This window comes from Pseudomonas baetica, from assembly GCF_002813455.1.
Lineage (GTDB): Bacteria > Pseudomonadota > Gammaproteobacteria > Pseudomonadales > Pseudomonadaceae > Aquipseudomonas > Aquipseudomonas baetica.
Genome location: NZ_PHHE01000001.1, coordinates 4,150,001 through 4,205,503 on the forward strand (window position 1 = coordinate 4,150,001; position 55,503 = coordinate 4,205,503).

General features: G+C 55.9%; 61 protein-coding genes, 5 tRNA genes and 2 rRNA genes (1 of these 68 running past the window's edge). 58 read left to right on the forward strand and 10 right to left on the reverse strand.

Going from position 1 to position 55,503, the window contains the following annotated elements:
• Positions 1-14: 14 nt before the first annotated feature.
• The 53 genes from ATI02_RS19060 (at position 15) to bfr (ending at position 40,206) form a co-directional block, all read left to right on the forward strand.
• Positions 15-90, forward strand: a tRNA-Ala gene (locus ATI02_RS19060).
• Between the two features lie 246 nt (positions 91-336).
• Positions 337-3,230, forward strand: a 23S ribosomal RNA gene (locus tag ATI02_RS19065).
• Between the two features lie 157 nt (positions 3,231-3,387).
• Positions 3,388-3,503 (forward strand): 5S ribosomal RNA (gene rrf / locus ATI02_RS19070).
• A 132-nt stretch (positions 3,504-3,635) separates the two neighbouring features.
• A complete protein-coding gene (birA, locus tag ATI02_RS19075) occupies positions 3,636-4,589 on the forward strand; it encodes a bifunctional biotin--[acetyl-CoA-carboxylase] ligase/biotin operon repressor BirA (protein WP_095188541.1) in 954 nt (317 codons plus the stop codon).
• Positions 4,579-5,328 (forward strand): pantothenate kinase, encoded by a 750-nt coding sequence (locus ATI02_RS19080; protein WP_095188540.1) that lies wholly within the window; start codon positions 4,579-4,581, stop codon positions 5,326-5,328. The genes birA and ATI02_RS19080 overlap by 11 nt, the downstream gene beginning before the upstream one ends.
• Positions 5,329-5,335: 7 nt before the next feature.
• Entirely contained in the window at positions 5,336-5,773 is a 438-nt protein-coding gene (locus ATI02_RS19085; RefSeq protein WP_100847068.1) for a hypothetical protein, read from the forward strand.
• 143 nt (positions 5,774-5,916) lie between these two features.
• Positions 5,917-6,001, forward strand: a tRNA-Tyr gene (locus tag ATI02_RS19090).
• Between the two features lie 25 nt (positions 6,002-6,026).
• A tRNA-Gly gene (locus ATI02_RS19095) sits at positions 6,027-6,100 on the forward strand.
• Between the two features lie 26 nt (positions 6,101-6,126).
• Positions 6,127-6,202, forward strand: a tRNA-Thr gene (locus ATI02_RS19100).
• Positions 6,203-6,287: 85 nt separating this feature from the next.
• A complete protein-coding gene (tuf, locus tag ATI02_RS19105) occupies positions 6,288-7,481 on the forward strand; it encodes an elongation factor Tu (RefSeq protein WP_100847069.1) in 1,194 nt (397 codons plus the stop codon).
• A gap of 53 nt (positions 7,482-7,534) precedes the next feature.
• A tRNA-Trp gene (locus ATI02_RS19110) sits at positions 7,535-7,610 on the forward strand.
• A gap of 45 nt (positions 7,611-7,655) precedes the next feature.
• Positions 7,656-8,024 (forward strand): preprotein translocase subunit SecE, encoded by a 369-nt coding sequence (gene secE / locus ATI02_RS19115; protein ID WP_007916493.1) that lies wholly within the window; start codon positions 7,656-7,658, stop codon positions 8,022-8,024.
• A gap of 9 nt (positions 8,025-8,033) precedes the next feature.
• Complete coding sequence (gene nusG / locus ATI02_RS19120) at positions 8,034-8,567, forward strand: transcription termination/antitermination protein NusG (RefSeq protein WP_007916492.1); 534 nt, start codon at positions 8,034-8,036, stop codon at positions 8,565-8,567.
• A gap of 117 nt (positions 8,568-8,684) precedes the next feature.
• On the forward strand, positions 8,685-9,116 hold the full coding sequence (gene rplK / locus ATI02_RS19125; RefSeq protein ID WP_003228756.1) for a 50S ribosomal protein L11: 432 nt from the start codon (positions 8,685-8,687) through the stop codon (positions 9,114-9,116).
• On the forward strand, positions 9,116-9,811 hold the full coding sequence (gene rplA, locus ATI02_RS19130) for a 50S ribosomal protein L1 (protein WP_003228754.1): 696 nt from the start codon (positions 9,116-9,118) through the stop codon (positions 9,809-9,811). Before rplK ends, rplA begins: the two co-directional genes overlap by 1 nt.
• Before the next feature lie 197 nt (positions 9,812-10,008).
• Complete coding sequence (gene rplJ, locus ATI02_RS19135) at positions 10,009-10,509, forward strand: 50S ribosomal protein L10 (RefSeq protein WP_008081912.1); 501 nt, start codon at positions 10,009-10,011, stop codon at positions 10,507-10,509.
• 74 nt (positions 10,510-10,583) lie between these two features.
• On the forward strand, positions 10,584-10,949 hold the full coding sequence (rplL, locus tag ATI02_RS19140; protein ID WP_095188536.1) for a 50S ribosomal protein L7/L12: 366 nt from the start codon (positions 10,584-10,586) through the stop codon (positions 10,947-10,949).
• 221 nt (positions 10,950-11,170) lie between these two features.
• A complete protein-coding gene (gene rpoB / locus ATI02_RS19145) occupies positions 11,171-15,244 on the forward strand; it encodes a DNA-directed RNA polymerase subunit beta (RefSeq protein WP_077574738.1) in 4,074 nt (1,357 codons plus the stop codon).
• A gap of 64 nt (positions 15,245-15,308) precedes the next feature.
• Positions 15,309-19,508 (forward strand): DNA-directed RNA polymerase subunit beta', encoded by a 4,200-nt coding sequence (gene rpoC / locus ATI02_RS19150; RefSeq protein ID WP_034156498.1) that lies wholly within the window; start codon positions 15,309-15,311, stop codon positions 19,506-19,508.
• Between the two features lie 216 nt (positions 19,509-19,724).
• The gene (gene rpsL, locus ATI02_RS19155) at positions 19,725-20,096 is read left to right on the forward strand and encodes a 30S ribosomal protein S12 (protein WP_003186084.1); all 372 of its coding nucleotides are present in this window, start codon (positions 19,725-19,727) and stop codon (positions 20,094-20,096) included.
• Positions 20,097-20,203: 107 nt separating this feature from the next.
• A complete protein-coding gene (gene rpsG, locus ATI02_RS19160; RefSeq protein WP_007916467.1) occupies positions 20,204-20,677 on the forward strand; it encodes a 30S ribosomal protein S7 in 474 nt (157 codons plus the stop codon).
• A 30-nt stretch (positions 20,678-20,707) separates the two neighbouring features.
• Entirely contained in the window at positions 20,708-22,813 is a 2,106-nt protein-coding gene (gene fusA / locus ATI02_RS19165) for an elongation factor G (protein WP_095188535.1), read from the forward strand.
• Positions 22,814-22,844: 31 nt separating this feature from the next.
• Positions 22,845-24,038 (forward strand): elongation factor Tu, encoded by a 1,194-nt coding sequence (gene tuf, locus ATI02_RS19170; RefSeq protein WP_100847070.1) that lies wholly within the window; start codon positions 22,845-22,847, stop codon positions 24,036-24,038.
• Positions 24,039-24,195: 157 nt separating this feature from the next.
• A complete protein-coding gene (gene rpsJ, locus ATI02_RS19175; RefSeq protein ID WP_003186070.1) occupies positions 24,196-24,507 on the forward strand; it encodes a 30S ribosomal protein S10 in 312 nt (103 codons plus the stop codon).
• Positions 24,508-24,587: 80 nt separating this feature from the next.
• Positions 24,588-25,223 carry a 50S ribosomal protein L3 gene (gene rplC / locus ATI02_RS19180; RefSeq protein ID WP_003228738.1) on the forward strand — a complete coding sequence of 212 codons (636 nt, stop codon included), beginning with the start codon at positions 24,588-24,590 and terminating at the stop codon, positions 25,221-25,223.
• A gap of 12 nt (positions 25,224-25,235) precedes the next feature.
• A complete protein-coding gene (gene rplD / locus ATI02_RS19185) occupies positions 25,236-25,838 on the forward strand; it encodes a 50S ribosomal protein L4 (protein ID WP_100847071.1) in 603 nt (200 codons plus the stop codon).
• Complete coding sequence (gene rplW, locus ATI02_RS19190) at positions 25,835-26,134, forward strand: 50S ribosomal protein L23 (RefSeq protein WP_002555488.1); 300 nt, start codon at positions 25,835-25,837, stop codon at positions 26,132-26,134. Before rplD ends, rplW begins: the two co-directional genes overlap by 4 nt.
• A 14-nt stretch (positions 26,135-26,148) precedes the next feature.
• On the forward strand, positions 26,149-26,973 hold the full coding sequence (gene rplB, locus ATI02_RS19195; RefSeq protein WP_003228734.1) for a 50S ribosomal protein L2: 825 nt from the start codon (positions 26,149-26,151) through the stop codon (positions 26,971-26,973).
• Between the two features lie 16 nt (positions 26,974-26,989).
• Positions 26,990-27,265, forward strand: a complete 276-nt coding sequence (gene rpsS / locus ATI02_RS19200) for a 30S ribosomal protein S19 (protein WP_011336172.1) — start codon at positions 26,990-26,992, stop codon at positions 27,263-27,265.
• Between the two features lie 11 nt (positions 27,266-27,276).
• Complete coding sequence (gene rplV / locus ATI02_RS19205; protein ID WP_003103908.1) at positions 27,277-27,609, forward strand: 50S ribosomal protein L22; 333 nt, start codon at positions 27,277-27,279, stop codon at positions 27,607-27,609.
• A gap of 13 nt (positions 27,610-27,622) precedes the next feature.
• A complete protein-coding gene (gene rpsC, locus ATI02_RS19210; protein WP_003176422.1) occupies positions 27,623-28,309 on the forward strand; it encodes a 30S ribosomal protein S3 in 687 nt (228 codons plus the stop codon).
• A 12-nt stretch (positions 28,310-28,321) separates the two neighbouring features.
• Positions 28,322-28,735, forward strand: coding sequence for a 50S ribosomal protein L16 (gene rplP, locus ATI02_RS19215; RefSeq protein ID WP_003228729.1), 414 nt, complete (start codon positions 28,322-28,324; stop codon positions 28,733-28,735).
• Entirely contained in the window at positions 28,735-28,926 is a 192-nt protein-coding gene (rpmC, locus tag ATI02_RS19220) for a 50S ribosomal protein L29 (protein ID WP_002555481.1), read from the forward strand. The genes rplP and rpmC overlap by 1 nt, the downstream gene beginning before the upstream one ends.
• Before the next feature lie 2 nt (positions 28,927-28,928).
• Positions 28,929-29,195, forward strand: coding sequence for a 30S ribosomal protein S17 (gene rpsQ / locus ATI02_RS19225; RefSeq protein WP_003194644.1), 267 nt, complete (start codon positions 28,929-28,931; stop codon positions 29,193-29,195).
• A gap of 23 nt (positions 29,196-29,218) precedes the next feature.
• A complete protein-coding gene (rplN, locus tag ATI02_RS19230; protein ID WP_002555479.1) occupies positions 29,219-29,587 on the forward strand; it encodes a 50S ribosomal protein L14 in 369 nt (122 codons plus the stop codon).
• A gap of 11 nt (positions 29,588-29,598) precedes the next feature.
• On the forward strand, positions 29,599-29,913 hold the full coding sequence (rplX, locus tag ATI02_RS19235) for a 50S ribosomal protein L24 (RefSeq protein WP_095188534.1): 315 nt from the start codon (positions 29,599-29,601) through the stop codon (positions 29,911-29,913).
• A gap of 20 nt (positions 29,914-29,933) precedes the next feature.
• Positions 29,934-30,473, forward strand: a complete 540-nt coding sequence (gene rplE / locus ATI02_RS19240) for a 50S ribosomal protein L5 (RefSeq protein ID WP_003210069.1) — start codon at positions 29,934-29,936, stop codon at positions 30,471-30,473.
• A 13-nt stretch (positions 30,474-30,486) separates the two neighbouring features.
• Positions 30,487-30,792, forward strand: coding sequence for a 30S ribosomal protein S14 (gene rpsN / locus ATI02_RS19245; protein WP_022641375.1), 306 nt, complete (start codon positions 30,487-30,489; stop codon positions 30,790-30,792).
• Between the two features lie 209 nt (positions 30,793-31,001).
• A complete protein-coding gene (gene rpsH, locus ATI02_RS19250; RefSeq protein ID WP_007966178.1) occupies positions 31,002-31,394 on the forward strand; it encodes a 30S ribosomal protein S8 in 393 nt (130 codons plus the stop codon).
• 12 nt (positions 31,395-31,406) lie between these two features.
• Positions 31,407-31,940 carry a 50S ribosomal protein L6 gene (gene rplF / locus ATI02_RS19255; protein WP_003176412.1) on the forward strand — a complete coding sequence of 178 codons (534 nt, stop codon included), beginning with the start codon at positions 31,407-31,409 and terminating at the stop codon, positions 31,938-31,940.
• Between the two features lie 10 nt (positions 31,941-31,950).
• A complete protein-coding gene (rplR, locus tag ATI02_RS19260) occupies positions 31,951-32,301 on the forward strand; it encodes a 50S ribosomal protein L18 (protein WP_003186037.1) in 351 nt (116 codons plus the stop codon).
• A 3-nt stretch (positions 32,302-32,304) separates the two neighbouring features.
• Positions 32,305-32,805, forward strand: coding sequence for a 30S ribosomal protein S5 (gene rpsE / locus ATI02_RS19265; protein WP_003176409.1), 501 nt, complete (start codon positions 32,305-32,307; stop codon positions 32,803-32,805).
• A 2-nt stretch (positions 32,806-32,807) separates the two neighbouring features.
• Positions 32,808-32,984 carry a 50S ribosomal protein L30 gene (gene rpmD, locus ATI02_RS19270; protein ID WP_003176408.1) on the forward strand — a complete coding sequence of 59 codons (177 nt, stop codon included), beginning with the start codon at positions 32,808-32,810 and terminating at the stop codon, positions 32,982-32,984.
• A 3-nt stretch (positions 32,985-32,987) separates the two neighbouring features.
• Entirely contained in the window at positions 32,988-33,425 is a 438-nt protein-coding gene (gene rplO / locus ATI02_RS19275; protein WP_003228720.1) for a 50S ribosomal protein L15, read from the forward strand.
• The gene (gene secY / locus ATI02_RS19280) at positions 33,426-34,754 is read left to right on the forward strand and encodes a preprotein translocase subunit SecY (RefSeq protein ID WP_003228718.1); all 1,329 of its coding nucleotides are present in this window, start codon (positions 33,426-33,428) and stop codon (positions 34,752-34,754) included.
• A 27-nt stretch (positions 34,755-34,781) separates the two neighbouring features.
• Complete coding sequence (rpmJ, locus tag ATI02_RS19285; RefSeq protein ID WP_002555468.1) at positions 34,782-34,898, forward strand: 50S ribosomal protein L36; 117 nt, start codon at positions 34,782-34,784, stop codon at positions 34,896-34,898.
• Between the two features lie 130 nt (positions 34,899-35,028).
• The gene (rpsM, locus tag ATI02_RS19290; RefSeq protein ID WP_003186020.1) at positions 35,029-35,385 is read left to right on the forward strand and encodes a 30S ribosomal protein S13; all 357 of its coding nucleotides are present in this window, start codon (positions 35,029-35,031) and stop codon (positions 35,383-35,385) included.
• A 30-nt stretch (positions 35,386-35,415) separates the two neighbouring features.
• Positions 35,416-35,805 (forward strand): 30S ribosomal protein S11, encoded by a 390-nt coding sequence (gene rpsK, locus ATI02_RS19295; RefSeq protein ID WP_002555466.1) that lies wholly within the window; start codon positions 35,416-35,418, stop codon positions 35,803-35,805.
• Between the two features lie 18 nt (positions 35,806-35,823).
• Positions 35,824-36,444 carry a 30S ribosomal protein S4 gene (gene rpsD / locus ATI02_RS19300; RefSeq protein WP_003176404.1) on the forward strand — a complete coding sequence of 207 codons (621 nt, stop codon included), beginning with the start codon at positions 35,824-35,826 and terminating at the stop codon, positions 36,442-36,444.
• Positions 36,445-36,466: 22 nt separating this feature from the next.
• Positions 36,467-37,468: a DNA-directed RNA polymerase subunit alpha gene (locus ATI02_RS19305; RefSeq protein ID WP_003186012.1), complete on the forward strand. Its 1,002-nt coding sequence runs from the start codon at positions 36,467-36,469 to the stop codon at positions 37,466-37,468.
• A 42-nt stretch (positions 37,469-37,510) separates the two neighbouring features.
• Complete coding sequence (rplQ, locus tag ATI02_RS19310) at positions 37,511-37,897, forward strand: 50S ribosomal protein L17 (protein WP_003176402.1); 387 nt, start codon at positions 37,511-37,513, stop codon at positions 37,895-37,897.
• 239 nt (positions 37,898-38,136) lie between these two features.
• The gene (locus ATI02_RS19315; protein WP_100847072.1) at positions 38,137-39,591 is read left to right on the forward strand and encodes a catalase; all 1,455 of its coding nucleotides are present in this window, start codon (positions 38,137-38,139) and stop codon (positions 39,589-39,591) included.
• 150 nt (positions 39,592-39,741) lie between these two features.
• On the forward strand, positions 39,742-40,206 hold the full coding sequence (gene bfr, locus ATI02_RS19320) for a bacterioferritin (protein WP_100847073.1): 465 nt from the start codon (positions 39,742-39,744) through the stop codon (positions 40,204-40,206).
• Positions 40,207-40,271: 65 nt separating this feature from the next.
• Here bfr and uvrA read toward each other — a convergent pair whose 3' ends face one another.
• Positions 40,272-43,106, reverse strand: a complete 2,835-nt coding sequence (uvrA, locus tag ATI02_RS19325; RefSeq protein ID WP_095188531.1) for an excinuclease ABC subunit UvrA — start codon at positions 43,104-43,106, stop codon at positions 40,272-40,274.
• A 191-nt stretch (positions 43,107-43,297) separates the two neighbouring features.
• Between uvrA and ATI02_RS19330 the strand changes: the two genes are divergently transcribed.
• The gene (locus tag ATI02_RS19330; RefSeq protein ID WP_095188530.1) at positions 43,298-44,695 is read left to right on the forward strand and encodes an MFS transporter; all 1,398 of its coding nucleotides are present in this window, start codon (positions 43,298-43,300) and stop codon (positions 44,693-44,695) included.
• Positions 44,696-44,704: 9 nt separating this feature from the next.
• Positions 44,705-45,229, forward strand: coding sequence for a single-stranded DNA-binding protein (locus tag ATI02_RS19335; protein WP_008081898.1), 525 nt, complete (start codon positions 44,705-44,707; stop codon positions 45,227-45,229).
• A gap of 184 nt (positions 45,230-45,413) precedes the next feature.
• Here ATI02_RS19335 and ATI02_RS19340 read toward each other — a convergent pair whose 3' ends face one another.
• The 7 genes from ATI02_RS19340 to ATI02_RS19370 form a co-directional block, all read right to left on the reverse strand.
• On the reverse strand, positions 45,414-46,571 hold the full coding sequence (locus tag ATI02_RS19340; RefSeq protein WP_100847074.1) for a glutathionylspermidine synthase family protein: 1,158 nt from the start codon (positions 46,569-46,571) through the stop codon (positions 45,414-45,416).
• A 2-nt stretch (positions 46,572-46,573) separates the two neighbouring features.
• Positions 46,574-47,263 carry a DUF1190 domain-containing protein gene (locus tag ATI02_RS19345; protein ID WP_100847075.1) on the reverse strand — a complete coding sequence of 230 codons (690 nt, stop codon included), beginning with the start codon at positions 47,261-47,263 and terminating at the stop codon, positions 46,574-46,576.
• A gap of 17 nt (positions 47,264-47,280) precedes the next feature.
• Entirely contained in the window at positions 47,281-47,706 is a 426-nt protein-coding gene (locus ATI02_RS19350; RefSeq protein WP_095188527.1) for a DUF350 domain-containing protein, read from the reverse strand.
• 15 nt (positions 47,707-47,721) lie between these two features.
• Entirely contained in the window at positions 47,722-48,372 is a 651-nt protein-coding gene (locus tag ATI02_RS19355; RefSeq protein WP_095188526.1) for a DUF2491 family protein, read from the reverse strand.
• Positions 48,373-48,582: 210 nt separating this feature from the next.
• Positions 48,583-49,281, reverse strand: a complete 699-nt coding sequence (locus ATI02_RS19360) for a PspA/IM30 family protein (protein ID WP_095188525.1) — start codon at positions 49,279-49,281, stop codon at positions 48,583-48,585.
• Between the two features lie 17 nt (positions 49,282-49,298).
• A complete protein-coding gene (locus tag ATI02_RS19365; protein ID WP_238156308.1) occupies positions 49,299-49,880 on the reverse strand; it encodes a YjfI family protein in 582 nt (193 codons plus the stop codon).
• A gap of 238 nt (positions 49,881-50,118) precedes the next feature.
• Positions 50,119-50,667 (reverse strand): cysteine hydrolase family protein, encoded by a 549-nt coding sequence (locus tag ATI02_RS19370; protein ID WP_100847077.1) that lies wholly within the window; start codon positions 50,665-50,667, stop codon positions 50,119-50,121.
• Between the two features lie 101 nt (positions 50,668-50,768).
• Between ATI02_RS19370 and ATI02_RS19375 the strand changes: the two genes are divergently transcribed.
• The 3 genes from ATI02_RS19375 (at position 50,769) to ATI02_RS19385 (ending at position 53,911) form a co-directional block, all read left to right on the forward strand.
• Positions 50,769-51,770, forward strand: coding sequence for a GlxA family transcriptional regulator (locus ATI02_RS19375; protein ID WP_095188522.1), 1,002 nt, complete (start codon positions 50,769-50,771; stop codon positions 51,768-51,770).
• 283 nt (positions 51,771-52,053) lie between these two features.
• On the forward strand, positions 52,054-53,163 hold the full coding sequence (locus tag ATI02_RS19380; RefSeq protein WP_100847078.1) for a DUF3182 family protein: 1,110 nt from the start codon (positions 52,054-52,056) through the stop codon (positions 53,161-53,163).
• Complete coding sequence (locus tag ATI02_RS19385; protein ID WP_095188520.1) at positions 53,153-53,911, forward strand: alpha/beta hydrolase family protein; 759 nt, start codon at positions 53,153-53,155, stop codon at positions 53,909-53,911. The genes ATI02_RS19380 and ATI02_RS19385 overlap by 11 nt, the downstream gene beginning before the upstream one ends.
• Positions 53,912-54,022: 111 nt before the next feature.
• On the opposite strand, the gene ATI02_RS19390 is transcribed toward ATI02_RS19385, so the two are convergent.
• Positions 54,023-55,009: a lysylphosphatidylglycerol synthase domain-containing protein gene (locus ATI02_RS19390; protein WP_095188519.1), complete on the reverse strand. Its 987-nt coding sequence runs from the start codon at positions 55,007-55,009 to the stop codon at positions 54,023-54,025.
• On the reverse strand, positions 55,006-55,503 hold the 3' end of the coding sequence (gene clsB / locus ATI02_RS19395; protein ID WP_100847079.1) for a cardiolipin synthase ClsB. The gene runs 777 nt beyond the window's last position; only the last 498 of its 1,275 coding nucleotides appear in the window; its start codon lies off the right edge, out of view; its stop codon occupies positions 55,006-55,008. The genes ATI02_RS19390 and clsB overlap by 4 nt, the downstream gene beginning before the upstream one ends.

Here is a 55,503-nt window from a genome sequence, read left to right on the forward strand (position 1 = left end):
GCCTGTAGAAATACGGGGCCATAGCTCAGCTGGGAGAGCGCCTGCCTTGCACGCAGGAGGTCAGCGGTTCGATCCCGCTTGGCTCCACCACTACTGCTTCTGAAGTATAAAGCTTAGAAATGAGCATTCCATCGATTCGATGGTGAATGTTGATTTCTAGTCTTTGACTAGTTCGTTCTTTAAAAATTTGGGTATGTGATAGAAAGATAGACTGAACGTTACTTTCACTGGTAACGGATCAGGCTAAGGTAAAATTTGTGAGTTCTCTTAATTGAGAAATTCGAATTTTCGGCGAATGTCGTCTTCACAGTATAACCAGATTGCTTGGGGTTATATGGTCAAGTGAAGAAGCGCATACGGTGGATGCCTTGGCAGTCAGAGGCGATGAAAGACGTGGTAGCCTGCGAAAAGCTTCGGGGAGTCGGCAAACAGACTTTGATCCGGAGATGTCTGAATGGGGGAACCCAGCCATCATAAGATGGTTATCTTGTACTGAATACATAGGTGCAAGAGGCGAACCAGGGGAACTGAAACATCTAAGTACCCTGAGGAAAAGAAATCAACCGAGATTCCCTTAGTAGTGGCGAGCGAACGGGGACTAGCCCTTAAGTGGCTTTGAGATTAGCGGAACGCTCTGGAAAGTGCGGCCATAGTGGGTGATAGCCCTGTACGCGAAAATCTCTTAGTCATGAAATCGAGTAGGACGGAGCACGAGAAACTTTGTCTGAATATGGGGGGACCATCCTCCAAGGCTAAATACTACTGACTGACCGATAGTGAACTAGTACCGTGAGGGAAAGGCGAAAAGAACCCCGGAGAGGGGAGTGAAATAGATCCTGAAACCGTATGCGTACAAGCAGTGGGAGCCCACTTTGTTGGGTGACTGCGTACCTTTTGTATAATGGGTCAGCGACTTATTTTCAGTGGCGAGCTTAACCGAATAGGGGAGGCGTAGCGAAAGCGAGTCTTAATAGGGCGTCTAGTCGCTGGGAATAGACCCGAAACCGGGCGATCTATCCATGGGCAGGTTGAAGGTTGGGTAACACTAACTGGAGGACCGAACCGACTACCGTTGAAAAGTTAGCGGATGACCTGTGGATCGGAGTGAAAGGCTAATCAAGCTCGGAGATAGCTGGTTCTCCTCGAAAGCTATTTAGGTAGCGCCTCATGTATCACTGTAGGGGGTAGAGCACTGTTTCGGCTAGGGGGTCATCCCGACTTACCAAACCGATGCAAACTCCGAATACCTACAAGTGCCGAGCATGGGAGACACACGGCGGGTGCTAACGTCCGTCGTGAAAAGGGAAACAACCCAGACCGTCAGCTAAGGTCCCAAAGTTATGGTTAAGTGGGAAACGATGTGGGAAGGCTTAGACAGCTAGGAGGTTGGCTTAGAAGCAGCCACCCTTTAAAGAAAGCGTAATAGCTCACTAGTCGAGTCGGCCTGCGCGGAAGATGTAACGGGGCTCAAACCATACACCGAAGCTACGGGTATCATCTTCGGATGATGCGGTAGAGGAGCGTTCTGTAAGCCTGTGAAGGTGAGTTGAGAAGCTTGCTGGAGGTATCAGAAGTGCGAATGCTGACATGAGTAACGACAATGGGTGTGAAAAACACCCACGCCGAAAGACCAAGGTTTCCTGCGCAACGTTAATCGACGCAGGGTTAGTCGGTCCCTAAGGCGAGGCTGAAAAGCGTAGTCGATGGAAAACAGGTTAATATTCCTGTACTTCTGGTTATTGCGATGGAGGGACGGAGAAGGCTAGGCCAGCTTGGCGTTGGTTGTCCAAGTTTAAGGTGGTAGGCTGAGATCTTAGGTAAATCCGGGATCTTAAGGCCGAGAGCTGATGACGAGTGTTCTTTTAGAACACGAAGTGGTTGATGCCATGCTTCCAAGAAAAGCTTCTAAGCTTCAGGTAACCAGGAACCGTACCCCAAACCGACACAGGTGGTTGGGTAGAGAATACCAAGGCGCTTGAGAGAACTCGGGTGAAGGAACTAGGCAAAATGGCACCGTAACTTCGGGAGAAGGTGCGCCGGTGAGGGTGAAGGACTTGCTCCGTAAGCTCATGCCGGTCGAAGATACCAGGCCGCTGCGACTGTTTATTAAAAACACAGCACTCTGCAAACACGAAAGTGGACGTATAGGGTGTGACGCCTGCCCGGTGCCGGAAGGTTAATTGATGGGGTTAGCTAACGCGAAGCTCTTGATCGAAGCCCCGGTAAACGGCGGCCGTAACTATAACGGTCCTAAGGTAGCGAAATTCCTTGTCGGGTAAGTTCCGACCTGCACGAATGGCGTAACGATGGCGGCGCTGTCTCCACCCGAGACTCAGTGAAATTGAAATCGCTGTGAAGATGCAGTGTATCCGCGGCTAGACGGAAAGACCCCGTGAACCTTTACTATAGCTTTGCACTGGACTTTGAATTTGCTTGTGTAGGATAGGTGGGAGGCTTTGAAGCGTGGACGCCAGTTCGCGTGGAGCCATCCTTGAAATACCACCCTGGCAACTTTGAGGTTCTAACTCAGGTCCGTTATCCGGATCGAGGACAGTGTATGGTGGGTAGTTTGACTGGGGCGGTCTCCTCCTAAAGAGTAACGGAGGAGTACGAAGGTGCGCTCAGACCGGTCGGAAATCGGTCGTAGAGTATAAAGGCAAAAGCGCGCTTGACTGCGAGACAGACACGTCGAGCAGGTACGAAAGTAGGTCTTAGTGATCCGGTGGTTCTGTATGGAAGGGCCATCGCTCAACGGATAAAAGGTACTCCGGGGATAACAGGCTGATACCGCCCAAGAGTTCATATCGACGGCGGTGTTTGGCACCTCGATGTCGGCTCATCACATCCTGGGGCTGAAGCCGGTCCCAAGGGTATGGCTGTTCGCCATTTAAAGTGGTACGCGAGCTGGGTTTAGAACGTCGTGAGACAGTTCGGTCCCTATCTGCCGTGGACGTTTGAGATTTGAGAGGGGCTGCTCCTAGTACGAGAGGACCGGAGTGGACGAACCTCTGGTGTTCCGGTTGTCACGCCAGTGGCATTGCCGGGTAGCTATGTTCGGGAAAGATAACCGCTGAAAGCATCTAAGCGGGAAACTTGCCTCAAGATGAGATCTCACTGGAACCTTGAGTTCCCTGAAGGGCCGTCGAAGACTACGACGTTGATAGGTTGGGTGTGTAAGCGCTGTGAGGCGTTGAGCTAACCAATACTAATTGCCCGTGAGGCTTGACCATATAACACCCAAGCAATTTGACTACTCGAGAGAGCATCAGATTGCGGTGTGTGAAGACGAAACGAACCGAAAGTTCGATGTTCACAAAACACCGACAGCTGTCACATACCCAATTTGCTGAAGCGAGGCCATCAGGTCGCGACTCAGTACCCGAATTTCTTGACGACCATAGAGCGTTGGAACCACCTGATCCCATCCCGAACTCAGCAGTGAAACGATGCATCGCCGATGGTAGTGTGGGGTTTCCCCATGTGAGAGTAGGTCATCGTCAAGATTAAATTCCGAAACCCCAATTGCGAAAGCAATTGGGGTTTTGTTTTGCCCGCAGGAAATGTATCTGCTTGATTTCTATGCAACAGCCCGGGGCATGGCTATTATTCGGGCCACATTGTGAGGCGAGACATGCATGCTGACGTTGTTGAATCTTCTGAAGGATGGGCGATTCCATTCTGGCCAGGACCTGGGCGCGGCCTTGGGAGTTAGTCGCAGTGCGGTGTGGAAGCAGCTGCAGAATCTCGAGGCTGAGCTTGGGTTGTCCATCCACAAAGTCCGCGGGCGAGGTTATCAATTGGCTGCGCCGTTAATGTTGCTTGATCCTCACAAGATAGGGGGAGGAAGAGCGGATTGGCCAGTCACGGTATTTGATTCAATCGACTCCACTAACGCTGAGGCATTGCGCGCCATCGGCCAAGGGCAATCAGCACCGTTTTTAGTCCTCGCCGAGCGCCAGATCTCTGGGCGGGGGCGTAGAGGGCGCAAGTGGGTGAGCCCATTTGCCGAAAATCTTTACTACAGTCTTGTCCTTCGTATTGATGGTGGAATGCGCCAGCTTGAAGGCTTGAGCCTTGTCGTTGGGCTGGCCGTCATGAAAACCCTGCGAAGCTTGGGGGTGCTCGGGGCGGGTTTGAAGTGGCCCAACGATGTTCTGGTTGGCAATAGGAAAATTGCCGGCATTCTGTTGGAGTTGGTTGGAGACCCTGCTGATGTGTGTCACGTGGTGCTGGGGATCGGTATTAACGTGAATATGCAGATTGCAGAGGAGGTCGACCAGCAATGGACGTCCATAAGGCTTGAGTCAGGCAGAAGTTGTGATCGTAATGATCTCGCAGCTCAGTTGAGCGAGCAGTTGCACGCGTATATACAGCGTCACCAATCTGGTGGTTTTTCAGATCTCCAGGTGGAGTGGGAGGGAAATCATTTGTGGCAGGGGCGATCAGTATCCTTGATTGCTGGAGTCAATCAAATAGATGGCGTGGTGCTCGGAATTGATAATCAGGGTGCGCTGCGATTAAAGGTGAATGGCGTGGAAAAGGTCTTTAGTGGTGGCGAGCTCAGCTTGAGGTTGCGTGATGATTCTTGAGCTGGACTGCGGCAATAGCTTTATAAAATGGCGCGTGCTGAATGCTGAGGCCTTGATCTTGGTTGCAGAGGGAGTAGTCGACTCGGATCAGGCCCTGTGCGATAGGCTGCGATTGTTGAGTGGGGTGTCGTTAAGTCGATGTCGCCTGGTAAGCGTCCGCACTGCTGAGGAAACGGACGCATTGACGGAGATGCTTGAACAAGAGTTCGGTGTTTCAGTGATGTGTGCGACGCCTGCCCGTGAACTATCAGGTGTTAGAAACGGTTACGAAGATTATGAGCGCCTGGGGCTCGATCGCTGGCTGGCGATGCTTGGTGGTTTTCACTTGTCTAAGGGGTCGTGTCTCGTGCTCGATTTTGGTACGGCAGTGACGGCGGACTTCATTGCGATGGATGGCGAGCATCTTGGCGGCTTTATTTGTCCTGGTATGCCGTTGATGCGCAATCAGTTGCGTACCCATACTCGTAAGATTCGCTATGACGATGTGGCTGCCGAGCGGGCGTTGACGAGTCAGGCTCCGGGGCGAAGTACTGTTGAGGCGGTAGAGCGCGGATGCTCGCTGATGCTGAAAGGATTCGTGCTCACCCAGTTGGAAATAGCGCGGTCCTACTGGGGGGAAGATTTTACTGTCTTTATCACGGGTGGTGATGCCGAGCTGGTTGCGGATGTCGCGCCCGGAGCCAGGTTTGTTCCTGATCTGGTGTTCGTAGGTTTGGCTGTTGCGTGTCCTTTGTCTTGAGGTATGTATGCGTTGGTTGTTCCTGCTGCTTCTTGTTCTCAATGTTTTCTATTACGTCTGGCATCAGCAGGAAGCGCCGTTGCGCGCAAAGGACGTAACGCCCCTTAGTCTGTACAAAGGATCGCAGCAAGATATTCGTTTGCTAAGTGAGGGAGAAGGCGTGACCAAGGAAAGGCTTGGCTCGCAACGTACTGAGAGTCAGTGTCTTTACTTGGGTGGGTTTGCCCGTCAGGAAATGGCGATAGCGCTGAATCAGCGTTTGACTGAAATGGACGTCAAAGCTCGGTCATCGCCTAATGACGTTCCCTTGCCGGGTTTCTGGTTGCGTATTGCGCCTGAAAGCCAGCATTTGTTGAGTGATCTGCAGTTGCAAAACCTTTCCAACGAATTCAATGAGTTAAAACATAAAATAATGCAGTGCGAAGGGGTTGCGCCTGTTCAATAGTTTGAATAGAATGGCGCCCGCTCCGCAGTGAAGACCTTTCAAAGTTGAATCGGCGGGGTGGTGTCAAAGCAGCTAACCTCAGGTTTTTAAATGAGAAAATGCTTGACAGAGGTTTGGCATGGTATAGAATGCCGGCCTGATTAGGAGGGGTTCCCGAGCGGCCAAAGGGATCAGACTGTAAATCTGACGTCTACGACTTCGAAGGTTCGAATCCTTCTCCCTCCACCAGATTTAAGCGTGAGCTGCAGGCGCAGCGGGTATAGTTTAGTGGTAGAACCTCAGCCTTCCAAGCTGATGATGCGGGTTCGATTCCCGCTACCCGCTCCAGGTTTGCAGGTTGTGCAAAGTGTTTCGCTCTTGTAGCTCAGTTGGTAGAGCGCACCCTTGGTAAGGGTGAGGTCAGCGGTTCAAATCCGCTCAAGAGCTCCATATAACAAGGCAGATATGAAAATATCTGCCTTTGTTTTAATGGTAGATATTGTTTGTCTAATTCTTCTGTTTGAGGGTGTTATCGATGGCTAAGGAAAAATTTGATCGTTCCCTGCCCCACGTCAACGTGGGGACCATTGGTCACGTTGATCACGGTAAAACCACTCTGACTGCTGCTCTGGCTCGCGTTTGCTCCGAAGTTTTCGGTTCGGCAATCGTTGACTTCGACAAGATCGACAGCGCGCCAGAAGAAAAAGCTCGCGGTATCACCATCAACACCGCTCACGTTGAGTACAACTCGACTATTCGTCACTACGCTCACGTTGACTGCCCAGGTCACGCTGACTACGTGAAGAATATGATCACCGGTGCTGCCCAGATGGACGGCGCGATCCTGGTTTGCTCGGCCGCTGATGGTCCGATGCCACAAACCCGTGAGCACATCCTGCTGTCCCGTCAGGTAGGCGTTCCGTACATCGTGGTTTTCCTGAACAAGGCTGACCTGGTAGACGACGCTGAGCTGCTGGAACTGGTTGAGATGGAAGTTCGCGACCTGCTGTCCACCTATGACTTCCCAGGCGACGACACTCCGATCATCATCGGTTCGGCTCGTATGGCTCTGGAAGGCAAAGACGACAACGAAATGGGCACCACTGCCGTTCGTAAGCTGGTTGAAACTCTGGATATCTACATTCCAGAGCCAGTTCGTATGATCGACAAGCCATTCCTGATGCCAATCGAAGACGTATTCTCGATCTCTGGTCGCGGTACTGTTGTGACTGGTCGTATCGAGCGCGGTATCGTTCGCGTTCAGGATCCGCTGGAAATCGTTGGTCTGCGTGACACTACTGTCACCACCTGCACCGGTGTTGAAATGTTCCGCAAGCTGCTCGACGAAGGCCGTGCTGGCGAAAACTGCGGCGTTCTGCTGCGTGGTACCAAGCGTGACGACGTTGAGCGTGGTCAGGTTCTGGTTAAGCCGGGTTCGGTTAAACCTCACACCAAGTTCACTGCAGAAGTTTACGTTCTGAGCAAGGAAGAAGGCGGTCGTCACACTCCGTTCTTCAAAGGCTACCGTCCACAGTTCTACTTCCGTACTACTGACGTGACTGGTAACTGCGAGCTGCCAGAAGGCGTTGAAATGGTAATGCCAGGTGATAGCATTCAGATGACTGTTACCCTGATCAAAACTATCGCGATGGAAGATGGTCTGCGTTTCGCTATCCGTGAAGGTGGTCGTACAGTCGGCGCTGGCGTCGTAGCTAAAATCATCGAATAAGCGGTTGTAATGTATTTTTCGGGCCGGCATAATGGTCGGCCTGATTTTGTTTTAGGTCAGTAGCTCAATTGGCAGAGCGACGGTCTCCAAAACCGTAGGTTGGGGGTTCGATTCCCTCCTGACCTGCCAGATTCACTCGGTGTGTCTGGCTTTCTTTTCACAGGATCTTCATAGATGACTCCTAAAGCTGAAGCACAAGGCTCTCGCTTCGATCTGCTCAAGTGGCTTGTAGTAGTTGCTTTGGTGGTCGTTGGCGTTGTTGGCAATCAGTATTACTCTGCTTCGCCGATCCTGTACCGTGTACTTGCTTTGCTTGTTATTGCTGCTGTAGCTGCCTTTGTAGGCCTGCAGACCGCGAAGGGCAAGTCTTTCTTTGTACTGGTTAAGGAAGCTCGTACCGAGATTCGTAAAGTCGTGTGGCCAACTCGCCAAGAAACCACGCAGACCACACTGATTGTTGTGGCTGTTGTTCTGGTTATGGCGTTGCTGTTGTGGGGGCTTGATTCCCTGCTCGGTTGGCTTGTTTCCTTGATTGTCGGCTAAGGGTGTCCCGTGGCTAAGCGTTGGTACGTTGTGCATGCTTACTCGGGTTACGAGAAGCATGTAATGCGCTCGCTTGTTGAGCGAGTAAAGCTGGCTGGCATGGAAGATGGCTTCGGCGAAATTCTGGTTCCCACTGAAGAAGTGGTTGAAATGCGTAATGGCCAGAAGCGCAAAAGCGAACGCAAGTTCTTTCCAGGCTACGTGCTGGTGCAGATGGATATGAACGAGGGTACTTGGCACTTGGTCAAGGATACTCCTCGGGTGATGGGTTTTATTGGCGGTACCGCTGATAAGCCTGCGCCGATCACAGATAAAGAAGCGGAAGCAATTCTGCGTCGTGTTGCTGATGGTAGTGACAAGCCTAAGCCGAAGACTCTCTTCGAGCCAGGTGAAACAGTTCGAGTCAATGACGGTCCATTTGCTGATTTCAATGGCGTTGTTGAAGAAGTTAACTACGAAAAGAGCCGGATCCAGGTGGCAGTGCTCATTTTCGGTCGCTCTACCCCGGTAGAGTTGGAGTTCAGTCAGGTCGAGAAGGTCTAGCTGGACAAGCATCCCAACCCCGCAGCCATAGGCTGTGGGGTTTTGTCGTCACTGGGATAAACGCGCAAGTAACCGGGGAGCCTTTCGAGGCGTTCGAACCCGTAATTGGAGTGCCTCATGGCCAAGAAGATTACCGCTTACATCAAGCTGCAAGTGAAGGCCGCTCAGGCTAACCCAAGTCCACCTGTTGGTCCTGCTCTGGGTCAGCACGGCGTGAACATCATGGAATTCTGCAAGGCTTTCAACGCCCGTACTCAGGGTCTTGAAGCAGGTCTGCCGACTCCAGTGATCATCACTGTCTACAGCGACCGTAGCTTCACTTTCGAAACCAAATCCACCCCTGCTTCGGTTCTGCTGAAGAAGGCGGCCGGTCTGACCAGCGGTTCCGCTCGTCCGAACACCGTTAAGGTTGGCACTGTTACCCGTGCTCAGCTGGAAGAAATCGCGAAAACCAAAAACGCGGATCTGACTGCAGCTGATATGGATGCGGCCGTGCGTACTATCGCCGGTTCTGCTCGTAGCATGGGCCTTAACGTGGAGGGTGTGTAATGGCTAAGCTGACCAAGCGTCAAAAGGCTATCGCCGGCAAAATCGAAGCAGGCAAGGCCTACAACATTGTAGACGCCGCCGCTCTGCTGGCTGAGCTGTCGACTGTCAAGTTCAGCGAGTCGTTCGACGTTGCTGTAAACCTGGGTGTAGACCCGCGTAAATCCGACCAGGTTGTTCGTAGCGCTACTGTGCTGCCACACGGCACTGGCAAGACTGTTCGCGTTGCTGTGTTCACCCAGGGTCCAGCTGCTGAGGCCGCTCTGGCTGCTGGCGCTGACCGTGTAGGTATGGACGACCTGGCTGCCGAAATGAAAGGCGGCGACCTGAACTATGACGTAGTGATCGCATCCCCGGATGCCATGCGCGTTGTAGGTCAACTCGGCCAGATCCTTGGCCCACGTGGTCTGATGCCTAACCCGAAAGTCGGCACCGTAACTCCAGACGTAGCCACCGCGGTTAAAAACGCCAAGGCTGGTCAGGTTCGTTATCGCACCGACAAAAACGGCATTATTCACACCTCCGTTGGCAAGATCGGCTTCGATGCCGTCAAGCTGAAGGAAAACGTTGAAGCCCTGATCGCTGATCTGAAGCGTATCAAGCCAGCTTCCTCGAAAGGTATTTACGTCAAGCGCGTTACCCTGAGCACCACTATGGGCCCAGGTCTGGTTATCGACCAGAGCTCGCTGGACGCGTAAGACAAAGGTTGGCGTGATGATCGCGCCAATTGAAAGATTGGGGTCCCTGCCTGGCGGGGGCTATCCAAGACCGTAGGCGGCGCAAGCCTTAAACCAAAAGCCTACGCAGATGGTGCTCCCGGTTCCTTACCGAATCAGACACCAAAACGACATTCGGTTCCGATCGGATGAAACGGTAACAAGCAGGAGTTAAACCCGTGGCAATTAATCTCGAAGACAAGAAGGCCATCGTCGCTGAAGTCAACGAGGCTGCCAAAGTCGCTCTGTCCGCTGTCGTGGTTGATGCACGTGGCGTAACAGTAGGCGCAATGACCGGACTCCGTAAAGAGGCTCGTGAAGCTGGCGTTTACGTACGTGTTGTACGTAACACCCTGCTCAAGCGCGCTGTTGCTGACACTCAATACAGTGTCCTCAACGACGTGTTCACCGGCCCGACCCTGATTGCATTCTCGAACGAACATCCGGGCGCTGCTGCCCGTATCTTCAAAGAGTTTGCCAAGGGTCAGGACAAGTTCGAGATCAAGGCAGCTGCGTTCGAGGGCAAGTTCCTCGCAGCTAATCAGATCGACGTACTGGCAACTCTGCCGACCCGTGACGAAGCAATTTCTCAGCTGATGAGCGTGATTCAAGGCGCTACCAGCAAATTGGCTCGTACTCTGGCGGCAATTCGCGACCAGAAAGAAGCTGCTGCAGCCTAAGGCTCGTCAACTTCTCGCGTTTTTTGTTTATTTCGATGGTCGCGTAGGCCGTCCCCCAATTCAGGAATTGAGTCATGTCTCTGACTAACGAACAAATCATCGAAGCAATCGGCCAGAAATCCGTAGTGGAAATCGTTGAGCTGATCAAAGCGATGGAAGAAACCTTCGGTGTTACCGCTGCTGCTGCTTCGGCTGGTCCAGCTGCTGCTGCCGCTGTTGTTGAAGAGCAAACCGAGTTCAACGTTGTTCTGCTGGAAGCTGGCGAGAAGAAGGTTAACGTGATCAAGGCAGTTCGCGAACTGACTGGTCTGGGCCTGAAAGAAGCCAAAGAGAAAGTAGACACCGCTCCTCAGGTTGTAGCTGAAGGCGTTTCGAAAGAAGCGGCTGAAGACGCCAAGAAGAAGCTGGAAGAAGCAGGCGCTAAAGTCGAGCTGAAGTAAGCATCGACTTTGCTCCTCCAGCCCGAGCGTCAAGCGACAGGCTGATGGCTGGTGGCTCTTGCCACCGGCCTTTTTCCGTTATTGGCAGCCGACTGGGTCGGTGCTGATAAAGGCGCTGTAACCACCCGATGCGGTGGAGCAAACCATGGGGTTTGCACGATTTTCTGGCTGCTCCCGTCGGGAGGGGCCAAACAAGCAGGTGACCAAGCTGGGGAACGCTGATGGCTTACTCATATACTGAGAAAAAACGTATCCGCAAGGACTTTAGCAAGTTGCCGGACGTCATGGATGTGCCGTACCTCCTGGCCATCCAGCTGGATTCGTATCGTGAATTCTTGCAAGCGGGAGCGACCAAAGATCAGTTCCGCGACGTGGGCCTGCATGCGGCCTTCAAATCCGTTTTCCCGATCATCAGCTACTCCGGCAATGCTGCGCTGGAGTACGTCGGTTATCGCCTGGGCGAACCGGCATTTGATGTCAAAGAATGCGTATTGCGCGGTGTAACTTTCGCCGTACCTTTGCGGGTAAAAGTGCGCCTGATCATTTTCGACAAAGAATCGTCGAACAAAGCGATCAAGGACATCAAAGAGCAAGAAGTCTACATGGGTGAAATCCCCCTGATGACTGAGAACGGTACCTTCGTAATCAACGGTACCGAGCGTGTAATCGTTTCCCAGCTGCACCGTTCCCCGGGCGTGTTCTTTGATCACGACCGCGGCAAGACGCATAGCTCCGGCAAACTGCTGTACTCCGCGCGCATCATTCCTTACCGCGGTTCGTGGTTGGACTTCGAGTTCGACCCGAAAGACTGCGTGTTCGTGCGTATCGACCGTCGTCGCAAGCTGCCGGCATCGGTACTGCTGCGCGCGCTTGGCTATACCACTGAAGAAGTGCTCGACGCTTTCTACACCACCAACGTTTTCCACCTGAGCGGCGAAACCCTCAGCCTGGAACTGATTGCTTCGCGTCTGCGTGGTGAAATTGCGGTTCTGGATATTCAGGACGAGAAGGGCAAGGTTATTGTTGAAGCGGGCCGCCGTATTACTGCGCGCCACATCAACCAGATCGAAAAAGCCGGCATCAAGACCCTGGAAGTGCCTCTGGACTACGTCCTCGGTCGCACTACCGCCAAGGTTATCGTGCACCCGGCCACTGGCGAAATCCTGGCAGAGTGCAACACCGAGTTGAACACCGAAGTCCTGGCCAAGATTGCCAAGTCCGGCGTTGTTCGCATTGAAACTCTGTACACCAACGACATCGACTGCGGTCCGTTCGTTTCCGACACGCTGAAGATCGACTCCACCAGCAACCAATTGGAAGCGCTGGTTGAGATTTATCGCATGATGCGTCCAGGCGAGCCGCCGACCAAAGACGCTGCCGAAACCCTGTTCAACAACCTGTTCTTCAGCCCTGAGCGCTATGACCTTTCTGCAGTCGGCCGGATGAAGTTCAACCGTCGTATCGGTCGTACCGAGATCGAAGGTTCGGGTGTGCTGTGCAAGGAAGACATCGTCGCGGTACTGAAGACTCTGGTCGACATCCGTAACGGTAAAGGCATCGTCGATGACATCGACCACCTGGGTAACCGTCGTGTTCGCTGCGTAGGCGAAATGGCCGAGAACCAGTTCCGCGTTGGCTTGGTGCGTGTTGAGCGTGCGGTCAAAGAGCGCCTGTCGATGGCTGAAAGCGAAGGCTTGATGCCGCAAGATCTGATCAACGCCAAGCCTGTGGCTGCGGCGGTGAAAGAGTTCTTCGGTTCCAGCCAGCTGTCCCAGTTCATGGACCAGAACAACCCGCTGTCCGAGATTACCCACAAGCGTCGTGTCTCCGCACTCGGCCCTGGTGGTCTGACTCGTGAGCGTGCAGGCTTTGAAGTTCGTGACGTACACCCGACTCACTACGGTCGTGTATGCCCGATTGAAACGCCGGAAGGTCCGAACATCGGTCTGATCAACTCCCTGGCTGCTTACGCTCGCACCAACCAGTATGGCTTCTTGGAAAGCCCGTACCGCGTGGTGAAAGAGGGTGTGGTCACCGACGAGATCGTGTTCCTGTCCGCCATTGAAGAAGCCGATCACGTGATCGCGCAGGCTTCGGCGACCATGAACGACCAGAAAGTCCTGATTGACGAACTGGTAGCCGTACGTCACCTGAACGAATTCACCGTCAAGGCGCCTGAAGAAGTCACCTTGATGGACGTTTCGCCGAAGCAGGTAGTTTCGGTTGCAGCGTCGCTGATTCCGTTCCTCGAGCACGACGACGCCAACCGTGCGTTGATGGGTTCGAACATGCAGCGTCAAGCTGTACCAACCCTGCGCGCTGACAAGCCGCTGGTAGGTACCGGCATGGAGCGTAACGTGGCTCGCGACTCCGGCGTTTGCGTCGTGGCTCGTCGTGGCGGCGTGATCGACTCCGTTGATGCCAGCCGTATCGTGGTTCGTGTTGCTGATGACGAAGTAGAAACCGGCGAAGCTGGTGTCGACATCTACAACCTGACCAAATACACCCGCTCGAACCAGAACACCTGCATCAACCAGCGTCCGCTGGTGAGCAAGGGTGATCGCGTTCAGCGTAGCGACATCATGGCCGACGGCCCGTCCACCGATATGGGTGAACTGGCACTGGGTCAGAACATGCGCATCGCGTTCATGGCATGGAACGGCTTCAACTTCGAAGACTCCATCTGCCTGTCCGAGCGTGTTGTTCAGGAAGACCGTTTCACCACGATCCACATTCAGGAACTGACCTGTGTGGCCCGTGACACCAAGCTTGGCCCAGAGGAAATCACTGCGGACATCCCTAACGTGGGTGAAGCTGCACTGAACAAGCTGGACGAAGCCGGTATCGTTTACGTAGGTGCTGAAGTAGGTGCAGGCGACATTCTGGTGGGTAAGGTCACTCCGAAAGGCGAGACCCAACTGACTCCGGAAGAAAAACTGCTGCGTGCAATCTTCGGTGAAAAAGCCAGCGACGTTAAAGACACCTCCCTGCGTGTACCTACCGGTACCAAGGGTACTGTCATCGACGTACAGGTCTTCACCCGTGACGGCGTTGAGCGTGATGCTCGTGCTCTGTCGATCGAGAAGACCCAGCTGGACGAGATCCGCAAGGATCTGAACGAAGAGTTCCGTATTGTTGAAGGCGCCACTTTCGAACGTCTGCGCTCCGCTCTGGTAGGCCACAAGGCTGAAGGCGGCGCTGGTCTGAAGAAAGGTCAGGACATCACCGACGAAGTTCTCGACGGTCTTGAGCATGGTCAGTGGTTCAAACTGCGCATGGCTGAAGATGCTCTGAACGAGCAGCTCGAGAAGGCTCAGGCCTATATCGTTGATCGCCGCCGTCTGCTGGACGACAAGTTCGAAGACAAGAAGCGCAAACTGCAGCAGGGCGATGACCTGGCTCCAGGTGTGCTGAAAATCGTCAAGGTTTACCTGGCAATCCGTCGTCGCATCCAGCCGGGCGACAAGATGGCCGGTCGTCACGGTAACAAAGGTGTGGTCTCCGTGATCATGCCGGTTGAAGACATGCCGCACGATGCCAATGGCACCCCGGTCGACGTCGTCCTCAACCCACTGGGCGTACCTTCGCGTATGAACGTTGGTCAGATCCTTGAAACCCACCTGGGCCTCGCGGCCAAAGGTCTGGGCGAGAAGATCAACCGGATGGTCGAAGAGCAGCGTAAAGTCGCTGAACTGCGTACCTTCCTGGACGAGATCTACAACCAGATCGGCGGTCGTAACGAAGATCTGGACAGCTTCTCCGATCAGGAAATCCTGGATCTGGCGAAGAACCTGCGTGGCGGTGTTCCAATGGCCACTCCAGTGTTCGACGGCGCCAAGGAAAGCGAAATCAAGGCCATGCTGAAACTGGCAGACCTGCCGGAAAGCGGCCAGATGCAGCTGACCGACGGCCGTACCGGCAACAAGTTCGAGCGTCCAGTTACCGTTGGCTACATGTACATGCTGAAGCTGAACCACTTGGTAGACGACAAGATGCACGCTCGTTCTACCGGTTCTTACAGCCTGGTTACCCAGCAGCCGCTGGGTGGTAAGGCGCAGTTCGGTGGTCAGCGTTTCGGGGAGATGGAGGTCTGGGCACTGGAAGCATACGGTGCCGCTTACACTCTGCAAGAAATGCTCACAGTGAAGTCGGACGATGTGAACGGCCGTACCAAGATGTACAAAAACATCGTGGATGGCGATCACCGTATGGAGCCGGGCATGCCCGAGTCCTTCAACGTGTTGATCAAGGAAATTCGTTCCCTCGGCATCGATATCGATCTGGAAACCGAATAACACGTGACGCGAATCGAGAGCGGGGCAGGATTGCCCGCTCTCTGCTCCGCCAGGAGGAAAGGCCTTGAAAGACCTACTGAATTTGCTGAAAAACCAGGGTCAAGTCGAAGAGTTCGACGCCATCCGTATCGGATTGGCCTCGCCTGAGATGATCCGCTCATGGTCGTTCGGTGAAGTTAAAAAGCCGGAAACCATCAACTACCGTACGTTCAAACCTGAGCGTGACGGCCTGTTCTGCGCCAAGATCTTTGGCCCGGTAAAGGATTACGAGTGCCTGTGCGGTAAGTACAAGCGCTTGAAGCACCGTGGTGTGATCTGCGAGAAGTGCGGCGTTGAAGTCGCGCTGGCCAAGGTTCGTCGTGAGCGCATGGCGCACATCGAACTGGCTTCGCCGGTTGCCCACATCTGGTTCCTGAAATCGCTGCCGTCGCGTATCGGCTTGCTGATGGACATGACCCTGCGTGATATCGAACGCGTTCTCTACTTCGAGAGCTATGTCGTTATCGATCCAGGCATGACTACCCTTGAAAAAGGTCAGTTGCTGAACGACGAGCAGTACTTCGAAGCGCTGGAAGAGTTCGGTGACGACTTCGACGCCCGTATGGGTGCTGAAGCTGTCCGTGAACTGCTGCACGCTATCGACCTGGAGCACGAGATTGGACGTCTGCGTGAAGAAATTCCGCAAACCAACTCCGAAACCAAGATCAAGAAGCTGTCCAAGCGTCTGAAGTTGATGGAAGCCTTCCAGGGTTCCGGCAACCTGCCAGAGTGGATGGTGCTGACCGTTCTGCCGGTTCTGCCGCCAGATCTGCGTCCACTGGTTCCGCTGGATGGCGGTCGTTTCGCGACTTCCGACCTCAACGATCTGTATCGTCGAGTGATCAACCGTAACAACCGTTTGAAGCGCCTGCTGGATCTGTCCGCTCCGGACATCATCGTGCGCAACGAAAAGCGTATGTTGCAGGAAGCTGTCGATGCTCTGCTCGACAACGGTCGTCGTGGCCGCGCTATCACCGGTTCGAACAAGCGTCCTCTGAAATCCCTGGCTGACATGATCAAGGGTAAGCAAGGTCGTTTCCGTCAGAACTTGCTCGGTAAGCGTGTTGACTACTCCGGTCGTTCGGTAATTACCGTAGGTCCGACCCTGCGTCTGCACCAGTGCGGTCTGCCGAAGAAGATGGCTCTCGAGCTGTTCAAGCCGTTCATTTTCGGCAAGCTCGAAATGCGTGGTCTCGCGACCACCATCAAAGCGGCCAAGAAAATGGTCGAGCGCGAATTGCCAGAGGTTTGGGACGTTCTCGCTGAAGTGATCCGTGAACACCCGGTTCTCCTCAACCGTGCACCGACCCTTCACCGTCTGGGTATCCAGGCGTTTGAACCGGTACTGATCGAAGGTAAGGCTATTCAGCTGCATCCTCTGGTCTGCGCCGCGTACAACGCCGACTTCGACGGCGACCAAATGGCTGTGCACGTACCGCTGACACTGGAAGCTCAGCTGGAAGCGCGTGCGTTGATGATGTCGACCAACAACATTCTGTCGCCAGCCAACGGTGAGCCAATCATCGTTCCGTCGCAGGACGTTGTATTGGGTCTGTACTACATGACTCGTGAAGCGATCAACGCCAAAGGCGAAGGTCGTGTGTTCGCGGATCTGCAGGAAGTTGACCGTGTGTTCCGTGCCGGCGAAGCCGCACTGCATGCCAAGGTTAAAGTACGTATTAACGAAACCGTCAATGACCGTGACGGCAACAGCGTAAGCGGCACCCGTATCGTCGACACCACTGTCGGCCGTGCGCTGCTGTTCCAGGTTGTGCCAAAGGGTCTGTCGTACGACGTCGTCAACTTGCCGATGAAGAAAAAGGCGATCTCCAAGCTGATCAACCAATGCTACCGCGTGGTTGGTTTGAAAGAGACCGTGATCTTCGCTGACCAGTTGATGTACACCGGTTTTGCTTACTCGACCATCTCCGGCGTTTCCATCGGTGTTAACGACTTCGTTATCCCCGATGAAAAAGCTCGCATCATCGGTGCTGCCACCGACGAAGTGAAAGAGATCGAGAGCCAGTACGCCTCCGGCCTGGTAACCCAGGGCGAGAAGTACAACAAAGTGATCGACCTTTGGTCGAAAGCGAACGACGAAGTTTCCAAGGCGATGATGGCCAACCTCTCGAAAGAGAAGGTTATCGACCGTCATGGTGTTGAAGTCGACCAAGAGTCGTTCAACTCGATGTACATGATGGCCGACTCGGGTGCGCGGGGTTCCGCAGCACAGATTCGTCAGCTGGCCGGTATGCGTGGTCTGATGGCCAAGCCGGACGGTTCCATCATTGAAACGCCGATTACTGCGAACTTCCGTGAAGGTCTGAGCGTACTTCAGTACTTCATCTCGACTCACGGTGCTCGTAAAGGTCTGGCGGATACCGCGTTGAAAACTGCGAACTCCGGTTACCTGACTCGTCGTCTGGTGGACGTGGCGCAGGATCTGGTTGTAACCGAGATCGATTGCGGCACCGAACACGGTCTGCTGATGACTCCGCACATTGAGGGCGGTGACGTTGTAGAGCCGTTGGGTGAGCGCGTATTGGGTCGTGTTATCGCCCGTGACGTATTCAAGCCAGGTACCGAGGACGTTATCGTTCCTGCCGGCACTCTGGTAGACGAGAAGTGGGTTGAATTCATCGAGCTGAACAGCATCGACGAAGTGATCGTGCGTTCGCCGATCAGCTGCGAAACCCGCTACGGCATTTGCGCCAAGTGCTACGGCCGTGATCTGGCTCGTGGTCACCAGGTGAACATCGGTGAAGCGGTCGGCGTTATCGCTGCCCAGTCCATCGGTGAGCCGGGTACCCAGCTGACGATGCGTACGTTCCACATCGGTGGTGCGGCAAGCCGTACCTCTGCAGCCGACAGCGTTCAGGTGAAGAATGGCGGTACCGTCCGTCTGCACAACCTGAAGCACGTTGAGCGAGTGGATGGTCACTTGGTTGCTGTGTCCCGTTCCGGTGAGCTGGCTATCGCTGATGACTTCGGTCGTGAGCGCGAGCGTTACAAGCTGCCGTACGGTGCCGTAATTTCGGTTAAAGAAGGTGACAAGGTCGACGCTGGCGCAATCGTGGCCAAGTGGGATCCGCACACTCACCCAATCGTTACCGAAATGAAAGGTACCGTGACCTACGTGGGCATGGAAGAAGGCATCACGATCAAGCGTCAGACTGACGAATTGACCGGTATGACCAACATTGAAGTACTCGACGCGAAAGATCGTCCAGCTGCGGGCAAAGAAATCCGTCCAGCAGTGAAGATGGTCGACGACAACGGCAAGGATCTGTTGCTGCCAGGCACTGACGTTATCGCTCAGTACTTCCTGCCAGCCAACGCCCTGGTCGGTGTGGCGGACGGTGCGAAGATCGCGATCGGTGATGTTATCGCGCGTATCCCGCAAGAAACTTCGAAGACCCGTGACATCACCGGTGGTCTGCCGCGTGTTGCCGACTTGTTCGAAGCTCGTCGTCCGAAAGAAGCGTCGATTCTGGCTGAAGTCAGCGGCACCATCGCGTTCGGTAAAGAGACCAAAGGCAAGCGCCGTCTGGTCATTACCCCGAACGACGGTTCCGATCCGTACGAAGAGCTGATTCCGAAGTGGCGTCACCTGAACGTGTTCGAAGGCGAACAGGTAAACCGCGGCGAAGTTATCTCCGACGGCCCAAGCGATCCGCACGACATCCTGCGTCTGCTGGGTGTGAGCGCGCTGGCCAAGTACATCGTTAACGAGATCCAGGACGTTTACCGTCTGCAAGGCGTGAAGATCAACGATAAGCACATCGAGACCATCCTGCGTCAGATGCTGCGTAAAGTTGAAATCGCTGAATCCGGCGATTCGAGTTTCATCAAGGGCGACCAGATGGAACTGACTCACGTACTGGTAGAAAACGAGCGTTTGGGCGGCGAAGACAAGTTCGTCTCCAAGTACACTCGCGTTCTGTTGGGTATTACCAAGGCGTCGTTGTCCACCGAATCGTTCATCTCGGCGGCTTCCTTCCAGGAAACCACCCGCGTACTGACCGAAGCGGCAGTCACCGGCAAGCGCGATTACCTGCGCGGCCTGAAAGAAAACGTAGTCGTGGGTCGTCTGATCCCGGCCGGTACCGGTCTGGCATATCACAGCGAGCGCAAGCGTCGCCGTGATGCTGACAAGCCGTTGCGCGTTAGCGCCAGTGAAGTGGAAGCTGCACTGACCGAAGCGCTGAACTCGAGCGGTAACTGAGTTCTGCGGTAAATGAGCGTAAGGCCCTGATCGCTCCGTTCATCGAATCGAGACAATTTGTCGAGGTTCGGGGGGCGGGGAGGTCGGGGCCTTGCCTTGACTGGGGACAAGATCCTCTTTAGACTCTTGATCCCCTAAATTTGGCGGGAATTCGTTCCTGCCATTTTGCTTTTCTTGCAAGACAATAGCGTCGCAAGACAACAGTGGAGCTAGTAGATGGCAACTATCAACCAGCTGGTACGTCAGCCGCGTAAGCGTATCGTCGAGAAATCCGACGTACCTGCGCTGCAGAACTGCCCGCAACGTCGTGGCGTGTGCACCCGTGTGTACACCACCACGCCGAAAAAACCTAACTCGGCACTGCGTAAAGTATGCCGTGTGCGTCTGACCAACGGTTTCGAGGTTTCCTCGTACATCGGTGGTGAAGGCCACAACCTGCAAGAGCACAGCGTGGTACTGATCCGCGGCGGTCGTGTAAAAGACTTGCCAGGTGTTCGTTACCACACCGTTCGCGGCTCCTTGGATACTTCCGGCGTTAAAGGCCGTAACCAAGGTCGTTCGAAGTACGGTACCAAGCGTCCGAAGTAATCGGCCGTTTTGCAGATTTTTATTTTATTGAGTCGATAAGAGTAAGGTCGGGCACGCATCCATTGGATCTGTCCCGAGCTAACCTGAAGACCGCTTGAGGGCTTATCATGCCAAGACGTCGCGTAGCAGCAAAGCGTGAGATTCTGGACGATCCGAAATACGGAAGCCAGATCCTCGCCAAATTCATGAACCACGTTATGGAAAGCGGCAAGAAAGCCGTTGCCGAACGTATCGTTTATGGTGCCCTGGAAACCGTTGCGACCCGTAAGGCTGGCACCGATCCCCTGGAACTCTTCGAAAAAGCACTCGACGCCATCGCTCCGCTGGTCGAAGTGAAGTCGCGCCGCGTTGGTGGTGCTACTTACCAGGTTCCGGTCGAGGTTCGTCCTTCCCGTCGTAACGCTCTGGCAATGCGCTGGTTGGTAGACTTCGCCCGTAAGCGTGGCGAGAAGTCTATGGCTCTGCGTTTGGCTGGCGAACTGCTGGATGCTGCTGAAGGTAAAGGTGCTGCTGTTAAGAAGCGTGAAGACGTGCACCGTATGGCCGAAGCCAACAAAGCTTTCTCGCACTACCGCTTCTAATTTTAGCTTCACTAATTTTGCGAGGGCTTTATGGCTCGTACTACTCCGATTAGTCGCTACCGTAACATCGGTATCGTCGCTCACGTGGATGCTGGTAAAACCACCACCACCGAGCGCGTCCTTTTTTACACCGGCAAAAGTCACAAAATGGGCGAGGTGCATGATGGCGCCGCGACCACAGACTGGATGGTGCAGGAGCAGGAGCGTGGTATTACCATTACTTCTGCTGCCATCACCGCCTTCTGGAAAGGTTCCGAGAAGCAGTACTCGCACGAGCACCGTTTCAACGTAATCGATACCCCGGGCCACGTTGACTTCACTATTGAAGTTGAGCGTTCCCTGCGCGTACTCGACGGCGCTGTCGTTGTGTTCTGCGGTACTTCGGGTGTTGAGCCTCAGTCGGAAACCGTATGGCGTCAAGCCAACAAATACGGTGTTCCACGTCTTGTTTACGTAAACAAGATGGACCGTGCTGGTGCCAACTTCCTGCGCGTGATCGGTCAGATCAAGCAGCGTCTGGGTCATACTCCGGTGCCGATTCAGTTGGCCATCGGTTCCGAAGATAACTTCCAGGGTCAGATTGATCTGATCAACATGCAAGCTATCTACTGGAACGACTCTGACAAAGGTATGGTCCCTGTTCGCAAGGACATTCCTGCTGAGCTCCAAGAGCTGGCTGAAGAGTGGCGCAACAACATGGTTGAAGCTGCTGCTGAAGCCAACGAAGAGCTGATGAACAAGTACCTGGAAGGCGAAGAGCTGTCGATCGAAGAGATCAAAGCTGCTTTGCGTCAGCGTACTATCGCCGGCGAAATCGTTCTGGCTGTTTGCGGTTCTTCGTTCAAGAACAAGGGTGTTCCCCTGGTTCTCGACGCCGTTATCGACTTCCTGCCTGCACCGACCGACATTCCTGCGATCAAGGGTACTGACCCTGATAACGAGGAAGTCGAGCTGGAGCGTCATGCAGACGATGCGGAGCCGTTCTCGGCTCTGGCGTTCAAGATCGCTACCGACCCATTCGTGGGTACCTTGACCTTCGTCCGTGTTTACTCGGGCGTGTTGAATTCCGGCGACGGCGTGATCAACTCGGTTAAAGGTAAAAAAGAGCGCGTGGGTCGTATGGTGCAAATGCACGCAAACGCCCGTGAAGAGATCAAGGAAGTACGAGCTGGTGACATCGCGGCCCTGATCGGCATGAAAGACGTCACCACTGGTGAAACCCTCTGCAACGCTGACAAGCCAATCATTCTGGTGCGCATGGACTTCCCGGAGCCGGTTATTTCGGTTGCCGTAGAGCCTAAGACCAAGGATGACCAGGAAAAAATGGGTATCGCTCTGGGCAAACTTGCTCAGGAAGACCCGTCTTTCCGCGTTAAAACTGATGAAGAGACTGGTCAAACGATCATCTCCGGCATGGGCGAGCTGCACCTGGACATCCTGGTTGACCGGATGCGCCGTGAGTTCAACGTCGAAGCCAACATCGGCAAGCCTCAGGTTTCGTATCGTGAGCGCATCACGAAGAACTGTGAAATCGAAGGCAAGTTCGTTCGTCAGTCCGGCGGTCGTGGTCAGTTCGGCCACTGCTGGATCCGTTTTGCTCCTGCTGACGAAGGTCAGGAAGGTCTGCAATTCGTGAACGAAGTAGTAGGTGGTGTGGTTCCTAAGGAATACATCCCGGCTATCCAGAAGGGTATCGAAGAGCAGATGAAGAACGGCGTTGTTGCCGGCTATCCGCTGATCGGCCTGAAGGCTACCGTGTTCGATGGTTCTTACCACGACGTCGACTCCAACGAGATGGCGTTTAAAGTGGCTGCTTCCATGGCGACCAAGCAACTGGCCCAGAAGGGTGGTGGTGAGTTGCTCGAGCCGATCATGGCGGTAGAGGTTGTTACGCCTGAAGACTATATGGGTGATGTGATGGGCGACCTTAACCGTCGTCGCGGCATGATCCAGGGTATGGAAGACACAGTGTCCGGTAAAGTAATTCGTGCCGAAGTTCCACTGGGTGAGATGTTCGGTTACGCGACCGACGTTCGTTCCATGTCTCAGGGGCGCGCAAGCTACTCTATGGAATTCAAAAAATACGATACAGCCCCGTCGCACATCGTCGAGTCTGTTACCAAAAAACAAGGCTGATTCAGCCCCTTTAGGCTAGGAGTTAATTGTCGTGGCTAAAGAAAAATTTGATCGTTCCCTACCGCACGTCAACGTTGGCACCATCGGTCACGTTGACCACGGTAAAACCACTCTGACTGCTGCTCTGACTCGCGTTTGCTCCGAAGTTTTCGGTTCGGCAATCGTTGACTTCGACAAGATCGACAGTGCGCCAGAAGAAAAAGCTCGCGGTATCACCATCAACACCGCTCACGTTGAGTACAACTCGACTATTCGTCACTACGCTCACGTTGACTGCCCAGGTCACGCTGACTACGTGAAGAATATGATCACCGGTGCTGCCCAGATGGACGGCGCGATCCTGGTTTGCTCGGCCGCTGATGGTCCGATGCCACAAACCCGTGAGCACATCCTGCTGTCCCGTCAGGTAGGCGTTCCGTACATCGTGGTTTTCCTGAACAAGGCTGACCTGGTAGACGACGCTGAGCTGCTGGAACTGGTTGAGATGGAAGTTCGCGACCTGCTGTCCACCTATGACTTCCCAGGCGACGACACTCCGATCATCATCGGTTCGGCTCGTATGGCTCTGGAAGGCAAAGACGACAACGAAATGGGCACCACTGCCGTTCGTAAACTGGTTGAAACTCTGGATAACTACATTCCAGAGCCAGTTCGTATGATCGACAAGCCATTCCTGATGCCAATCGAAGACGTGTTCTCGATCTCGGGTCGCGGTACTGTTGTGACTGGTCGTATCGAGCGCGGTATCGTTCGCGTTCAGGATCCGCTGGAAATCGTTGGTCTGCGTGACACTACTGTTACCACCTGCACTGGCGTTGAAATGTTCCGCAAGCTGCTCGACGAAGGTCGTGCTGGCGAGAACTGCGGCGTTCTGCTGCGTGGTACCAAGCGTGACGACGTTGAGCGTGGTCAGGTTCTGGTTAAGCCGGGTTCGGTTAAGCCGCACACCAAGTTCACTGCAGAAGTTTACGTTCTGAGCAAGGAAGAGGGCGGTCGTCACACTCCGTTCTTCAAAGGCTACCGTCCACAGTTCTACTTCCGTACTACTGACGTGACTGGTAACTGCGAGCTGCCAGAAGGCGTTGAAATGGTAATGCCAGGTGACAACATTCAGATGACTGTTACCCTGATCAAAACCATCGCGATGGAAGATGGTCTGCGTTTCGCTATCCGTGAAGGCGGTCGTACCGTCGGCGCTGGCGTCGTAGCCAAAATCATCGAGTAATCTCTTTTATAGAGTCTGCTTGATGAATTGAAAAAGCCCCCGCTCAGCGGGGGCTTTTTTATTGGGTTGACACCTGTCTGGGGCGTCTATAGAATTGCGCCTCCTTTTAACGGGCGTATTGCGCCCGGTGGGAATAGCAGCCGGAGTCTGAAATCCAATGCAAAATCAGCAAATCCGTATCAGGTTGAAGGCTTTTGACCATCGCCTGATCGACCAATCAACCCAGGAAATCGTGGAAACCGCGAAACGTACTGGTGCTCAAGTGCGTGGTCCAATTCCACTGCCTACCCGTAAAGAGCGGTTCACCGTTCTGGTTTCCCCGCACGTCAACAAAGATGCGCGTGACCAGTACGAAATCCGCACTCATAAGCGCGTTCTGGACATCGTCCAGCCAACGGATAAAACCGTTGATGCACTTATGAAGCTTGATCTTGCGGCCGGTGTGGAAGTGCAGATCAGCCTCGGCTAAGACTCGGTCTTAGTCGTGTAACGCTCTGAAATGGGCGGCCATAGCGGGTGAAAGCCCCGTACACTCATGAGGTTTACAACATGACTATTGGTGTAGTCGGTCGTAAATGCGGTATGACCCGTATTTTCACCGAAGAAGGTGTCTCCATTCCGGTCACGGTCATTGAGATCGAGCCGAATCGCGTCACCCAGTTCAAAACTGAAGAGACCGATGGCTATCGTGCAGTGCAAGTCACTGTCGGCGAGCGTCGTGCTTCGCGTGTAACAGCAGCTCAAGCTGGCCACTTCGCTAAAGCGAACGTTGCCGCTGGTCGCACCACCATGGAATTCCGTCTTGAAGAAGGCGAGTACCAGGCTGGCGATCTGATCAACGCTGAAATCTTCGCCGCTGGTCAGCTGGTTGATGTAACCGGTCAGTCCAAAGGTAAAGGCTTCCAGGGTACGATCAAGCGTTGGAATTTCCGCGGGCAAGATAATACCCACGGTAACTCCGTATCCCACCGCGTCCCAGGCTCTATCGGCCAGTGCCAGACTCCTGGTCGTGTATTCAAGGGCAAAAAAATGTCCGGTCATATGGGCGCTGAGCGCGTGACCGTGCAGTCCCTGGAAGTAGTGCGCGTGGACGCTGAACGCAATCTGTTGTTGGTCAAGGGCGCTGTTCCTGGCGCTACTGGCGGCAACCTGGTTGTACGTCCAGCAGCCAAGGCTCGCGGTTAAGGGGAAGCTGACATGCAATTAAATGTAAATGACGCTCAAGCGATCGAAGTTTCCGAACTGACATTTGGCGGCGAGTTCAACGAGACGCTGGTTCACCAAGCAGTCGTGGCCTACATGGCCGGCGGCCGTCAAGGTAGCAAGCAGCAAAAGACCCGTTCCGACGTTCGTGGTGGCGGTAAGCGCCCATGGCGTCAGAAAGGTACTGGCCGTGCTCGTGCCGGTACTATCCGTAGCCCAATCTGGCGTGGCGGCGGTACCACTTTCGCAGCTCGTCCACAGGATCACTCCCAGAAGCTGAACAAGAAGATGTATCGCGCAGCAATGCGTTCCATCCTTGCTGAGCTGGTGCGTACTGATCGTCTGGTCGTGGTTCAGGATTTCGCTGTTGAAACTCCGAAAACCAAAGATCTGCTGGGCAAGCTGAACAACATGAGCCTGACCGATGTTCTCATCGTGTCGGACGCTGTTGATCAGAACCTGTACCTGGCTGCTCGTAACCTGCCGCACGTAGATGTACTTGACGTTCAAGGTTCCGATCCAGTTAGTCTGATCGCATACGACAAGGTGTTGATCACCGTGTCGGCCGTGAAGAAATTCGAGGAGCTGCTGGGATGAACCAGGAACGCGTATTTAAAGTTCTGCTTGGCCCGCACGTTTCCGAGAAGGCTACGGTTCTGGCAGACAAGAAAGGCCAGTTCGTTTTCAAGGTTGCTACTGATGCAACCAAGCTGGAAATCAAGAAGGCCGTCGAAAGCCTGTTCAGCGTGAAAGTAGAGCGCGTCACTACCCTGAACGTTCTGGGTAAGAGCAAGCGCACTGCTCGCGGTCTGGGCAAGCGTAATGACTGGAAGAAGGCAGTTATCTCCCTTCAGCCAGGCCAAGATCTCGATTTCAGCAGCAGTGCTGAGTAAGGAAGGGGTGCATCATGGCAATCGTTAAATGCAAACCGACTTCCCCTGGCCGCCGTTTTGTGGTCAAGGTGGTCAACCAGGAGCTGCATAAAGGCGCTCCTCACGCACCGCTGCTCGAGAAAAAATCGAAGACTGGTGGTCGTAACAACAATGGCCGTATTACCACTCGTCACATCGGTGGTGGTCATAAGCAGCATTATCGTATGGTCGATTTCCGTCGCAACGACAAAGATGGCATCGTCGCCACTGTCGAGCGTATCGAATACGATCCAAACCGTACTGCTCACATCGCACTGCTCTGCTACGCAGACGGCGAGCGCCGCTACATCATCGCCCCTAAAGGCGTGAGTGCTGGCGACCAGCTGATCGCAGGCGCTCTGGCTCCAATCAAGCCAGGCAACGCTCTGCAACTGCGCAACATTCCAGTCGGTTCTACCGTACACGGCATCGAACTGAAGCCAGGTAAAGGTGCACAGATCGCTCGTTCCGCTGGTGCTTCGGCTCAGCTGATCGCTCGTGAAGGTGTCTACGTGACCCTGCGTCTGCGTTCCGGTGAAATGCGTAAAGTCCTGGCTGAATGCCGTGCGACCCTGGGTGAAGTCTCGAACTCCGAGCACAGCCTGCGTTCGCTGGGTAAAGCTGGTGCCAAACGCTGGCGTGGCGTTCGCCCAACCGTTCGTGGTGTTGCCATGAACCCGGTTGACCACCCACATGGTGGTGGTGAAGGTCGTACCTCTGGTGGTCGTCATCCGGTATCGCCATGGGGCTTCCCGACTAAGGGCGCGAAGACTCGTGGTAATAAGCGTACCGACAAAATGATCGTCCGTCGTCGCAAGTAAATAGAGGGATACGACAGTGCCACGTTCTCTGAAAAAAGGTCCTTTTATTGATCTTCACCTACTGAAGAAGATCGAAGTGGCGGCGGAAAAGAACGATCGCAAACCAATTAAAACCTGGTCGCGTCGTTCCATGATCCTGCCACAAATGGTCGGTCTGACCATCGCAGTACACAACGGTCGTCAGCACGTCCCAGTTCTCGTTAACGAAGACATGGTCGGCCACAAACTGGGCGAGTTCGCCGGTACCCGCAACTATCGCGGGCACGTGGCTGACAAGAAAGCCAAGCGTTAAGGGGTAAGGAAATGGAAGTAGCCGCTAAGTTGTCGGGCGCTCGAATCTCCGCCCAGAAAGCCCGCTTGGTCGCCGACCAGATCCGCGGGAAGAAGGTGGGCGAAGCGCTCAACCTGTTGGCTTTCAGCAGTAAGAAAGCCGCCGAGATCATGAAGAAAGTGCTGGAGTCGGCCGTAGCCAACGCCGAGCATAACGAAGGCGCAGACGTTGATGACCTGAAGGTCAGCACCGTATTCGTCAACGAAGGGCGTTCGCTGAAGCGCATCATGCCACGTGCCAAAGGCCGTGCTGATCGCATCGTCAAGCGGTCTTGCCATATCACTGTCAAGGTTGCTGACAAGTAACGGAGTCGAAGAGATGGGTCAGAAAGTACATCCCATTGGCATTCGCCTGGGAATCGTCAAGGAGCACACCTCCGTCTGGTACGCAGACGGTCGGACTTATGCGGACTACTTGTTCGCAGATCTGAAAGTGCGTGAGTATCTCCAAGACAAACTAAAAAGCGCGTCCGTAAGCCGTATCGATATCCATCGTCCGGCCCAAACTGCACGCATCACCATCCACACCGCTCGTCCAGGTATCGTTATCGGGAAGAAAGGTGAAGATGTTGAGAAGCTGCGTCAGGACCTGACCAAGCAAATGGGTGTGCCTGTGCACATCAATATCGAAGAGATCCGCAAGCCGGAACTCGACGGTATGCTGGTTGCGCAGAGCGTAGCTCAGCAGCTGGAGCGCCGTGTAATGTTCCGTCGCGCTATGAAGCGCGCAGTACAGAACGCCATGCGCATTGGTGCCAAAGGCATCAAAATCCAAGTGAGCGGTCGTCTCGGCGGTGCTGAAATCGCACGTACTGAATGGTATCGCGAAGGTCGTGTGCCATTGCACACCCTGCGTGCCGACATCGACTATGCCAACTACGAAGCTCACACCACCTACGGTGTGATCGGTGTAAAGGTTTGGATCTTCAAAGGCGAAGTAATTGGTGGTCGCCAAGAAGAGCTGAAGCCACAAGCACCAGCGCCTCGTAAAAAAGCTGCTAAGTAAGGGGTACGCCAAATGTTGCAACCAAAGCGTACGAAGTTCCGCAAGCAGATGACCGGCCACAACCGTGGTCTGGCACTGCGCGGTAGCAAAGTCAGCTTCGGCGAGTTCGCGCTGAAGTCTGTTGCTCGTGGTCGTCTCACCGCTCGTCAGATCGAGTCAGCGCGTCGTGCTCTGACCCGTCACGTAAAACGTGGCGGCAAGATCTGGATCCGTGTATTCCCGGACAAGCCGATCTCCAAAAAACCTCTCGAGGTTCGTATGGGTAAAGGTAAGGGTAACGTGGAGTACTGGGTTGCCCAGATTCAGCCAGGCAAGGTCCTGTATGAAATCGAGGGTGTTTCTGAAGAGCTGGCGCGTGAGGCTTTCGCCCTGGCTGCTGCAAAGCTGCCGCTCGCCACCTCCTTTGTTAAACGGACGGTGATGTGATGAAAGCGAATGAACTTCGTGAAAAATCCGCACAGCAGCTGAACGAGCAACTGCTCGGCTTGCTGCGCGACCAGTTCAATCTGCGCATGCAGAAAGCAACTGGCCAGTTGGGGCAGTCTCATCTGCTCTCGCAAGTTAAGCGTGACATCGCTCGCGTGAAGACTGTGCTCAACCAGCAGGCAGGTAAGTAATCATGGCTGAAGCCGAAAAAACTGTCCGTACGCTGACTGGCCGTGTTGTCAGCGACAAGATGGACAAAACCATCACCGTTCTGATCGAGCGTCGCGTAAAGCACCCGATCTACGGTAAATACGTTAAGCGTTCGACTAAGCTGCACGCGCACGACGAAACCAATCAGTGCCACATCGGCGACAAAGTCACTATTCGTGAAACTCGTCCGATGGCCAAGACCAAGTCTTGGGCGCTGGTTGATGTTCTCGAACGCGCTGTGGAAGTCTAAGGGCTAGGGGTCGGAGAAATTATATGATTCAGACTCAATCCATGCTCGATGTGGCCGATAACAGCGGCGCTCGCCGCGTTATGTGCATCAAGGTGCTGGGTGGCTCCCATCGTCGTTACGCTGGTATCGGTGACATCATCAAAGTTACCGTCAAGGAAGCAATTCCTCGCGGTAAAGTGAAAAAAGGCCAAGTGATGACTGCTGTTGTAGTCCGCACTCGTCACGGCGTACGTCGTGCTGATGGCTCTATTATCCGCTTTGATGGCAACGCTGCTGTTCTTCTGAACAACAAGCAAGAGCCGATCGGCACCCGTATCTTTGGGCCAGTGACCCGTGAACTTCGTACTGAGAAGTTCATGAAGATCGTCTCGCTCGCCCCAGAAGTGCTGTAAGGAGATCCGACATGCAAAAGATTCGTCGTGACGACGAGATCATCGTGATCGCCGGCAAAGACAAAGGTAAGCGCGGTAAGGTGCTGAAGGTTCTTGCTGACAACCGTCTGGTTGTTGGTGGTCTGAACCTGGTCAAGCGTCATACCAAGCCTAACCCGATGTCGGGCGTACAGGGCGGTATCGTCGAGAAAGAAGCGCCACTGCACGCTTCTAACGTCGCCATCTTCAACGGCGAAACCAACAAGGCTGACCGCGTTGGTTTCAAAGTAGAAGGCGGTAAAAAAATTCGTGTCTTCAAGTCGACCCAAAAAGCGGTTGATGCTTGAACACTGCTAGGTAGAAGACCATGGCACGACTAAAAGAGATTTACCGGAAGGAAATCGCTCCGAAACTTAAGGAAGAACTTAAGCTTTCGAACGTGATGGAAGTTCCGCGCGTTACCAAGATCACCCTGAACATGGGTCTGGGCGAAGCGATCGGCGACAAAAAAGTCATCGAGCACGCTGTTGCTGACCTGGAAAAGATCACCGGCCAGAAAGTCGTTGTGACCTACGCTCGTAAATCCATCGCTGGCTTCAAAGTCCGCGAAGGATGGCCGATCGGCGTCAAAGTGACCCTGCGCCGTGAGCGTATGTATGAGTTCCTGGATCGTCTGCTGTCGATCTCCCTGCCTCGGGTTCGCGACTTCCGCGGCCTGAATGCCAAGTCCTTCGATGGTCGTGGTAACTACAGCATGGGCGTGAAAGAGCAGATCATTTTCCCGGAAATCGACTACGACAAGATCGATGCTCTCCGCGGTCTGGACATTACCCTGACCACCACTGCCAAGAACGATGATGAAGGCCGCGCTCTGCTGCGTGCTTTCAAATTCCCGTTCCGCAACTGATTGGAGTAGGAAAATGGCCAAGAAGAGCATGAAAAACCGTGAGTTGAAGCGTCAGCTCACCGTTGCCAAGTACGCCGCCAAGCGTGCAGCGCTGAAAGCTATCATCGTCGATCTGAACGCAAGTCCAGAAGCGCGTTGGGAAGCTACCGTAGCTCTGCAGAAGCAACCACGTGACGCAAGCGCTTCGCGCATGCGTAACCGTTGCCGCCTGACTGGTCGTCCGCACGGCGTTTACCGCAAGTTCGGCCTTGGCCGTAACAAGCTGCGTGAAGCTGCAATGCGTGGTGACGTTCCAGGTCTGGTTAAAGCCAGCTGGTAATCGCTGCCAAAGCCTTGATGGGCGGGTTTGCAAGAACCTGACCATCGGTGGCCTAGAATGTGAATCAAGCCCCTTTTGGGGCTTGATTCATTTCTGGGGTGTGTCTAGAATGACCGGCTCGCCTGAGCCCGTGTTTTTCATGCCCGGAAGTTCTCGGCGACAAGTAGTAGCCGCAAGGCTAATTTTTCTGTATTAGGAGCGTCTAGCCCATGAGTATGCAGGACCCGTTAGCGGACATGCTAACTCGAATCCGTAATGCCCAGATGGCTGAAAAGTCTGTCGTAAGCATGCCGTCTTCCACGCTGAAGGTGGCTGTAGCAAAAGTCCTGAAGGACGAAGGTTACATTGCGGATTTTCAGATCACCACCGACGCTAAGCCGTCGTTGTCCATCTCGCTGAAGTACTTCGAAGGCCGTCCGGTTATCGAAGAAGTGAAGCGCGTTAGTCGTCCAGGCCTGCGTCAGTACAAGTCCGTTGAAGATCTGCCGAAAGTTCGTGGCGGTCTTGGCGTGTCTATCGTCTCCACCAACAAAGGTGTGATGACGGATCGTGCTGCGCGCGCTGCCGGTGTCGGCGGCGAAGTTCTTTGCACTGTGTTCTAAGGGGGGATAAGCATGTCTCGCGTCGCTAAGAACCCCGTTAAGCTGCCAGCCGGTGTCGAAGTAAAATTCGCAGGCCAACAGCTTTCGGTGAAGGGTGCCAAGGGTACTCTTGAACTGAATATCCATTCGTCCGTTGAGATCGTTGAAGAAGCTGGTGAGCTGCGTTTCGCTGCTCGCAATGGCGATCAACAGACTCGCGCAATGGCCGGTACCACGCGTGCGTTGGTAAACAACATGGTCCAAGGCGTAAGCCAAGGCTTCGAGCGCAAGCTCCAGCTGGTCGGTGTTGGTTACAAAGCGCAAGCAAAAGGCACGGTTTTGAACCTTGCCCTTGGCTTCTCGCACCCAGTGGATTACGAACTGCCGGAAGGCATCACCGCTGAGACTCCTAGCCAGACCGATATCCTGATCAAGGGCATCGATAAGCAGCTGGTAGGTCAAGTGGCCGCTGAGATCCGCGACTTCCGTCCACCAGAGCCGTACAAAGGCAAAGGTGTGCGCTACGCGGACGAAGTCGTCCGTCGTAAAGAAGCCAAGAAGAAGTAGGGCATAGCAAATGACCGACAAAAAAGTTACTCGACTGCGTCGCGCTCGCAAAGCACGCCTGAAAATGCACGAACTCGAAGTCGTGCGTCTCTGCGTGTTCCGCTCGTCGCAGCACATCTACGCCCAGGTCATCTCGGCCGACGGCAACAAAGTCCTGGCAAGCGCCTCGACTTTGGATAAAGAACTGCGTGATGGCGCCACTGGCAACATCGACGCGGCCACAAAGGTTGGCCAGCTGGTCGCTACGCGTGCTAAGGCCGCTGGCGTCTCGCAAGTGGCTTTCGACCGCTCTGGCTTCAAGTACCATGGCCGCGTTAAAGCGCTGGCTGATGCTGCTCGTGAAGCTGGGCTGGAGTTCTAAGTTATGTCAAATAACGACCAAAAGCGCGACGAAGGCTACATTGAGAAGCTGGTTCAAGTTAACCGCGTAGCCAAAACCGTTAAAGGCGGCCGTATCTTCACTTTCACCGCGTTGACCGTGGTTGGTGATGGTAAAGGGCGTGTTGGCTTCGGCCGTGGCAAGTCGCGTGAAGTGCCTGCTGCGATCCAGAAGGCAATGGAAGCTGCTCGCCGCAACATGATCCAAGTTGACCTGAACGGCACAACTCTGCAGTACGCAATGAAGTCCGCCCATGGCGCTTCGAAGGTGTACATGCAGCCTGCTTCTGAAGGTACCGGTATCATCGCTGGCGGCGCTATGCGTGCTGTCCTCGAAGTTGCTGGCGTTCAGAACGTTCTGGCCAAGTGCTACGGCTCGACTAACCCGGTAAACGTGGTTCACGCCACTTTCAAGGGTCTGAAAGCCATGCAATCTCCTGAGTCCATCGCTGCGAAGCGTGGCCTGACTGTCAAGGAGATCTTCTGATCATGGCTACCGTTAAAGTAACGCTGATCAAAAGCATGACCGGCCGCATCCCTAACCACAAATTGTGCGTTAAGGGTCTGGGTCTGCGTCGCATCGGTCACACTGTAGAAGTCCAGGATACTCCCGAGAATCGCGGGATGATCAACAAGGCTTACTACATGCTGCGTGTCGAGGGTTAATCGATGAAACTCAATGATCTGAGTCCAGCGCCGGGTTCCCGTCGCGAAAAGCATCGTCCGGGCCGTGGTATCGGTAGCGGTTTGGGTAAGACTGGTGGCCGTGGCCACAAAGGTCAGACCTCCCGCTCCGGTGGTACCATCGCTCCAGGCTTTGAAGGCGGTCAACAGCCGCTGCATCGTCGCCTGCCGAAGTTCGGTTTCGTTTCCCTGAAAGCCATGGACCGCGCAGAAGTGCGTCTGTCCGAGCTGGCTAAAGTGGAAGGCGACATCGTCACCGTGCAGTCCCTGAAAGATGCCAACGTGATCAACGTCAACGTACAGCGTGTGAAAATCATGCTGTCCGGTGAAGTGACTCGCGCTGTCACTATCGGCAAGGGAATCGGCGCCACCAAAGGTGCGCGTGCGGCTATCGAAGCAGCTGGCGGCAAGTTCGAGGAATAAATGGCTAAGCAAGGTGCTCTCTCTGCGCTCGGCAAAGGCGGTATGTCTGAACTCTGGGCTCGTCTGCGTTTTCTGTTCCTGGCGATTATCGTCTACCGAATAGGCGCACACATCCCGGTTCCAGGTATCAACCCGGACCGACTCGCAGACCTGTTTCGACAGAATGAGGGGACCATTCTTAGCTTGTTCAACATGTTCTCCGGCGGCGCGCTGGAACGGATGAGCATCTTTGCACTGGGGATCATGCCGTACATTTCGGCATCGATCATCATGCAATTGATGACCGCCGTCAGTCCGCAGCTGGAGCAGTTGAAGAAGGAAGGTGAAGCTGGCCGTCGCAAGATCAGCCAGTACACCCGCTACGGCACCGTCGTCCTCGCTCTCGTTCAGGCTATTGGCATGTCCATTGGTCTGGCGGGGCAGGGCGTTGCGTTCACTGGTGACTTTGGCTTCCATTTCGTCGCGGTATCCACTTTTGTGGCTGGTGCGATGTTCATGATGTGGCTGGGTGAGCAGATTACTGAGCGTGGTGTAGGTAACGGTATCTCGATGTTGATTTTTTCGGGTATCGTCGCCGGTCTTCCGAGAGCAATCGGGCAGTCTTTCGAGTCTGCGCGTCAGGGTGATATCAATATCTTCGCCCTGGTTGCCATCGGTTTGCTGGCAGTAGCGATTATCGGTTTCGTGGTGTTCATTGAGCGTGGTCAGCGTCGTATTGCTGTTCACTACGCCAAGCGTCAGCAGGGTCGCAAGGTCTTCGCTGCGCAGACAAGCCACTTGCCGCTGAAGGTGAACATGGCCGGTGTTATTCCGGCTATTTTCGCGAGCAGCATTTTGCTGTTCCCGGCTTCGCTGGGTGCCTGGTTTGGTCAGTCTGAAGGTATGGGCTGGTTGCAGGACATCTCGCAGTCGATCGCTCCTGGTCAGCCGTTGAATATTCTGCTGTTTAGTGCAGGGATTATTTTCTTCTGCTTCTTCTATACGGCGTTGATGTTCAATCCGAAAGACGTAGCGGAAAACCTGAAGAAGTCCGGTGCCTTTATTCCGGGCATCCGTCCAGGTGAGCAGTCTGCGCGCTACATTGATGGCGTTCTGACCCGCTTGACCATGTTCGGTGCTCTTTACATGACGGCCGTGTGTCTGTTGCCCCAATTCCTGGTGGTTGCAGCAAACGTTCCGTTCTACCTTGGCGGGACCTCGTTGCTGATCGTCGTCGTGGTTGTGATGGACTTCATGTCCCAAGTACAATCGCACCTCGTTTCGCACCAGTACGAATCCCTGATGAAGAAAGCCAACCTGAAGGGTTACGGCAGCGGCATGTTGCGCTGAGTACCCATAAGGTTCGAGGAGTTGGTGATGAAAGTTCGTGCATCGGTGAAAAAGCTGTGCCGTAACTGCAAGATTATTCGCCGCGAAGGTGTTGTTCGAGTAATTTGCAGCGCGGAACCGCGTCACAAACAGCGCCAAGGCTGAGTGTGATTGTGCTTCAAGCCCGGTAGCTAGTGCGCTACCGGGTTGATTATTTGTTATTACAGCGATATTATCTCGCGCCCTATTTCTTGGCTTCCGGGGCGTAGGTAGCTGTCAATTGGAGTCCCACTGAATGGCCCGTATTGCAGGCGTTAACATTCCAGATAACAAGCATACTGTTATCTCGCTGACCTACATCTATGGTGTTGGTCGCACTACTGCGCAGAAGATCTGTGCAGTGACTGGGGTAAACCCAGCAGCAAAGATCAAAGATCTGAGCGACGAGCAAATTGAACAGCTGCGTGGCGAAGTGGCGAAGTTCACCACTGAAGGTGACCTGCGTCGCGAAATCAACATGAAAATCAAGCGCTTGATGGACCTCGGTTGCTATCGCGGTCTGCGTCATCGTCGCGGTCTTCCAGTGCGCGGTCAGCGTACCAAGACCAACGCGCGTACCCGTAAAGGTCCGCGTAAGCCGATCCGCAAGTAATCGCCCCAGCGAATCGACAGGAATTTAATCATGGCAAAACCTGCTGCTCGTCCTCGTAAAAAAGTTAAAAAGACAGTGGTTGATGGCATCGCCCACATCCATGCATCTTTTAACAACACCATCGTGACCATTACCGACCGTCAAGGTAACGCTCTTTCCTGGGCTACCTCTGGTGGTTCGGGTTTCCGCGGTTCCCGCAAGTCCACCCCGTTTGCTGCTCAAGTAGCTGCTGAACGTGCTGGTCAAGCTGCGCTGGAATATGGCCTGAAAAACCTCGACGTAAACGTCAAAGGTCCAGGTCCAGGTCGTGAATCCGCAGTCCGCGCTTTGAACGGCTGTGGCTACAAGATCGCCAGCATCACCGACGTGACGCCAATCCCGCACAACGGGTGCCGTCCGCCGAAGAAGCGCCGCGTGTAATCCAGGAGATTGTAAAGAATGGCTCGTTACATTGGTCCAAAATGCAAACTCGCTCGTCGCGAAGGCACCGATCTCTTCCTGAAGAGCGGCGTGCGCGCGATCGAATCGAAGTGCAACATTGAAGCAGCACCTGGTATCCACGGCCAACGCCGCGGTCGCCAGTCCGATTACGGCACCCAACTGCGTGAAAAGCAGAAGGTCCGTCGTATCTATGGCGTTCTCGAGCGTCAGTTCAGCGGCTACTACAAAGAAGCTGCTGGCAAGAAAGGTGCAACCGGTGAAAACCTGCTGCAACTGCTCGAATGCCGTCTGGACAACGTTGTATACCGTATGGGCTTTGGTTCGACTCGTGCCGAATCCCGTCAGCTGGTATCGCACAAGTCGATCAGCGTTAACGGTCAGACCGTAAACGTTCCGTCGTATCAGGTTCGTGCTGGTGACGTGGTTGCAGTTCGCGAGAAAGCAAAAAACCAACTTCGCATTGTCCAAGCTCTCGATCTGTGTGCCCAACGTGGCCGCGTAGAATGGGTAGAAGTAGACACTGAGAAGAAGTCGGGCGTTTTCAAGAACGTTCCTGCTCGCAGTGATCTGTCCGCCGACATCAACGAAAGCCTGATTGTCGAGCTCTACTCCAAGTAAGGGCTAGAAAATAGGTGCATCCATGCAGATTTCGGTAAATGAGTTCCTGACACCCCGCCACATTGATGTGCAGGTTGTCAGTCCAACCCGCGCCAAGATCACTCTCGAGCCTCTCGAGCGTGGTTTTGGCCACACCCTGGGCAACGCGCTGCGACGCATCCTGTTGTCCTCAATGCCCGGCTGCGCAGTAGTCGAGGCCGAGATTGACGGTGTGCTCCACGAGTACAGCGCCATCGAAGGTGTACAGGAAGACGTAATTGAAATCCTGTTGAACCTTAAAGGTCTGGCCATCAAGCTGCACGGTCGTGACGAAGTTACGCTGACCTTGTCGAAGAAGGGTTCGGGGGTGGTTACCGCTGCCGATATTCAGCTGGATCATGATGTCGAGATCGTTAATCCCGATCACGTAATCGCTAACCTGGCGTCTAACGGCGCCCTGAACATGAAGCTCACCGTAGCTCGTGGTCGTGGTTATGAACCAGCCGACTCGCGTCAGAGCGATGAAGACGAAAGCCGCAGCATCGGTCGCTTGCAGCTTGACTCTTCGTTCAGCCCGGTTCGCCGTATCGCATACGTGGTGGAAAACGCCCGTGTCGAGCAGCGTACCAACCTGGACAAGCTGGTTATTGATCTGGAAACCAACGGTACTCTGGATCCTGAAGAGGCTATCCGCCGCGCTGCAACCATTCTGCAACAGCAGTTGGCTGCGTTCGTCGATCTCAAAGGTGACAGTGAGCCAGTGGTTGTCGAGCAGGAAGACGAGATCGATCCGATCCTGCTTCGCCCGGTTGACGATCTGGAACTGACTGTACGTTCGGCTAACTGCCTTAAGGCGGAAAACATCTACTACATCGGTGACCTGATTCAGCGTACCGAAGTAGAGCTGTTGAAGACTCCGAACCTTGGCAAGAAATCCTTGACTGAAATCAAGGACGTTCTGGCCTCCCGCGGTCTGTCCCTCGGCATGCGCCTCGACAACTGGCCGCCTGCAAGTCTTAAGAAGGACGACAAGGCGACTGCCTGATCGTCGTAATCACCGAACGTAGTGTTTGGTAAGGAATGAACCATGCGTCATCGTAAAAGTGGTCGTCACCTGAGCCGCACCAGCTCGCACCGCAAGGCCATGTTCCAAAACATGGCGGTGTCGCTGTTCGAGCACGAGCTGATCAAAACTACTCTGCCAAAAGCCAAAGAACTGCGCCGCGTTGCCGAGCCGCTGATCACTCTGGCCAAGACAGACAGCCTGGCTAACCGCCGTCTGGCATTCGACCGTACTCGTTCGAAAGCTATCGTTGGTAAGCTCTTCAACGACCTGGGCAAGCGTTACGCTACCCGTGAGGGTGGCTACCTGCGCATCCTCAAGTGCGGTTTCCGTGCTGGCGACAACGCGCCTATGGCGTACGTCGAGTTGGTTGATCGTGCTACTGCTGGCGAAGCTGTATCCGCCGAGTAAGACGTCAGTCTGAAACGAAGAACCGGGCCTAGTGCCCGGTTTTTGTGTCTGCAAAAAAATGATTGGTTCGTACAAGCATCTGACATTGTTCTGTTGTCACTATGTGCCGGTAAACATAATTAGTAATTATCTATCGACGCCTGCAAGTTAATGAATTTGTGGCTGATACATTGATGATCAATACTTCCCACCAAGCCGATTAGCCGGCAGTTTCAAGTCTGACAGAGGAATAAGACCGTATGAGCCAGATCAAAACGCTTACGACCGCCAGTGGCGCACCTGTCGCCGATAACCAGAATTCTCGCTCCGCGGGCCCCCGTGGCCCGTTGCTGCTCGACGATTTTCATCTGATCGAGAAGCTCGCCCATTTCAACCGCGAAAACATTCCAGAGCGCCGCGTACACGCAAAAGGTTCGGGTGCTTACGGTACGTTCACTGTGACTCGCGATATCAGCGAATACACCAGCGCCAAGCTGTTCGAATCTGTTGGCAAGCAAACACCGACCTTTCTGCGTTTCTCTACGGTTGGCGGTGAGCGCGGTTCGGCAGACACCGAACGCGATCCACGTGGCTTTGCGCTGAAGTTCTATACCGAGGAAGGCAACTGGGACATCGTCGGCAACAATACGCCCGTGTTCTTCATCCGCGATCCGTTGAAGTTTCCGGACTTCATTCACACGCAAAAACGCCTGCCGCAAAGCAACCTGAAAAGCGCGCAGATGATGTGGGATTTCTGGTCGCATTCGCCTGAGGCGCTGCACCAGGTCACGATTCTGTTCTCCGATCGCGGCATTCCTGATGGCTACCGTCACATGCATGGCTTCGGCAGCCACACTTACAGCCTGATCAGTGCCAAAGGTGAGCGTCACTGGGTGAAGTGGCATTACAAAACCAAGCAAGGGATCAAGAACCTGGCGCCGGCGGATGCTGCGCGTCTGGCAGGCACCGACCCGGACTACGCTCAGCGTGATCTGTTCGAGGCAATCGAGCGTGGTGACTTCCCGAAATGGCGTGTGTGCATCCAGATCATGACCGAAGCTCAGGCAGCGGCGCATTACGAGAACCCGTTTGACGTGACCAAGACCTGGTCGCAGAAGGAGTTTCCGTTGATCGAAGTGGGTGAGTTGGAGCTGAACCGCAACCCGCAGAACTACTTCGCTGAAGTTGAACAAGCGGCGTTCGGCCCAAGCAATATGGTGCCAGGTGTTGGTCTGTCGCCAGATCGTATGCTGCAAGGTCGCGTATTCGCTTATGCCGATGCCCACCGCTACCGTGTCGGCACCAATCACCAGCAACTGCCGGTGAATGCCCCGCGTAGTCCGGTGAATACCTATCAGCGCGATGGTTCGATGGCTTTTGGCAGCAACGGTGGGGCAGCGCCTAACTACGAGCCGAACAGCTACGTCGAATCGCCAAAGCAAGCTCCGCGCTATGCCGAGCCAGCGCTGGCCCTGAGTGGATCGGCCGATCGCTACGATCACCGCGAAGACACCGATTACTACAGCCACGCCGGTGCGCTGTTCCGTTTGATGAACGATGAGCAAAAAGCGCTTCTGGTCAGCAACATCGCAGGCGCCATGAGCGGTGTTTCGCCTGACGTTGTCGACCGTCAGTTGCAGCATTTCTACAAGGCCGATCCGGCGTATGGAGAAGCAATCGCAAAGCTGCTCGACGTAGAGCTTAACGAAGTCTAAACGAGAAGCAGAACCGCCCGCATTAAGGGCGGTTTTTGCGTTATTTAGGCTGCTTTTCTCAGAATATCTTCGCTTTTATTGCGCAAAGTGGGTGACCTTACAGTCGGCTTGGTTCAAACTACAGACTTTCAAGCAGGGAGATGTAGGGCGATGCAAGGCCACCCAGACGTTATCGATTACCTCAACACGTTGCTGACCGGCGAACTGGCCGCGCGTGACCAATATTTCGTTCATTCGCGGATGTATGAGGACTGGGGGTTCACCAAGCTCTACGAGCGAATCAACCACGAGATGGAAGAAGAAGCCGGTCACGCTGATGCGTTGATGCGCCGGATTCTGATGCTAGAAGGCACGCCGCGCATGCGTCCGGATGATCTGGATGTCGGCACCACTGTGCCTTCGATGCTCGAAGCAGATCTGCGTCTTGAGTACAAAGTTCGCGCCGCGCTGTGCAAAGGCATCGAGCTGTGCGAACAGCACAAAGACTATGTCAGCCGTGAGATCCTGCGGATTCAGCTGAACGACACCGAAGAAGATCATACTTACTGGCTGGAAAAGCAGTTGGGCCTGATCAAACTGATCGGTCTCGAGAACTATCTGCAATCGCACACCTGATTGCAAAAGATACAAAAAAGCCCCTGTCACTGATGAAGTGACAGGGGCTTTTTCATGCTCGGCGTTTAAGCCCGATCGCGGATCAACAACGGTTTGAGGTAATACCCAGTGTGAGATTGCTTCATCTCGGCCACTTGTTCCGGCGTACCGGTGGCAATGATCTGGCCGCCTTTGGACCCACCCTCCGGCCCGAGATCGACCAGCCAGTCGGCAGTCTTGATCACGTCGAGGTTGTGCTCGATCACCACCACGGTGTTGCCGTGGTCGCGCAAGCGATGCAACACGTCGAGCAGTTGCTGGATATCAGCGAAGTGCAGGCCAGTGGTCGGCTCATCGAGGATATACAGGGTCTTGCCGGTGTCACGCTTGGACAACTCGCGAGACAGCTTGACCCGCTGGGCTTCGCCACCGGACAAGGTCGTCGCCGACTGCCCGAGTTTGATGTACGACAGGCCCACATCCATCAGTGTCTGCAGCTTGCGCGCCAGCGCCGGGACGGCGTCGAAGAACTCCCTGGCTTCCTCGATAGTCATCTCGAGGGTTTCGTGGATGTTTTTGCCCTTGTATTTGATTTCAAGGGTTTCGCGGTTGTAGCGCTTGCTCTTGCACACGTCGCACGGCACGTAGATGTCTGGCAGGAAGTGCATTTCCACTTTGATCAGACCATCGCCCTGGCACGCCTCGCAGCGGCCGCCCTTGACGTTGAACGAGAAACGGCCCGGGCCGTAACCACGGGAGCGCGACTCGGGCACGCCGGCGAACAGTTCGCGGATCGGTGTGAACAGCCCGGTGTAGGTCGCCGGGTTGGAGCGCGGTGTGCGGCCGATAGGGCTCTGGTCGATGTCGACGACTTTGTCGAGATGCTCCAGACCTTTGATGCTGTCGTGTGCCGCCGCTTCGAGCGTGGTGGCGCCGTTGAGTGCCGTGGCGCTCAGCGGGAACAGCGTGTTGTTGATCAGCGTCGATTTGCCCGAGCCTGACACGCCGGTGACGCACGTCAGCAAGCCGATCGGAATCTCCAGGTCGACGTTGCGCAGGTTGTTGCCGCGCGCACCCTTGAGCGACAGGGTCAGCTTCTTGTTGCGTGGCGTACGTTTGGCCGGCACTTCGATCTTGACCCGGCCCGACAGGTATTTGCCGGTCAGTGAATCAGGGTGTGCCATGACTTCGGCCGGCGTACCTTCGGCGACGATCTGGCCGCCATGCACTCCGGCGCCCGGGCCGATATCCACCACGTAGTCGGCCAGGCGAATGGCGTCCTCGTCGTGCTCGACCACGATCACCGTGTTGCCGATATCACGCAAATGCTTGAGCGTGCCGAGCAGCCGGTCGTTATCGCGCTGGTGCAGGCCAATCGACGGTTCGTCAAGGATATACAGAACCCCGACCAGGCCGGCGCCGATCTGGCTGGCCAGGCGAATCCGTTGAGCCTCACCACCGGACAGCGTGTCCGCACTGCGATCCAGCGACAGATAGTCGAGGCCGACGTTGACCAGGAACTGCAGACGCTCGCGGATTTCCTTGAGGATCTTGTCGGCGATCTCGCCGCGACGGCCGGTCATCTTCAGTTCGCCGAAGTACACGCAGGCGTCACCGATAGGCAGGTTGGTCACTGCCGGCAGCGTCTTCTCGCCGACCCACACGTGCCGTGCTTCGCGACGCAGGCGGGTGCCACGGCAATCCGGGCACGATTGGGTGCTGAGGAACTTGGCCAGCTCTTCACGCACGCTCGCCGATTCGGTTTCGCGGTAGCGGCGTTCGAGGTTCGGCACGATCCCTTCAAAGGGGTGCGAACGTTTGACGATATCGCCACGGTCGTTCAGATATTTGAAATCGACATTCTGCGAACCGCTGCCGTGCAGAATCTGCTTTTGCTGTTCGGCTGTCAGTTCGTTGAACGGCACTTCCAGACTGAACTTATAGTGCGAGGCCAGTGACCCCAACATCTGGAAGTAATAGACGTTGCGCCTGTCCCACCCGCGAATCGCGCCCTCGGCGAGCGTCAGGTCGCCATTGACCAGTCGCTTGATGTCGAAGAACTGCTTCACCCCCAGACCGTCGCAAGTCGGGCAGGCGCCGGCCGGGTTGTTGAAGGAAAACAGCTTTGGCTCCAGCTCGCTGATCGCATGGCCGCAGATCGGGCAGGCGAAGCGTGCGGAGAAGATCATTTCCTCGCCCGGCTCGTCGTCCATCGGCGCGACCAGCGCGATGCCGTCGGCCAGTTTCAGCGCGGTCTCGAACGACTCGGCCAGGCGTTGCTGCAAATCAGCGCGCACCTTGAAGCGGTCGACGATCACATCAATCGAATGCTTCTTCTGTTTATCCAGTTTCGGCAGTTCGTCGAGCTCGCAGATCCGCCCGTTGACCCGGGCGCGGACGAAGCCCTGGGCGCGCAGTTCTTCGAAGACCGACAGGTGCTCGCCTTTACGCTCGCGGATGACCGGTGCCAGCAACATCAGCTTGCTGCCTTCCGGCTGGGCCAGCACCAGATCGACCATCTGGCTGACGGTCTGTGCTTCCAACGGAATGTCATGATCCGGGCAGCGCGGCGTACCGACGCGTGCATACAGCAGACGCAGATAGTCGTAGATTTCGGTGATGGTGCCGACCGTGGAACGCGGGTTATGCGAGGTCGACTTCTGTTCGATGGAGATCGCCGGCGACAAGCCTTCGATGGTGTCGACGTCGGGTTTTTCCATCATCGACAGGAACTGCCGGGCGTACGCCGACAGGGATTCGACATAGCGGCGCTGACCTTCGGCGTACAGGGTGTCGAAGGCCAGGGACGACTTGCCGGATCCGGACAGGCCGGTGATGACGATCAGTTTGTCCCGGGGCAGGGTCAGGTCGATGTTCTTCAGGTTGTGGGTACGGGCCCCACGTATCAGGATCTTGTCCAAAGTGGCCTCGCTCGGCGGGCGTCGAAAACGTAGGAGTATACGGGCAAATACTGGATGGATGCACACTATCAAGCGAAGCGTTTTTTGCCGTGCATGAAGAGTGTTTCATCTATACGCGTCATAGCGTCGCGATATACCCCGTCTCTCGATGTGACTGGTAGAATCGCCGCCGGTTCACATGAGGTTTTTCCATGCACGATCCCCACAGCGAACGCATGAGTGGCAGCGAGACCCGCGCGGCGAGCGGTCTGGCCCTGGTGTTCGCCTTCCGTATGCTTGGCATGTTCATGGTGTTGCCGGTACTGGCGACCTATGGCATGGATCTGGCTGGCGCGACCCCGGCCCTGATCGGCCTGGCAATCGGTGCTTATGGCCTGACCCAGGCGATTTTCCAGATTCCGTTCGGGGTCATTTCCGACCGCATCGGCCGTCGTCCGGTGATTTACCTGGGGCTGATCGTCTTCGCCCTCGGCAGTGTGTTGGCCTCTCAAGCCGATTCGATCTGGGGCGTGATCGCCGGCCGGATCCTGCAGGGCGCCGGCGCGATTTCCGCTGCGGTCATGGCCTTGCTCTCAGACCTGACCCGCGAACAGCACCGCACCAAAGCGATGGCCATGATCGGCATGACTATCGGCCTGTCGTTTGCCGTGGCCATGGTGGTCGGGCCGTTGTTGACCAGTGCTTTCGGCTTGTCCGGGTTGTTCCTCGCCACAGGCGCGATGGCGCTGGTCGGCATCCTGATCATCATGTTCATGGTGCCGAAATCCACCGGGCCGCTGCAGCATCGTGAATCGGGCGTGGCGCGTCAGGCGTTGATGCCGACGCTCAAGCATCCCGATCTGCTGCGCCTCGATCTGGGCATCTTTGTGTTGCATGCGATGCTCATGTCGAGCTTCGTCGCGCTGCCCCTGGCACTGGTGGAAAAGGCCGGATTGCCCAAGGAGCAACATTGGTGGGTGTACCTGACTGCGCTGCTGATCTCTTTCTTCGCCATGATCCCGTTCATCATCTACGGCGAGAAGAAACGCAAAATGAAACGAATTTTGCTCGGCGCCGTCATGACGTTGATGCTCACTGAGCTATTCTTCTGGCAGTTCGGTGACAGCTTGCGGGCTCTGGTGATCGGCACGGTGGTGTTCTTCACCGCGTTCAATCTGCTGGAGGCTTCATTGCCGTCGCTGATCAGCAAGGTTTCACCGGCAGGTGGCAAAGGCACGGCCATGGGCGTGTACTCCACCAGCCAATTCCTCGGTTCGGCACTCGGCGGGATACTCGGCGGCTGGCTGTTTCAGCATGGCGGTCTGTCGGTTGTGTTCCTCGGATGCGCGGGTCTGGCTGCCATCTGGCTGGCCTTTGCTGTTACCATGCGCGAACCTCCCTACGTGACGAGCCTGCGCTTGCCGTTGTCGCCCGAGGCGATCCGCGAAGCGGGTCTGGTCGAGCGCCTCAAGGCCCTCGTAGGGGTAACAGATGCAGTGATAGTCGCTGATGAGGCGGCTGTTTACATCAAACTGGACAAAGAATTAGTGGATCGCGACACCCTCGAACGCCTGGTGAACAACCCGGCCGGGGCTGCTTGCGACGCCTAGGAGAACGTTATGGCCCGTGGGGTTAACAAAGTCATATTGGTCGGCACTTGCGGCCAGGATCCCGAAGTTCGCTACCTGCCTAACGGTAACGCCGTGACCAACCTGAGTCTGGCAACCAGCGAACAGTGGACCGACAAGCAAACCGGTCAGAAGGTCGAGAAGACCGAGTGGCACCGTGTGTCGATGTTCGGCAAGGTTGCCGAAATCGCCGGCGAATACCTGCGCAAGGGTTCGCAGGTGTACATCGAAGGCAAGCTGCAGACCCGCGAGTGGGAAAAAGACGGTATCAAGCGTTACACCACTGAAATCGTGGTCGACATGCAAGGCACCATGCAACTGCTCGGCGGCCGCCCACAACAGGGCGACCAACAAGGCGGTGGCAACAACTACCAGCAGTCCGCTCCAGCGCCACGTCAGCAGGCTCCGCGCCCGCAGCAGTCGGCTCCACAGCAGCGTTCGGCTCCGGCTCCACAGCAGGCCGCACCGCAACCGGCTCCGGATTTCGACAGCTTTGATGACGATATTCCGTTCTGATTTGCTGCTGTAACCGCTGCAAATAAAAAGGCCCGTCGCTTGAAGCGACGGGCCTTTTTTGTGTTGAAGAATCAGAGATAACGCCGATCGACTGTAGGAGCTGCGGCACGCTGCGATCTTTTGATCTTAAAAAACAAGATCAAAAGATCGCAGCGTGCCGCAGCTCCTACAGAAGATTTGTGTTTCAGTCGAGGATCAGGTGCGGCAGAAACCGGCTCGAATCCTTGGTGATCAGACTGTTGTCCTCACGCACACCAATCCCCGCCGCTTGATCGCCAATCACCCACGAACCGATCAGCGTGTAACTCTCACCAAACTTCGGCAGCGGCGCAAACTCTTGCAGAATGAACGGCGCATCGGTGTAGGGCCCGTTTTCTTTGACGATCAAGCCGTCAGTGGTTTGCAGCTCAATGTTGGCGCCTTCCCGGGAGAAAAACGGTTTGCGCACCCAGCCCTTGGGCACGGCGCTGGCCGGATCCGGATCGAGATGCGCCGCGAGCAGATTCGGATGGCCCTTGTGCAATTCCCACAGCAGCGGCAACGCGCCTTTGTTCGACAGGATCGCCTTCCATGCAGGTTCGAAAAACTGCGTATCGCACTCGGCGATCGCCGCCCCGAACGGCTCGTGGAAGATGAACTCCCAGGCGTGCAGCTTGAACAGGTGCGGGATCCAGCGATCTTCCAGGTCGACGAAACGCCCTTCAGCCGTCAAGCCGATGTCTTCGATATCGATGTGGCGTGATTCGATGCCGACCTTCTCGGCGATCAAGCGCAGGTAATCCGTGGTGCCCTTGTCTTCGACCGAGTCTTTCATCGAGGCGAAGTAGAACGGCCGCTTGAGCTGTAATTCGGCGAAGGCCTGATGCAGCTTGGTGTCGATGCTGTTGAACTGGTCGGCATGGCTCGGCAGTGTGCCGCGCTCAATGCATTGCTCCAACCAGCCCCACTGAAACGCCGCGGCTTCGTAGAGGCTGGTCGGCGTGTCGTAGTTGAGTTCCAGCAGTTTCGCCGGGCCGTTGCCGTTGTAGGAAAAGTCCATGCGCCCGTACAGATGCGGATGACCTTCCCGCCAGGACGTGCGGATCATGTCGTAGTACGCGGACGGAATGCTCAGGCGATCCAGCAGTTCTTCGCTGTGCACCACGCGGTCGACCAGGTCCATGCACATCTCATGCAGTTCGGTGGTCGGGTCTTCAAGATCGTTTTCGATCTGCGCGAGCGTGAACTGGTAGTACGCGCTTTCGTCCCAGTACGGCTCGTCGTCGATGGTGTGGAACATGAAGCCGAGGCTCTCGGCCGTGTGTTTCCAGTCGGGGCGCTCGGCGCAGTGGATCTTTTTCATGGTCAGCTGCTCGAGCGACCGGAACTGCTGCCCCAGCCACCCCAACCGCTGCGGGCGCTGGATTGACTGCCGAAGCCACCACGGGACGTCGAGGAAGCGACGTTGACCGGTTTGCTTTTGCTGCTCTCGTAGTCGGGCTGGCTGCGCGGCGCCGATTCGATTTTGCGGTACTGCTTCGAGGTGTCGTAGGTCTGGCGCGTGTCGCGGTCGCGGTAAACCGTGCGGTTGCTGTTGTTGCTCATCGCATTGCCGATCAACCATCCGCTCAGCCAGCCATTGCCGCCGCCACTGGAGGTGTGCGAGGTGCTTTGCACATTCTGCGCAGCGCTGGTGTCACCCGCCGGCATCTGCGCATCGGCGATGGCGTCGAGATTCTGCGCGGCTTCACCGGCTTGCGGCACTTTGAAACCGCCGAGTTTCGGCACGAAACGGCCGTCGGAATTTTTCTGGCACCAATCGGCGGCAAAGTCCGCGTCGCACTTGGCCTTGTCGTCGTACGCCGGGGCAATGCGCCGGTGTTCGGTCAATGCCGCCACGTAGGCGTTGGAGCAGACATCGGCCGCCACCTCGGCATCGACGCACTGCTCGACGCTCTGGAAATTGCGTGGCTGATCCACCGCCGCCGCTTCGCCGGAAATGGCCATGGCCACCGACGCCGCGAGAGACAACTGAACGTATTTGCTTCGTTTCATCTCAGGCTTCCTGCCGATCAGTTGGACGGTGTCATGCACGCTGCGTTGAGCATACCGACGCTGATTGCCACCGCAGCCACGTAGATGCCGGAGGCGATTTCTCCGTTGACGATGCGCTGGGAAGTGCCTTTGAGTACCAGGGTCGTGGCGAGGAACGCCAACAGCTGCACAACCGCAGCAATCACCGCCCAGAGCACGAAGTCGAGGACGTTGACCGAGTAGGCAATCACATTGCTGGCCGGAATCGCGAAGCCGATGATCGCACCGGCCAGTGCAACAGCAGCGGCGGTGTTGCCGTTGCGGATCAGCTCGAACTCCCTGTGCGGGGTGATGCGGGTGTAGACAAATTGGAACAGCATGAACAGCAAAACGGCGCCGATCAGGTAAACGACGAAACCCGTCAGCGCGGTCTTGTTCAGGGAAACGGCCAGCACTTCCAGCATGGAAAACTTCCTTATTTAAATGGGGCTCAGGTCAGTCGTGTACAGCGAAATACCCAGCGAAGAGCTCAGGCTGACGGTGCCTTCTTCGTCTTGCTCGACGGAGAACAGCAGCAGCTCGCGGCGATCGGTCAGGCCGGTTTCGCGGGCGTAAAGCATCGAGTGATGATTAATGGTGTAACTCTCATCCGGATTGACCACCTGTTCGGTCATCGGAACCAGTTCGGTCTGGCCTTGTTCGGTGCCCCACTCACGGGTGTATTCAATGCCTTCGTGGGTGTAGGTCGGCAGACCGATCAGACTGTTGGGGCCGGCCAGGCGCTGCAGCTCGGCGTCACTGTTGACCGTCACGTAGCTGAGGTAGTTGAACAGTGTGACCGACTCGACCTGGTCGTCACCGGTGACGTGGATTTGCACCCAGAAATCCTCGTCGTTCATGTAATAGCGGTGCAGTTTGTTGGACTGGCCGAGGTCGACCCAGCCGGCGCTCCAGATCGCCTGGTCGAAAGGCACACGCACTGAGGTCGAGCCGTCGAGCAGCAGCGCCAGGGTGGTGTCGAACCTGACGCCCTTGCCCTGGGCCATCCCGAGTGGGCCGCCGGCTGCGGTTGGCGTTGGCGCAGCAGCCTGCCAGTTGCTGGTGCCCAGCAAGTCTTTAAACCATCCCATGGGTACGTTCCTTGAAGCGGGTGGAGGTGTTCGTCAGCAAAAAAGCGTCGCTAGTGTACCGGGCTGAGCGTGAACGAGAAGTATGATTTCAAGCTGTAAACCACGTGGGAGCGAGCCTGCTCGCGAAGAGGGCGTGTCAGCCAACATTAATGTCGTCTGATATTCCGCTTTCGCGAGCAGGCTCGCTCCCACAGGTTTTTGCGTCGGTGCTTACTGAGCGGATTTTTGCTTCAGGCGCTCGAGGATGGCATTGGCGCTGCCCTCGTTCGGCGTGATGCCGGCGTCGCGCAGCTTGCGATCCAGGTCGTTGCCGGTCGAAGCATCGGCCAGCTCGTCCGCCGCACTCAGCTCGGCAGCACGTTGCTGCTGTTTGGCTTGCAGACGGTTCAGGGTACCGACGGCGGTTTCCAGTTTGCCGTTGGCGCCGCCGCTGGCGATGGACGCGCTGACCTGGGCTTTTTGTACGCTGTCACGGGCCTTGGCCATGTCCACTTGCTGGCGCAGGCTCTTGATCCGGGCTTCGGCCTTGTTGATGTCCTTGCGCATGTTTTCGGCGTAGGTGCCGAATTCGTCGCTCAGCTTCTTCTCGGCGGTCAGGTCGTTGGTCAGGGTCGAAATCGCTTCGGCCACTTCCATCGCCAGGTCTTCACGGCCGGCGTTCAGGGCCGAAACAGCCTTGGCTTCCAGATCCTTGATCTTGGCGTCGTACTCGCTGACGCGGTCGGCGGCCAGCTTGTGCTTGGCCATGATGGTCACCAACTCACGACGGGCGTTCGACAGCGCGGTGTCGGCGTCGCGGATTTCCTGGTCGAGAATGCGCAGGGCCTGTTGATCGACGATTGCTTCGCCGACTTCATTGGCGCCGCCGCGCAGTGCGGTGAACAACTTGCTCCAGATGGACTGAGTCATTGGATATTCCCTGTTGATTACTTGAAGAAGTGTTCGAAGGCTTCGCTCGCGCGCTGCACGTTGTCGACCAGGGTTTTCACCTCGGTGACGACGTTGGTCAGGCTCGAGTCGGCGCTGAGGGCGCCAAACATGTTGTAAACGGTCTGCCCGTTCGGCATCGACTCGATACCGATCGACGACAGCGGGAACATTTCCCGGCTGCGCAGCACGGCGTCGTTGAAGGCGCGCACGTCGGTGATCGAATCGATGTCCACCAGCACGGTGTCGATGATGATCTGCTGACCGGCCAGGGCGATGTGAATCGGCAGACCGCCGAATTCGTTCATTTCCAGCTTGATGCTGGGTTCGGAGCTCTGGATCAGAGACAGCGTGATCTCTTGCGAAGCCACCTCGTCCAGTGCCTTGAGGGCGTTGAAGAGGCTATCGATGTTCCAGTTGTTGCCTGCGCTCATGTAATTCTCCGACATGAATGAGCCAGCCAGAATCGGTTGGCGTAGCTGTTGCTCCATTTGCTTGAGCAAGCTTCGGTTTTCCGGAAGCACCCAAGTTTCGTGTTTCACATAACCGGCAGCCGCCAGGCCCGCGCGCATCTGCTTCATATAAAAGCTCGACGGTTTCTTCGCGGACGGTTTCGAGCGCTCTCCCTTTGGATTCTCTGACTTTGCTGCGGGGGAGGGGCTTTTCATGGCTGTGACTCCGTTATGAACATCTCACGCGTGAGCCACACTACAACCAATTCAAAGTGCCATCAATGGCTCACGCGTGAGATTTTTTCGGCGCACGCAAAAACGCCCGCAACGAGGCGGGCGCAGGTTTTTGCAAAGTGTTTCCCGTGGCTTAGCGCTGGAGGAACTCGTCGGTCGAAACCACGCTGGCGTAGGCAAAACCGAGTGCCGACATAAACGCCGCGTGGACATGCGCCGCCGGCACCGTCAGGCCGTTGAACTCCAGGTCACGGCTGGCGCAGGCGTCGTGAATTACCGTGACGGCATAGCCCAGATCCGCCGCCGCGCGGGTGATGCCATCAACACACATGTGGCTCATGCTGCCGACCACCACCAGTTCCTTGATGCCTTGTTCGTCGAGGATCGATTGCAGTTCGGTTTCGCGGAACGAGTTGACGAAATGCTTGAGTACCACCGGCTCATCGCTGCGATTGAGCACTTTCGGATGCAGCTTCGCGCCATCGGAACCGGGTGTAAAGAACGGTGCGTCCGGCGAGGTGAATTCGTGGCGGATGTGCACCACCGAATCCCCCGCTTCACGGAAGGCCGCGATCAGTCGCGCGGCATTGTCGGCGGCGGCGTCGGCACCGGCCAGCGGCCACTTGCCTTGGGGGAAGTAGTCGTTCTGGATATCGACTACGATGAGCGCTTGCTTGGCCATGGGTGTGTCCTCGATGGATTGGCTGGAAGTGGCTTCAGTATTGGCCCTGCCGGACGATTCGAGGATTGGCCGCACCGACAATAGACAGGGGAAAACTGACAATGGGGGCAGAAAAGGCCGCCATCGCCGAACTGGCTGTGCTGATTTATCCCGGCGCGCAGATGGCGGCAGTGCATGGCCTTACCGACCTGTTCGCAGTGGCCAACCGGATCGCTGCCGAGCATCAGGCTGCGCAGTTGCCGTTACTGCGGGTCAGCCATTGGCAGGTCGAAGGTGATCGGGCGCCGCAACGGGTTTTCGACACTCAACCTGGCTTCGAAAGCGGGTTGCATGCGGTACTGATTCCGCCGTCCATTGGTGGCTTCTGCGCAGCGCAAGTGCCCACCGGGCTGCTGCGCTGGCTGCGTGATCAGCACGCCAGCGGCGCGACTCTCGGCGGCGTTTGCGTGGGGTCATTGATGCTGGCCGAAAGTGGTCTGCTCGACGGCCGCAGCGCCACCACGCACTGGACGTCGGCCAACGCCTTCGCCGAGCGTTATCCGAACATCAAACTCAAGGCGGATACGCCGATTGTCGATGACGGCGATCTGATCACCACGGCAGGACTGATGGCCTGGTCGGAGCTGGGTTTGCGACTGGTCGATCGTTTGCTCGGGCCGAGCATCGCCACCGGTACCGCGCGCTTTCTGGTCATCGAACACAGCGACAGCGCCAGCGAGTGCGGCAGCAATTTTGCACCCCTGCTCAGTCATGGCGACGCCGCCATTCTCAAGGTTCAGCATTGGTTGCAAAGCACCGGTGCGACGGATGTTTCGCTGAGCGTTATGGCCGAGCGTGCGGGGCTTGAGGAGCGTACCTTCCTGCGCCGTTTCCGTGCGGCAACCGGGTTGAAGCCGACCGAATATTGTCAGCATCTGCGGGTGGGCAAGGCGCGGGAGATGCTCGAGTTCACCAACGGCACGATTGATCACATTGCCTGGACGGTGGGCTATCAGGATCCGGGGGCGTTTCGGGCGATCTTCAAGAAGATCACCGGGCTGGCGCCGAGTGATTATCGAGGGCGGTTTGGTGTGACCCCTCCAGTGAAACCACCCATTACCTGAGTGGGAGGGGGCTTGCTCCCGAATAGGGCGTGGCAGTCAGCATTGATGTCGGCTGATACACCGCTTTCGGGAGCAAGCCCCCTCCCACAAAAGGATCTGCATGATGCCGGGAATCGTGCAATTTGCCGGAGATTTGCGGCTCGTCGTGCAGATTGAAACGGGCGCGGTGCCATCACTCTTTCGGCAAGCAGTTGATTCGTAGGCGTTTTACACAGGCAACCCGTTGGCCTGATCTCTGCACCCCTCTGCACTACATTCACCGCGCCGCTGAAAGGGGAAACGCATGACCCCGATAACGAGCAAAAAACAGGTCGTAGCCCTTTCGGTGCGTGCCGCCGCGCCACAGCATGAAGTACAGACAAACAAGGCCCTGGCCCGATGGTTGGCGCAGATTCTCGGGTGCAAATTCGGCGGCAGTTATGACCCCGAGAAACATCGCGACCGTGACCTCTATCTGTTACCGACGCAAACCATTGTCGGTGCTGCTCATGCTCACGAATTGGGCATCAAAGGCCCGGCTGATTTGTGGGGCGGCTACGTCGAGCATGATTTCATCTGTACCAAAGCCATCAGCCACGGCCTGCGCAGCCACCAGGCCCACGCGCCACAAGGTTGGTCGCCGCTGTTTTCCGAGCGCGTGCGCAACGTGGTGCTCGATGGCCTCAGCGTATTTGCCCTCGACGATGCGCGGCCCGCCGCCGAGCATTTGTTGTACAGCGGGCCGATTCGTTTGAAGCCGATTCACGCCTGCGCCGGTCGCGGTCAGGAAGTGATCAAGAGCCTCGACGCCTTCGACGAAATCCTTGCCCGGCCTGAAGCCGAAGCGCTGTTCAGCGAAGGCGCGGTGCTGGAGCAGGATTTGAGCGACGTCATCACCCATAGCGTCGGCCAGTCATTCATCGGCGACAAGGTGCTGAGCTACTGCGGTGATCAATACTTGACCAAGGATGCTGATGGCGAAGACGTCTACGGTGGCTCGAATCTTTTGGTCGTACAGGGCGGCTACGAGGATTTGCTGGCGCTGGATCTGCCGGATGACGTGCGTCTGGCCATCGAGCAGGCGCAGGTTTTCGACAGCGCTGCCGATGAAGCCTACCCTCGGTTCTACGCCTCACGGCGAAATTACGACATCGCCCAGGGGCTGGACAGCAACGGCAAAAGCCGCAGCGGCGTGCTCGAACAATCCTGGCGCATGGGCGGCGCCAGCAGCGCGGAAGTGGCGGCGCTGCAAAGTTTCGTCAACGACCCGACGATGCGCGCGATCCGTGTGTCTTCGGTGGAAACCTATATCGATCAGCCGTTGCCGGCGGACGCCATCGAGGTGTATCGCGGCCCGGCCGAGAACAGCGAATTTCTCCTCAAATACGTAACGGTCAAATCTTATGACGGCTAGAAGCGAAAGCATTCAAATCGACATTGATGATGAACAGATGAGCGGGACATTTCTCAGTCCCAAATCGAAAGTGCCGGGGGTGTTGTTTGTCCACGGTTGGGGCGGTAGCCAGGAGCGCGATCTGGAACGGGCCAAAGGCATCGCCGGCCTCGGCTGTGTGTGTCTGACTTTTGACTTGCGTGGCCACACGGGCGGCACCGGGATTGCGCTGACTCGAGTCAGCCGCGAAGACAATCTGCGCGATTTGCTGGCGGCCTATGACCGCTTGCTTTCACACCCGGCGCTCGACACGTCGGCGATCGCCGTGGTCGGCACCAGTTATGGCGGTTATCTGGCCGCAATCCTCACATCTTTACGCCCTGTGCGCTGGCTGGCGCTGCGGGTGCCAGCGCTGTATCGCGATGAGCAATGGCACACGCCCAAGCGCGACCTGGACAAGGCTGACCTGCGTGATTATCGCGGCTCGCTGGTGCGCGCCGACAGCAATCGGGCGCTGCATGCCTGCTCGCAATTCACCGGAGACGTTTTGCTGGTGGAATCGGAAACCGATGACTACGTGCCGCACGCGACGATCATGAGCTATCGCGCGGCGTGCCAGCAGACACATTCGCTGACCCATCGGATCATTGATGGTGCGGATCATGCGTTGAGTGAGCCGGTTTCGCAGCAGGCTTACACGTCTATTCTGGTCGACTGGATTACCGAAATGGTCGTTGGCGAGCGGTTGAGCATTATCCAGTCTTCATAGGCAGTGGTGTTCTCTCGGACGCCTTCGCGAGCAGGCTCGCTCCCACAGGGGGCGCATTTCAAATGTGGGAGCGAGCCTGCTCGCGAAGAGGCCGGCAACTGCAAAACAGAATCAGGACGGTGTTTTCTGGATCCGCAACGACTTGGCCTTCGCCTCCACCAACAAATACATCACCAGCGTAATCAGCAACGGCAGCAGAAAATAAATCGCCCGATACGCCAGCAACCCCGCCACCAGGCTGCCCCGCGACGCCTCATGTTGCAGCAGCGCAACGAACACCGCTTCCAGCACCCCAAGCCCTGCCGGGATATGCGTGATGACTCCGGCAATCGCACTGATCAGCAACACGCCGAGCACCAACGGATAGTCGAGTTTGCCCGGCAGCAGGGTGAAGATCACTGCCGCCATCAACGACCAGTTCAACGCGCCCAGCAGCAGTTGCAACACCGCCATGCGCAGCGACGGCAGATTGATCTCCACACCACGGATCGACCATTCGCGACGTTTGGAAAACTGACACGCCGCGAGATAGCCGGCGCTGATCAGCAGCAGCACCACACCGATGCCTTGCAGCGCCGTGGTGCTGACTTTCCAGCCCGGCGGCATGCTCACCAACCCGCTGCTGAAAACGACGCCGGCGATGGTCATGTAGCCGAACCAGTTGGTCGCCAGGCTCAGGCCGAGAATCTTGGCGATGTTGCTTTTGCTCACGCCCAGTCGTGAGTACAGCCGATAACGCATGGCGATCCCGCCGACCCATGCGCTGAGGTTGAGGTTGAACGCGTAGCTGATGATGCCTACCGGCAAGATCTGCTTCCAGGTCAGGTCCTGACGGATGTAGGTACGGCCGATCAGGTCGAAACTGGCATAGGTGAGAAAGCTCAGCAGGGTCAGGCTGGCGGCGATGATCAGCGTACGCACCTTGAAATCGGCAAGGGTTTGCAGCACTTCGGCCCATTCGATACGCCGGGCGAACATCGTCAGCAGCACGATCAGCGCCAGGAAAAACAGTACGGTCAGCGGACGCTTCCATTTGCTCCAGCGTGAGTGAGTCGCTGGCGCCGAATGCGCAGACGCAGTGGCTTCGGAGCGGCTCATGAGTGATCACCTCGAAACGGCTTGAGCCTGGGTTTGTGCGCTGGCAGCCAACCGGCCATCGCCGGAAAATGCCGCAGAAAGTGGAACACCAGAAAACCCACGGTCATGTGCCAGATGCGTCCACGCGGCGACTTGCCAGCGTCCATGGCTTTGCAGTGGTTCTGGCTGAGGTCTTCGAGGCGGCGGAACAGTTCCTGATTGAACACGCGATCGCGGATCAGCACGTTGGCTTCCAGGTTGAGCGACAGGCTCAGCGGGTCGAGATTGCTCGAGCCGACGGTGCTCCATTCGTCATCCACCAACGCGACTTTGCCGTGCAGCGGACGTTGGCAATATTCGTGAATCTGCACGCCGGCCTTGAGTAAATAGTCATAAGTCATGCGCGCCGCGAGTTTGGCCACCAGCATGTCCGGCTGGCCTTGCAGGATCAGCCGCACCTCTACGCCGCGCCGTGCCGCGTTGCGGATCTCGCGCAGCAAGCGATAGCCGGGAAA

Coding starts and splice junctions, on each gene's coding strand:
- birA (WP_095188541.1), top strand. CDS start 3,636: ATGCTGACGTTGTTGAATCTTCTGAAGGATGGGCGATTCCATTCTGGC.
- ATI02_RS19080 (WP_095188540.1), top strand. CDS start 4,579: ATGATTCTTGAGCTGGACTGCGGCAATAGCTTTATAAAATGGCGCGTG.
- ATI02_RS19085 (WP_100847068.1), top strand. CDS start 5,336: ATGCGTTGGTTGTTCCTGCTGCTTCTTGTTCTCAATGTTTTCTATTAC.
- tuf (WP_100847069.1), top strand. CDS start 6,288: ATGGCTAAGGAAAAATTTGATCGTTCCCTGCCCCACGTCAACGTGGGG.
- secE (WP_007916493.1), top strand. CDS start 7,656: ATGACTCCTAAAGCTGAAGCACAAGGCTCTCGCTTCGATCTGCTCAAG.
- rplK (WP_003228756.1), top strand. CDS start 8,685: ATGGCCAAGAAGATTACCGCTTACATCAAGCTGCAAGTGAAGGCCGCT.
- rplA (WP_003228754.1), top strand. CDS start 9,116: ATGGCTAAGCTGACCAAGCGTCAAAAGGCTATCGCCGGCAAAATCGAA.
- rplL (WP_095188536.1), top strand. CDS start 10,584: ATGTCTCTGACTAACGAACAAATCATCGAAGCAATCGGCCAGAAATCC.
- rpoB (WP_077574738.1), top strand. CDS start 11,171: ATGGCTTACTCATATACTGAGAAAAAACGTATCCGCAAGGACTTTAGC.
- rpsL (WP_003186084.1), top strand. CDS start 19,725: ATGGCAACTATCAACCAGCTGGTACGTCAGCCGCGTAAGCGTATCGTC.
- rpsG (WP_007916467.1), top strand. CDS start 20,204: ATGCCAAGACGTCGCGTAGCAGCAAAGCGTGAGATTCTGGACGATCCG.
- fusA (WP_095188535.1), top strand. CDS start 20,708: ATGGCTCGTACTACTCCGATTAGTCGCTACCGTAACATCGGTATCGTC.
- rpsJ (WP_003186070.1), top strand. CDS start 24,196: ATGCAAAATCAGCAAATCCGTATCAGGTTGAAGGCTTTTGACCATCGC.
- rplC (WP_003228738.1), top strand. CDS start 24,588: ATGACTATTGGTGTAGTCGGTCGTAAATGCGGTATGACCCGTATTTTC.
- rplD (WP_100847071.1), top strand. CDS start 25,236: ATGCAATTAAATGTAAATGACGCTCAAGCGATCGAAGTTTCCGAACTG.
- rplW (WP_002555488.1), top strand. CDS start 25,835: ATGAACCAGGAACGCGTATTTAAAGTTCTGCTTGGCCCGCACGTTTCC.
- rplB (WP_003228734.1), top strand. CDS start 26,149: ATGGCAATCGTTAAATGCAAACCGACTTCCCCTGGCCGCCGTTTTGTG.
- rplV (WP_003103908.1), top strand. CDS start 27,277: ATGGAAGTAGCCGCTAAGTTGTCGGGCGCTCGAATCTCCGCCCAGAAA.
- rpsC (WP_003176422.1), top strand. CDS start 27,623: ATGGGTCAGAAAGTACATCCCATTGGCATTCGCCTGGGAATCGTCAAG.
- rplP (WP_003228729.1), top strand. CDS start 28,322: ATGTTGCAACCAAAGCGTACGAAGTTCCGCAAGCAGATGACCGGCCAC.
- rpmC (WP_002555481.1), top strand. CDS start 28,735: ATGAAAGCGAATGAACTTCGTGAAAAATCCGCACAGCAGCTGAACGAG.
- rpsQ (WP_003194644.1), top strand. CDS start 28,929: ATGGCTGAAGCCGAAAAAACTGTCCGTACGCTGACTGGCCGTGTTGTC.
- rplN (WP_002555479.1), top strand. CDS start 29,219: ATGATTCAGACTCAATCCATGCTCGATGTGGCCGATAACAGCGGCGCT.
- rplX (WP_095188534.1), top strand. CDS start 29,599: ATGCAAAAGATTCGTCGTGACGACGAGATCATCGTGATCGCCGGCAAA.
- rplE (WP_003210069.1), top strand. CDS start 29,934: ATGGCACGACTAAAAGAGATTTACCGGAAGGAAATCGCTCCGAAACTT.
- rpsN (WP_022641375.1), top strand. CDS start 30,487: ATGGCCAAGAAGAGCATGAAAAACCGTGAGTTGAAGCGTCAGCTCACC.
- rpsH (WP_007966178.1), top strand. CDS start 31,002: ATGAGTATGCAGGACCCGTTAGCGGACATGCTAACTCGAATCCGTAAT.
- rplF (WP_003176412.1), top strand. CDS start 31,407: ATGTCTCGCGTCGCTAAGAACCCCGTTAAGCTGCCAGCCGGTGTCGAA.
- rplR (WP_003186037.1), top strand. CDS start 31,951: ATGACCGACAAAAAAGTTACTCGACTGCGTCGCGCTCGCAAAGCACGC.
- rpsE (WP_003176409.1), top strand. CDS start 32,305: ATGTCAAATAACGACCAAAAGCGCGACGAAGGCTACATTGAGAAGCTG.
- rpmD (WP_003176408.1), top strand. CDS start 32,808: ATGGCTACCGTTAAAGTAACGCTGATCAAAAGCATGACCGGCCGCATC.
- rplO (WP_003228720.1), top strand. CDS start 32,988: ATGAAACTCAATGATCTGAGTCCAGCGCCGGGTTCCCGTCGCGAAAAG.
- secY (WP_003228718.1), top strand. CDS start 33,426: ATGGCTAAGCAAGGTGCTCTCTCTGCGCTCGGCAAAGGCGGTATGTCT.
- rpmJ (WP_002555468.1), top strand. CDS start 34,782: ATGAAAGTTCGTGCATCGGTGAAAAAGCTGTGCCGTAACTGCAAGATT.
- rpsM (WP_003186020.1), top strand. CDS start 35,029: ATGGCCCGTATTGCAGGCGTTAACATTCCAGATAACAAGCATACTGTT.
- rpsK (WP_002555466.1), top strand. CDS start 35,416: ATGGCAAAACCTGCTGCTCGTCCTCGTAAAAAAGTTAAAAAGACAGTG.
- rpsD (WP_003176404.1), top strand. CDS start 35,824: ATGGCTCGTTACATTGGTCCAAAATGCAAACTCGCTCGTCGCGAAGGC.
- ATI02_RS19305 (WP_003186012.1), top strand. CDS start 36,467: ATGCAGATTTCGGTAAATGAGTTCCTGACACCCCGCCACATTGATGTG.
- rplQ (WP_003176402.1), top strand. CDS start 37,511: ATGCGTCATCGTAAAAGTGGTCGTCACCTGAGCCGCACCAGCTCGCAC.
- ATI02_RS19315 (WP_100847072.1), top strand. CDS start 38,137: ATGAGCCAGATCAAAACGCTTACGACCGCCAGTGGCGCACCTGTCGCC.
- bfr (WP_100847073.1), top strand. CDS start 39,742: ATGCAAGGCCACCCAGACGTTATCGATTACCTCAACACGTTGCTGACC.
- ATI02_RS19330 (WP_095188530.1), top strand. CDS start 43,298: ATGCACGATCCCCACAGCGAACGCATGAGTGGCAGCGAGACCCGCGCG.
- ATI02_RS19335 (WP_008081898.1), top strand. CDS start 44,705: ATGGCCCGTGGGGTTAACAAAGTCATATTGGTCGGCACTTGCGGCCAG.
- ATI02_RS19340 (WP_100847074.1), bottom strand. CDS start 46,571: ATGAAAAAGATCCACTGCGCCGAGCGCCCCGACTGGAAACACACGGCC.
- ATI02_RS19345 (WP_100847075.1), bottom strand. CDS start 47,263: ATGAAACGAAGCAAATACGTTCAGTTGTCTCTCGCGGCGTCGGTGGCC.
- ATI02_RS19350 (WP_095188527.1), bottom strand. CDS start 47,706: ATGCTGGAAGTGCTGGCCGTTTCCCTGAACAAGACCGCGCTGACGGGT.
- ATI02_RS19355 (WP_095188526.1), bottom strand. CDS start 48,372: ATGGGATGGTTTAAAGACTTGCTGGGCACCAGCAACTGGCAGGCTGCT.
- ATI02_RS19360 (WP_095188525.1), bottom strand. CDS start 49,281: ATGACTCAGTCCATCTGGAGCAAGTTGTTCACCGCACTGCGCGGCGGC.
- ATI02_RS19365 (WP_238156308.1), bottom strand. CDS start 49,880: ATGAAGCAGATGCGCGCGGGCCTGGCGGCTGCCGGTTATGTGAAACAC.
- ATI02_RS19370 (WP_100847077.1), bottom strand. CDS start 50,667: ATGGCCAAGCAAGCGCTCATCGTAGTCGATATCCAGAACGACTACTTC.
- ATI02_RS19375 (WP_095188522.1), top strand. CDS start 50,769: ATGGGGGCAGAAAAGGCCGCCATCGCCGAACTGGCTGTGCTGATTTAT.
- ATI02_RS19380 (WP_100847078.1), top strand. CDS start 52,054: ATGACCCCGATAACGAGCAAAAAACAGGTCGTAGCCCTTTCGGTGCGT.
- ATI02_RS19385 (WP_095188520.1), top strand. CDS start 53,153: ATGACGGCTAGAAGCGAAAGCATTCAAATCGACATTGATGATGAACAG.
- ATI02_RS19390 (WP_095188519.1), bottom strand. CDS start 55,009: ATGAGCCGCTCCGAAGCCACTGCGTCTGCGCATTCGGCGCCAGCGACT.